The 57,671-nt window shown below is 64.9% G+C and carries 45 protein-coding genes and 2 riboswitches (1 of these 47 only partly in view); of the genes, 23 read left to right on the forward strand and 22 right to left on the reverse strand.

Annotated features, from left to right (window positions below; genetic code table 11):
* Positions 1–77: 77 nt before the first annotated feature.
* A complete protein-coding gene (locus AC07P1_RS00615; RefSeq protein WP_494694029.1) occupies positions 78–2,516 on the forward strand; it encodes a TonB-dependent receptor in 2,439 nt (812 codons plus the stop codon).
* Positions 2,517–2,519: 3 nt separating this feature from the next.
* On the opposite strand, the gene AC07P1_RS00620 is transcribed toward AC07P1_RS00615, so the two are convergent.
* Complete coding sequence (locus AC07P1_RS00620; RefSeq protein WP_494694030.1) at positions 2,520–2,963, reverse strand: hypothetical protein; 444 nt, start codon at positions 2,961–2,963, stop codon at positions 2,520–2,522.
* Between the two features lie 141 nt (positions 2,964–3,104).
* Between AC07P1_RS00620 and AC07P1_RS00625 the strand changes: the two genes are divergently transcribed.
* Entirely contained in the window at positions 3,105–3,503 is a 399-nt protein-coding gene (locus tag AC07P1_RS00625) for a VOC family protein (RefSeq protein WP_494694031.1), read from the forward strand.
* Between the two features lie 7 nt (positions 3,504–3,510).
* On the opposite strand, the gene AC07P1_RS00630 is transcribed toward AC07P1_RS00625, so the two are convergent.
* Together AC07P1_RS00630 and AC07P1_RS00635 are read right to left on the reverse strand one after the other, a co-directional pair.
* The gene (locus AC07P1_RS00630) at positions 3,511–3,711 is read right to left on the reverse strand and encodes a hypothetical protein (RefSeq protein ID WP_090314373.1); all 201 of its coding nucleotides are present in this window, start codon (positions 3,709–3,711) and stop codon (positions 3,511–3,513) included.
* A 53-nt stretch (positions 3,712–3,764) separates the two neighbouring features.
* Positions 3,765–6,611, reverse strand: a complete 2,847-nt coding sequence (locus AC07P1_RS00635) for a M16 family metallopeptidase (RefSeq protein ID WP_494694032.1) — start codon at positions 6,609–6,611, stop codon at positions 3,765–3,767.
* A 97-nt stretch (positions 6,612–6,708) separates the two neighbouring features.
* A riboswitch (FMN riboswitch) is annotated at positions 6,709–6,858 on the forward strand.
* A gap of 95 nt (positions 6,859–6,953) precedes the next feature.
* Between AC07P1_RS00635 and ribB the strand changes: the two genes are divergently transcribed.
* Positions 6,954–7,616 carry a 3,4-dihydroxy-2-butanone-4-phosphate synthase gene (gene ribB / locus AC07P1_RS00640; protein WP_494694033.1) on the forward strand — a complete coding sequence of 221 codons (663 nt, stop codon included), beginning with the start codon at positions 6,954–6,956 and terminating at the stop codon, positions 7,614–7,616.
* A 121-nt stretch (positions 7,617–7,737) separates the two neighbouring features.
* Here ribB and AC07P1_RS00645 read toward each other — a convergent pair whose 3' ends face one another.
* On the reverse strand, positions 7,738–9,141 hold the full coding sequence (locus AC07P1_RS00645) for an MFS transporter (protein WP_494694034.1): 1,404 nt from the start codon (positions 9,139–9,141) through the stop codon (positions 7,738–7,740).
* A gap of 115 nt (positions 9,142–9,256) precedes the next feature.
* Here AC07P1_RS00645 and AC07P1_RS00650 point away from each other — a divergent pair, with 115 nt between their 5' ends.
* From AC07P1_RS00650 to AC07P1_RS00675, 6 genes are read left to right on the forward strand one after another with little or no spacing between them, the layout of a single operon-like run.
* Complete coding sequence (locus AC07P1_RS00650) at positions 9,257–10,132, forward strand: LysR family transcriptional regulator (protein WP_494694783.1); 876 nt, start codon at positions 9,257–9,259, stop codon at positions 10,130–10,132.
* A gap of 40 nt (positions 10,133–10,172) precedes the next feature.
* A complete protein-coding gene (locus AC07P1_RS00655) occupies positions 10,173–10,961 on the forward strand; it encodes an MlaE family ABC transporter permease (RefSeq protein ID WP_494694035.1) in 789 nt (262 codons plus the stop codon).
* Between the two features lie 21 nt (positions 10,962–10,982).
* Entirely contained in the window at positions 10,983–11,963 is a 981-nt protein-coding gene (locus tag AC07P1_RS00660) for an MlaD family protein (protein WP_494694036.1), read from the forward strand.
* Positions 11,960–12,637 (forward strand): hypothetical protein, encoded by a 678-nt coding sequence (locus AC07P1_RS00665; RefSeq protein WP_494694037.1) that lies wholly within the window; start codon positions 11,960–11,962, stop codon positions 12,635–12,637. Before AC07P1_RS00660 ends, AC07P1_RS00665 begins: the two co-directional genes overlap by 4 nt.
* A gap of 6 nt (positions 12,638–12,643) precedes the next feature.
* Positions 12,644–13,624 carry a nucleoside hydrolase gene (locus AC07P1_RS00670; protein WP_494694038.1) on the forward strand — a complete coding sequence of 327 codons (981 nt, stop codon included), beginning with the start codon at positions 12,644–12,646 and terminating at the stop codon, positions 13,622–13,624.
* Positions 13,621–13,971 (forward strand): translation initiation factor Sui1, encoded by a 351-nt coding sequence (locus AC07P1_RS00675; protein ID WP_494694039.1) that lies wholly within the window; start codon positions 13,621–13,623, stop codon positions 13,969–13,971. The genes AC07P1_RS00670 and AC07P1_RS00675 overlap by 4 nt, the downstream gene beginning before the upstream one ends.
* A gap of 140 nt (positions 13,972–14,111) precedes the next feature.
* On the opposite strand, the gene AC07P1_RS00680 is transcribed toward AC07P1_RS00675, so the two are convergent.
* Positions 14,112–15,371 carry a DEAD/DEAH box helicase gene (locus AC07P1_RS00680; RefSeq protein ID WP_494694040.1) on the reverse strand — a complete coding sequence of 420 codons (1,260 nt, stop codon included), beginning with the start codon at positions 15,369–15,371 and terminating at the stop codon, positions 14,112–14,114.
* 117 nt (positions 15,372–15,488) lie between these two features.
* On the opposite strand from AC07P1_RS00680, the gene AC07P1_RS00685 reads away from it, so the two are divergent.
* Positions 15,489–16,463 (forward strand): dipeptidase, encoded by a 975-nt coding sequence (locus AC07P1_RS00685; protein ID WP_494694041.1) that lies wholly within the window; start codon positions 15,489–15,491, stop codon positions 16,461–16,463.
* 26 nt (positions 16,464–16,489) lie between these two features.
* Here the strand turns inward: AC07P1_RS00685 and AC07P1_RS00690 are convergent, their stop codons facing one another.
* Positions 16,490–18,331 (reverse strand): DUF4153 domain-containing protein, encoded by a 1,842-nt coding sequence (locus AC07P1_RS00690; RefSeq protein WP_494694042.1) that lies wholly within the window; start codon positions 18,329–18,331, stop codon positions 16,490–16,492.
* A gap of 180 nt (positions 18,332–18,511) precedes the next feature.
* Between AC07P1_RS00690 and dapC the strand changes: the two genes are divergently transcribed.
* The 3 genes from dapC (at position 18,512) to AC07P1_RS00705 (ending at position 21,782) form a co-directional block, all read left to right on the forward strand.
* Positions 18,512–19,726: a succinyldiaminopimelate transaminase gene (gene dapC, locus AC07P1_RS00695; protein WP_494694784.1), complete on the forward strand. Its 1,215-nt coding sequence runs from the start codon at positions 18,512–18,514 to the stop codon at positions 19,724–19,726.
* 22 nt (positions 19,727–19,748) lie between these two features.
* Positions 19,749–20,576 carry a 2,3,4,5-tetrahydropyridine-2,6-dicarboxylate N-succinyltransferase gene (gene dapD, locus AC07P1_RS00700; RefSeq protein ID WP_315214858.1) on the forward strand — a complete coding sequence of 276 codons (828 nt, stop codon included), beginning with the start codon at positions 19,749–19,751 and terminating at the stop codon, positions 20,574–20,576.
* 63 nt (positions 20,577–20,639) lie between these two features.
* Positions 20,640–21,782, forward strand: a complete 1,143-nt coding sequence (locus AC07P1_RS00705) for a PilT/PilU family type 4a pilus ATPase (protein WP_494694043.1) — start codon at positions 20,640–20,642, stop codon at positions 21,780–21,782.
* Positions 21,783–21,796: 14 nt separating this feature from the next.
* On the opposite strand, the gene AC07P1_RS00710 is transcribed toward AC07P1_RS00705, so the two are convergent.
* A complete protein-coding gene (locus AC07P1_RS00710; protein WP_363504056.1) occupies positions 21,797–21,970 on the reverse strand; it encodes a hypothetical protein in 174 nt (57 codons plus the stop codon).
* Between the two features lie 189 nt (positions 21,971–22,159).
* On the opposite strand from AC07P1_RS00710, the gene AC07P1_RS00715 reads away from it, so the two are divergent.
* The 4 genes from AC07P1_RS00715 to AC07P1_RS00730 are packed head-to-tail and all read left to right on the forward strand — an operon-like array spanning position 22,160 to position 26,629.
* Positions 22,160–22,513: an ArsC family reductase gene (locus AC07P1_RS00715; protein ID WP_315214850.1), complete on the forward strand. Its 354-nt coding sequence runs from the start codon at positions 22,160–22,162 to the stop codon at positions 22,511–22,513.
* Positions 22,514–22,521: 8 nt separating this feature from the next.
* Entirely contained in the window at positions 22,522–23,655 is a 1,134-nt protein-coding gene (dapE, locus tag AC07P1_RS00720) for a succinyl-diaminopimelate desuccinylase (protein ID WP_363504057.1), read from the forward strand.
* 60 nt (positions 23,656–23,715) lie between these two features.
* Positions 23,716–24,603 carry a 50S ribosomal protein L3 N(5)-glutamine methyltransferase gene (prmB, locus tag AC07P1_RS00725; RefSeq protein ID WP_363504059.1) on the forward strand — a complete coding sequence of 296 codons (888 nt, stop codon included), beginning with the start codon at positions 23,716–23,718 and terminating at the stop codon, positions 24,601–24,603.
* Between the two features lie 25 nt (positions 24,604–24,628).
* Positions 24,629–26,629, forward strand: a complete 2,001-nt coding sequence (locus tag AC07P1_RS00730; protein WP_494694044.1) for an ATP-binding cassette domain-containing protein — start codon at positions 24,629–24,631, stop codon at positions 26,627–26,629.
* Positions 26,630–26,651: 22 nt separating this feature from the next.
* Here the strand turns inward: AC07P1_RS00730 and AC07P1_RS00735 are convergent, their stop codons facing one another.
* Entirely contained in the window at positions 26,652–27,170 is a 519-nt protein-coding gene (locus AC07P1_RS00735; RefSeq protein ID WP_494694045.1) for a chemotaxis protein CheW, read from the reverse strand.
* A 162-nt stretch (positions 27,171–27,332) separates the two neighbouring features.
* Between AC07P1_RS00735 and arfB the strand changes: the two genes are divergently transcribed.
* Entirely contained in the window at positions 27,333–27,713 is a 381-nt protein-coding gene (gene arfB, locus AC07P1_RS00740; RefSeq protein ID WP_494694046.1) for an alternative ribosome rescue aminoacyl-tRNA hydrolase ArfB, read from the forward strand.
* A 15-nt stretch (positions 27,714–27,728) separates the two neighbouring features.
* On the opposite strand, the gene AC07P1_RS00745 is transcribed toward arfB, so the two are convergent.
* Positions 27,729–28,514 carry a sulfite exporter TauE/SafE family protein gene (locus tag AC07P1_RS00745; protein ID WP_494694047.1) on the reverse strand — a complete coding sequence of 262 codons (786 nt, stop codon included), beginning with the start codon at positions 28,512–28,514 and terminating at the stop codon, positions 27,729–27,731.
* An 82-nt stretch (positions 28,515–28,596) separates the two neighbouring features.
* On the opposite strand from AC07P1_RS00745, the gene AC07P1_RS00750 reads away from it, so the two are divergent.
* Positions 28,597–29,493, forward strand: a complete 897-nt coding sequence (locus tag AC07P1_RS00750) for a LysR family transcriptional regulator (RefSeq protein ID WP_494694048.1) — start codon at positions 28,597–28,599, stop codon at positions 29,491–29,493.
* A 217-nt stretch (positions 29,494–29,710) separates the two neighbouring features.
* Here the strand turns inward: AC07P1_RS00750 and AC07P1_RS00755 are convergent, their stop codons facing one another.
* From AC07P1_RS00755 to AC07P1_RS00765, 3 genes are all read right to left on the reverse strand, one after another.
* Positions 29,711–31,588: a flagellar assembly protein A gene (locus AC07P1_RS00755; RefSeq protein ID WP_494694049.1), complete on the reverse strand. Its 1,878-nt coding sequence runs from the start codon at positions 31,586–31,588 to the stop codon at positions 29,711–29,713.
* A gap of 178 nt (positions 31,589–31,766) precedes the next feature.
* Positions 31,767–33,686 carry a flagellar assembly protein A gene (locus tag AC07P1_RS00760; protein WP_494694050.1) on the reverse strand — a complete coding sequence of 640 codons (1,920 nt, stop codon included), beginning with the start codon at positions 33,684–33,686 and terminating at the stop codon, positions 31,767–31,769.
* A 240-nt stretch (positions 33,687–33,926) separates the two neighbouring features.
* Positions 33,927–34,262 carry a hypothetical protein gene (locus AC07P1_RS00765; RefSeq protein ID WP_494694051.1) on the reverse strand — a complete coding sequence of 112 codons (336 nt, stop codon included), beginning with the start codon at positions 34,260–34,262 and terminating at the stop codon, positions 33,927–33,929.
* A 234-nt stretch (positions 34,263–34,496) separates the two neighbouring features.
* Here AC07P1_RS00765 and ompR point away from each other — a divergent pair, with 234 nt between their 5' ends.
* From ompR to AC07P1_RS00780, 3 genes are read left to right on the forward strand one after another with little or no spacing between them, the layout of a single operon-like run.
* On the forward strand, positions 34,497–35,264 hold the full coding sequence (gene ompR, locus AC07P1_RS00770; RefSeq protein WP_494694052.1) for an osmolarity response regulator transcription factor OmpR: 768 nt from the start codon (positions 34,497–34,499) through the stop codon (positions 35,262–35,264).
* A gap of 24 nt (positions 35,265–35,288) precedes the next feature.
* On the forward strand, positions 35,289–36,656 hold the full coding sequence (locus AC07P1_RS00775; protein ID WP_494694053.1) for a sensor histidine kinase family protein: 1,368 nt from the start codon (positions 35,289–35,291) through the stop codon (positions 36,654–36,656).
* Positions 36,653–37,363 carry a hypothetical protein gene (locus AC07P1_RS00780; protein WP_494694054.1) on the forward strand — a complete coding sequence of 237 codons (711 nt, stop codon included), beginning with the start codon at positions 36,653–36,655 and terminating at the stop codon, positions 37,361–37,363. The genes AC07P1_RS00775 and AC07P1_RS00780 overlap by 4 nt, the downstream gene beginning before the upstream one ends.
* Here the strand turns inward: AC07P1_RS00780 and AC07P1_RS00785 are convergent.
* A complete protein-coding gene (locus tag AC07P1_RS00785; protein WP_494694055.1) occupies positions 37,347–37,835 on the reverse strand; it encodes an Imm26 family immunity protein in 489 nt (162 codons plus the stop codon). The genes AC07P1_RS00780 and AC07P1_RS00785 overlap by 17 nt on opposite strands.
* A gap of 197 nt (positions 37,836–38,032) precedes the next feature.
* Positions 38,033–38,130: riboswitch (TPP riboswitch) on the forward strand.
* A 56-nt stretch (positions 38,131–38,186) separates the two neighbouring features.
* Here AC07P1_RS00785 and AC07P1_RS00790 point away from each other — a divergent pair.
* Positions 38,187–40,337 carry a TonB-dependent siderophore receptor gene (locus AC07P1_RS00790; protein WP_494694056.1) on the forward strand — a complete coding sequence of 717 codons (2,151 nt, stop codon included), beginning with the start codon at positions 38,187–38,189 and terminating at the stop codon, positions 40,335–40,337.
* Positions 40,338–40,530: 193 nt separating this feature from the next.
* Here AC07P1_RS00790 and AC07P1_RS00795 read toward each other — a convergent pair whose 3' ends face one another.
* From AC07P1_RS00795 to AC07P1_RS00835, 9 genes are all read right to left on the reverse strand, one after another.
* Positions 40,531–41,067, reverse strand: a complete 537-nt coding sequence (locus AC07P1_RS00795; protein WP_494694057.1) for an AAA family ATPase — start codon at positions 41,065–41,067, stop codon at positions 40,531–40,533.
* The gene (gene pnuC, locus AC07P1_RS00800; protein ID WP_494694058.1) at positions 41,064–41,741 is read right to left on the reverse strand and encodes a nicotinamide riboside transporter PnuC; all 678 of its coding nucleotides are present in this window, start codon (positions 41,739–41,741) and stop codon (positions 41,064–41,066) included. Before pnuC ends, AC07P1_RS00795 begins: the two co-directional genes overlap by 4 nt.
* Positions 41,741–43,879, reverse strand: a complete 2,139-nt coding sequence (locus AC07P1_RS00805) for a S46 family peptidase (protein ID WP_494694059.1) — start codon at positions 43,877–43,879, stop codon at positions 41,741–41,743. The genes pnuC and AC07P1_RS00805 overlap by 1 nt, the downstream gene beginning before the upstream one ends.
* 83 nt (positions 43,880–43,962) lie before the next feature.
* Positions 43,963–45,717, reverse strand: a complete 1,755-nt coding sequence (locus AC07P1_RS00810; protein ID WP_494694060.1) for a sensor histidine kinase — start codon at positions 45,715–45,717, stop codon at positions 43,963–43,965.
* Complete coding sequence (locus tag AC07P1_RS00815; protein ID WP_494694061.1) at positions 45,714–48,317, reverse strand: chemotaxis protein CheB; 2,604 nt, start codon at positions 48,315–48,317, stop codon at positions 45,714–45,716. The genes AC07P1_RS00810 and AC07P1_RS00815 overlap by 4 nt, the downstream gene beginning before the upstream one ends.
* A 153-nt stretch (positions 48,318–48,470) precedes the next feature.
* Positions 48,471–49,931 (reverse strand): efflux transporter outer membrane subunit, encoded by a 1,461-nt coding sequence (locus tag AC07P1_RS00820; protein WP_494694062.1) that lies wholly within the window; start codon positions 49,929–49,931, stop codon positions 48,471–48,473.
* Positions 49,928–53,239 (reverse strand): efflux RND transporter permease subunit, encoded by a 3,312-nt coding sequence (locus AC07P1_RS00825; protein ID WP_494694063.1) that lies wholly within the window; start codon positions 53,237–53,239, stop codon positions 49,928–49,930. The genes AC07P1_RS00820 and AC07P1_RS00825 overlap by 4 nt, the downstream gene beginning before the upstream one ends.
* On the reverse strand, positions 53,236–56,361 hold the full coding sequence (locus AC07P1_RS00830) for an efflux RND transporter permease subunit (protein WP_494694064.1): 3,126 nt from the start codon (positions 56,359–56,361) through the stop codon (positions 53,236–53,238). The genes AC07P1_RS00825 and AC07P1_RS00830 overlap by 4 nt, the downstream gene beginning before the upstream one ends.
* A protein-coding gene (locus tag AC07P1_RS00835; protein ID WP_494694065.1) for an MdtA/MuxA family multidrug efflux RND transporter periplasmic adaptor subunit crosses the window boundary here: on the reverse strand, positions 56,358–57,671 show its 3' portion. 54 nt of this gene lie beyond the right edge of the window; only the last 1,314 of its 1,368 coding nucleotides appear in the window; the start codon falls outside the window, past its right edge; its stop codon occupies positions 56,358–56,360. Before AC07P1_RS00835 ends, AC07P1_RS00830 begins: the two co-directional genes overlap by 4 nt.

The raw sequence follows: 57,671 nt of genomic DNA on the forward strand, positions 1-57,671 counted from the left end.
GCGCGCGACTACATTCGATGACAGAAGCTTAAAAAAAAGACCAGTCCGTAAGACCAAACATATCAACGGGAGATATCGTGAAGACAAACGAAAAACAGGGGACGTCCGGCCGCAAGGTCGCCTTGCGCACACTGGCGCGCAGCATCGCCGTGGCATTCGCCGGCACCGCCGCCGTGCCCCTGGGCGCGCTGGCCCAGGACGACATACAGAAGGTGGTCGTCACCGCGCAATCGCGATCGCAATCGGCGCAGGAGGTGCCGATCTCGATGGAGGTCGTAACGGCCAAGGATATCCGCAACCTGGGCGCCAGGAACCTGGGCGATTTGAATGGTTATCTTCCCGGCCTGGAGGTGGAGGCCACCCAGCCCACGCAGCCGATCTTCGGCATACGGGGCGTGCAGGCGGGCGACTTCGGCATCGGCACCGACATGCCGGTCGGGATCTATGTCGACGGGGTCTATACCGGCAAGACCGGCGGCGCGCTGATGAACTTCATCGATATCCAGCGCGTCGAAGTACTCAAGGGGCCGCAAGGGACGCTGTTTGGCCGCAACAGCGCCGCCGGTGCGATCTCCGTCGTCACCAACGAACCGGATCAGACGTTCGACATGAACGGCCACCTCAAGGTCGGCGAATATGGTCGCGCCAATATGGATGCAATGGTCAACCTGCCGTTGGCCGACAACACGACGGCGCGGCTGGTGTTCGTGCGCGCCGAGAGCGATGGCTGGGTGCGCAACGCCACCACCGGCGACCGGACCGCCGGCGACAAGTCGTGGGCCACGCGGCTCTCGCTCAAACAAAAAATCAGCGACGCTACCCTGAACCTGACCCTGGAACACGAGCAGCTGCGCCAGAAAGGCTGGCCGGCTTTCGGCGTGGTCAAGGACCCGGCGCTGCCGTTCGCCGGCTTCACTGGGGTCTACGACGCCGCCTATGTGGCCAACTTCGTCGATCCGCGCAAGGCGCCGCTGGAGAACGACACCGGCGGCAGCGAGCGCCGCACCTTCGACGGCGCCAGCCTGCGCGCGGAGCTGCCGCTGGGCGCGCTCACACTCCGCTCGATCACGGCCTACCGCACCTTCTCCACCTACAACCTGACCGACAACGACGGCACCGCGCGCAGCGGCTTCTCGCTGGCAAACACGGACCAGAAAAAAGCCTACAACTGGCAGCAAGAATTCAAGCTGTCCGGAAAAACCGAGCACCTGGACTGGATCGCCGGCGCCAGCTTCTACGACAACCGCGAGCGGCAATCATCAACCGCCCTGCTCAATACAGCGACCCTGGACAACGTCAGCCTGCTCAGCGGCGGCAACGCCGACCTGGCGGGCCTGTTCGGCGCGCTGGGACAGGCCGGCATTCCCGGCGTCGACGCGTCGTCGAATTTCCCGTGGGGCGAAACCACCCACAACTACCTGCGGACGCGCGCCTTCTCGGTCTATCAGGACGTGATCTGGCACGCCACGCCGTCCACCAACCTGACCCTGGGCTTGCGCTGGAGCCGCGACCGCAAGAACATGGAATGGCACGTGCCGGGGCGCGCGTCGCCGGCGCTCGACGCCCTGCTCAACACCTATGGTCCGCTGGCCGGACTGGACGCCTCGGCGCTGCCGTCGAACCAGATCTTCTACGCGGCCGGTCAACTGGCGGCCACTCCGGTCCAGTCGACGAAAAGCTGGACCGACTGGAGTCCGCGCCTGGTGCTGGACCATAAGCTGACGCCGGACCTGCTGCTGTTCGCCTCCCTGTCGAAAGGCTACCAGGCGGGCGGCTTCAATGTCTTCACGCCGCCGAATCCGGCCTCCGCCAACCCCAGACAGCGTGACCCGAGTTACGATCCCGAGAAAATGACCAATTTGGAGTTGGGCTTCAAACTGTATGTCCCATCCATCAAGGCCACGCTCAACGGCTCCGTGTTCGCCTACCGTTTCAAGAACCTGCAGGACATCAAGCTTGGCGGCACCGGCCCCATACCGACCTACAATGTGGTCAACAGCGACCAGCAAGCAAAGGGACTCGATCTCGATGGCCGCATCCGCGTATCGCCGAATCTGACGCTGTTCGCGGGGCTGGAGCTGATCGACCAGACCTATAAGCGTTACCTCACCATCGACGACAGCGGCGCGGCCCTGGACCTGTCCGGCCAGACGGTCGGCACGCCGACCTTCAACGGCATGGGCGGCGTCAACGCTAGTTGGGAAGCGCTGGGCGGCAGGATCAGCACCACCCTGCAGGGCACCTATCAGAGCAAGGCCCGCTGCAACGACGACACGCGCGCGCTGCAATGCCTGAACGCGCCGGCCTTCCGCACCGGCCAGGCGCGCAGCAAGGCCGACTTCCGTCTGGGCTGGGACAACGCCAACGGCAAATTCGGCATCGCCCTGCTGGTGAATAATCTGTTCGACAAACAGTATGTGCACACGCTCGACGGCCAGACCAAGCCATTCGGCCTGCCGTACGCCATCGTCACGCCCCCGCGCACCGTCTCGCTGGAGTTGAGGGGCAACCTGTAGGACTTAGATGGCGCTACCCTCGACCCGCACGAAGGGGCCGATGCAGCGCTCCATGCTGCGCTCCACGCACATCAGGAACATGTCGCCGCCGGGATGGAACAGCAGGTAGTTGGTGACCGAGCGCCCCGGCTTGGTGATCTGGCCGGCGCAATCGGGTTTGCCGTTGTCCTTGACGAGGGTATCGACCGACTTGTAGAAGCCCTGTTTGTCCGGCTGGTCGGCGATGACGAAGGTGGACTCGGCCACCTCCTCGTTGCTGAACACCAGCGTGCTGCCGTCACCGCGCACCCGGTAGGTCTCGCTGCAGGAGCCGTCGGGCAGCGTGATTTTCCAGATGCCGATGTACGGATGATCGTGCCGCACCGGCGCGGCGCAGGCCGTCGTCGGCGCGCCGGCGAGCGCCAACGAGGCCGAGAGCGCGGCCGTCAGGAAAAGAACTCTCCTCATCATTGCATCCTCCCCACGCCAGATTGTTTTGTCATTTAAGCTATTAAAGCATAAGCGCGCCGGCGATCTTTCGGCGCGCCGCTGAAAACTCGTTTCTTCACGTATATAATTATCGAATTGACACTCGTCTGTGGAGAACCAATGCTATCGCATGTCTACGTCGGCACCAACGATTTCGAAAAGGCGTTCGGGTTTTACAGCGGGATGATGGAGGCTCTCGGCACGCGCCTGCGCTTCAGCGATCCGGCCAGGCCGTGGGCGGCGTGGATGCCGGCGGAAGGCGGACGGCCGCTGTTCATCATCGGCAAACCGTACGACGGCCAGCCGGCGGGATGCGGCAACGGCCAGATGATCGCGCTGATGGCGACCTCGCGCGAGGCGGTCGACCGCGCCCACGCGGCGGCACTGGCGCATGGCGGCCAATGCGAGGGACCTCCGGGACTGCGTCCGCAGTACCACGACAGCTACTATGGCGCCTACTTCCGCGACCCGGAGGGGAACAAACTGGGCGTCGTCTGCCACGACGCCGCCGGTCTTTAACGCAAAATCAGGCCAACGCCTCCTTGGCCGCTTCCTCCGGCGTCAGGCCGTCGTAGAACTGGTCGGTGAACCATTCGACCTGCTCTTCGATGTGATCCTGCGCCTCCGCCACCGTCGCGCCACCTTTGACCAGGAAACCCTCGACCTCGATACACCAGTTGATCAATTCCAGGGTTTCCGGATCCAGTTCCTCTTTTTTCTTTGCCATGATTTACCTCTACATCGGGTGGGTACGAGCCTCCAGTGTAACAGGCGGCAGGCTTACTTCTCCGGGTACAGCACCACCTGCACATAATTATTCATGTCGAAGTAGCGCGTGGCCGCCTCCTTCAAATCCGACGGCTTGAGCGCCTGCACGCGCTCTTCGTACTTCAGGATATCCTCGGGATTGCTGTCGTTGAAGAAGGCGTTCTGCAGGGACGCCATCCAGTAGCCGTTCTCGCGCATGCCCTTCTGGTAGCCTTTGAGCCAAGCGGATTTGACCTTGTTCAGGTCCGCCTCGTCGGCGCCGTTCCGCTTGATCTTCTCGATCTCGGCGAACGTCGCGGCGATCACCTTGTCGACGTTCTCCGGCGCGCACGGCAAATTGGCACTGATCGAGTAGTTCCCGTACGGGATGCGGTTCAGCGAGCCGTTCATGCCGCCGCTGTAAATAACGCCCATCTTCTCGCGCAGCACCTCGATCAGTTTGATATTCAACACCTCGACCAGCGCCTGCAGCCGCATGCGCTCCTCGCGCGAGTATTTGGCTTCGCCGGTGAACGACAGCGAAATGGTGCTCTTCGGATCGGCGCCGGCGCGCACCTCCTTCTTCACCACGCCCCGCACCGGACGCACACCTTCATCCTTGAAGGCCACCGGGATTTCGGCGGTCGGCAGGCTGGCCAGGTAGGTCGCGATCAGCGGCTTGATCTTTTCCACATCGAAGCTGCCGACGATGAAGAAGGTGAAATCGCGCGCGCTCGACAGACGGCTTTTATAGATCTCCATCACACGGTCCAGCGCCAGCTGATCGAAGTCGGCCGGCTTGGCCGCGCGCAGCACGCGCGGGCTGTTGTTGTAGATCGTCGCGGTGATCGTATCGTAGAACACCGACTCCGGCCGTGCCATATTGTTCTGCGCCAGCTCGCGCTGGCGATCGACGTAAGCGCTGTAAATGGCGGCATCCTTGCGCGGTTGCGTCATCTGCAGATAGGCCAACTGCAACATCGACTCGATATCGTCGCTGCCGGAGCCGCAGGACACCGACTCGTTGAGCGAATTGACGCTGGCCTGGGAGCTGACGCTTTTCCCCGCCAGGACCTTCACCACGTCGTTCGGCGTGTAATTCAATATGCCCATCTGACCGACAATGCTGCTGGCGTAATGGGCCGCGAAGACATCCTTGTCGTCGAACAGCGACCAGCCGCCGTAGCGCAGGCCCGCCATCATCACCTGGTCGTTATTGAAGTCGGTGGGCTTAAGCACCACCTTGACGCCGTTGCTCAACACAAGCTCCGTGGTGCCAAGCTTCGCGTTGGCGGTTTGCTTGACGATGGTGCCCGGCTTCGGCAGGACCGGCATCAACTGGTTCGCGTAGATTTTCTCCTCCTGCGCCTTGACGCTGATCTTTTCTGCCGCGTTGGCGATGGCCACCAGATCGGTCGCCTTCGGGGTCGCCACGCCGGCCTTGTCGACGCCGGTATAGATCACCAGTTTGCTCTGGTTGTCCGGGATCGCGACCTTGACGGCGGCATTCACTTCCGACAGGGAGATATCCGGAATCAGCTCGCGCGCATAGCGGTATTCGGCGGCGATTCCCGGGATGGTTTCATCCTCCAGGAAGTGACGGATGTATTCGGCCGCGTAGTCGGACGAATCGGATTTGTCACGCTCGTTGTACAGATTCTCGTAGGTTCGCAGGATGCCCTTCTTGGCCCGTTCCACTTCGGAGGCCGTGAAGCCGTACTGGCGGGCGCGCTCGTCCTCCTCCACCAGCGCGTTGATGGCCGGCGTCACGCCGCCCTTGCCCAGCACCGCGCCGGCGCCGAACGAACGGTAGCCGCGCACGATCTTGTTCATGCCGCTGCCGCCTTGCAGGAAAGGCGGGTTGGCCTGCTGCGTCAATTCGTACATGCGTTGGCTGAGGATAAAGCTGTACAGGTTTTCGATCAGCTTCTGGCGGTAATCTGCAAGGGTCTCGCCGGCCGGCCAGGGCTGGATCGGATAGCGAATGTAAACGGAGTTGCTGCTGACTTCCTTGTCGGTGAAGACGATGCCTTCCGACTCCTGGCGCTCGGGGATCTTGGCGTATTCGCGCGGACGCGGGTTCGCCGGGTTCTTCAACTTGCTGAAATGCTGTTCGATCAGCTTCCTCGCCGCTTCCGGCTCGATGTCGCCGACCACCACCACCGCCATCAGATCCGGACGATACCAGTCGCGGTAGAAGCGCTTGATGGCGTCGTACTTGAAGTTTTTGATGATGTCTTCTTTACCGATCGGCATGCGCTGCGCGTAGCGCGACCCATTGAGCACCTTCGGCAGCACCACCTTGTTCATGCGGTCGTCCACGCCCTTGCCCATGCGGAGTTCTTCGAGCACGATGCCACGTTCGCTGTCGATGTCGGCGTTATTGAAGGACAGGCCATGCGCCCAGTCCTCCAGCACCTGGAAGCCCTGCTCGACGATCTCCTTTTTGTCGGTCGGTATCGGCAGGATGTAGACGGTTTCGTCGAAGCTGGTATAGGCGTTCAGGTCGGCGCCGAACTTTACTCCGATCGACTGCAGATACGATACCAACTCGTTGCGCTTGAAATTGGTGGAGCCGTTGAAGGCCATATGTTCCGTGAAGTGGGCCAGCCCTTGCTGGTCGTCGTCCTCCAGGATGGAACCTGCTTTGACCACCAGCCGCAGTTCCAGCTTCTTCTCGGGACGCGCGTTCTTCTGCACATAATATGTCAGGCCGTTTGCCAGTTTGCCAACCTTGACCTGGGGGCCGATCGGCAGCACGTCGCTTAGTTTAAGCGGGGGCTCCTTGCCCTGGCCCTCAACTTGTCCCTGGCCTTGCGCCAGAAAGGAAAACGACAACAGCAACGCCCCGGACAGCACCCGCAATTTAATCAATTTCATTCGGCAGACAGTATAAAAATCGGAAAAAGCTACCTTACACTGAAAATCCTGATTTGGGCTAGAATCCTCGTTCGCCTGCCGACCGGCAGGCGCCAACTTACGTCTTCGGGGCGGGGTGCGATTCCCCACCGGCGGTAAGGCCAGCGATGGCCAAGCCCGCGAGCGCCTTTCCGGCTTACCGGAAAGGGTCAGCAGATCTGGTGCGACTCCAGAGCCGACGGTATAGTCCGGATGAAAGAAGATGTGCGGTGACGCGGCCTCCCGCCCGAGCGATCGGTGTGGCGGGCCGCGCGTATTCGCTTGCCCTGTTGCGTTTTTCGCTAATGCGAGGAGCGTTCCACCATGTTTGACCAAGTATCCGCTGTATCCCCCTACTCCCTGGTTTCGGATGATCTGGACGGCCGCATCGCCGCCGCGCTCGAGGCCATGCGCGCCGGCGTGCCAGTGATCCTGCTTGATGATTTCGACCGCGAAAACGAAGCGGACCTGATCGTCGCCGCTGAAAAAATCACCGTGCAATCGATGGCGTTGATGATCCGCGAATGCAGCGGCATTGTTTGTCTTTGCCTGAGCGCCGACAAGGTGCGCGCGCTGGAGCTGCCGCCGATGGCCGTCGACAACGGCAGTCGTTACGGCACGCCGTTCACGGTATCGATCGAAGCGCGTGAAGGCGTCACCACCGGCGTCTCCGCGGCCGACCGGGTGACGACGATCCGCACCGCCATCGCGTCCGGAGCGCGGCCGGGGGATTTGGTGCATCCCGGGCATGTGTTCCCGTTGCGGGCGACGCCGGGCGGCGTGCTGGCGCGCAAAGGCCATACCGAAGGCTCGGTGGACCTGGCCGCGATGGCGGGCCTGCAGCCGGCGGCGGTGCTGTGCGAGTTGATGAACCCCGACGGCACGATGATGCGCGGCGCCGAGATCGAACGCTTCGCCGAGCTGCACGCGATGCCGATCTTGACGATCGCAGAGATGATCGAGTGGCGCAAGACCCGTAACGTCTGATCCACAACGGTCTCTGATCCGCAATGAAAACACGTAGGGCGGATTAGCGCAGCGTAATCCGCCATGCATGCGTCTCGACGGCGCATGCATTGGCGGATTACGGCGTTCCGCCTAATCCGCCCTACGTGTCTCCACGAGAACTCAGAGGCTTCACATAAAAATACACCAGGGCCAACGCCGCCGCGTACGCGCACGTCACCAACCCGAACGCCATCGGCAAGCGCCACGCCCAATCCCCCGTCACATGCAACACGGTACCCATCATCGCCACGCCGACCAGCGCGCCGATCTGGCGATTGGCGTTCAGCGCTGCGGCGGCGCTGTTGGCATGCGCCCGGCCCGCCACCAGCATCACCGTCGCCGTCATCCCCGGAATCGCGATCCCGATGGCGACGTTCATCACGATAGTCCCCATCACCAGCAGCCAGTATGGCGTCTGCGGCGACAGCCCGGTCAACATCACAAGCGCCGCCCCCACCCCCACCAACAGCCCATACAACATCGGCGGCCGCGTCCCAACCCGCGCCACAATGGCGCCGGAACTCAGATTGCCAACGGCGAAAGCCCCCATCATCGGTATCAACTTCAATCCAGTGTCCAGCGCATCCGCCCCGCCCTGCTGGATATAAAGGCTAAGCAGGAACAACTGCCCGAACACCGCGAAATTGATCAGAAATCCAACACCGTTGGCCGCCGCAAAAGCCGGCGTATCGAACAAGGCGCGCGGCAGCAGCGGATGCGCCCCGGTGCGCTCTCGCCCCACCAGCAGCGCGCCGCAGACCACAGCGGCCAACGCCGACGCCAGCACCGCCGCCGACATCCAGCCCAGAACCGGCCCTTCGATCAGCACAAAACTCAACGCCGCAAGCGCCGCCACGCCCAGCGCGTGGCTCAACATCGACAACGCGCGCCGGTGCGGCGGCGTGGCCGGCGCCAGCATCTGCGTCAGCACGATGCCGGCCAGACCGATCGGCACGTTCACCCAGAACACGCTGCGCCATCCGAATTCGTGCACCAGCAAACCACCCACCAGCGGACCTGCGGTCGCCGAGCATCCGACGATGGCCGACCAGGTGCCCAGCATGCGCGCCCGAGTGCCCTGGTCCTCGTAAGCATGCGTCAGCAGGCTTAAGGAGCTGGGCATGAACAGCGCCGCGCCGGCGCCCTGCAGCAACCGCGCGGCGATCAGCGCGTTGCCGCTCGGCGCCAGCGCGCACGCCACCGAGCCGAGTATGAACACGCTCAAGCCACCCTGATAGACGTTCTTGGGGCCGAAGCGGTCGGCCAGCGCGCCGCCAGCCAGCAGCAGCGCGGCGAAGGTCAGCGTGTAGCCGTCCACCACCCATACCAGCCCTGTGAGCGGCACCTGCAGGCTCACGGAGATATCGGACAAGGCGGTGTTGACGGCGGTGACGTCGATCATCGCCATCACGAAGCCGATGGCCAAGGTCATCAGCATCAGCAGTGGGGGAACCTGGCGGGCGGGCGCCGAAACGGCCGTCGCGGTGCTGGATTGGATTGTCATGGAGCGTCCTTCACAAAGATCCATTCCATCTTAGGCCGCTTGCGCAATGCGGTAAATACGCATAACATCGGCACTCTGATGCAAAAATGCATCCCGAGTGACGAGCCGACTCACCATGGACTGGGACAACGCCAGGATTTTCCTGGCCATCTACCGCAAAGGGACGCTGCGCGCAGCCGCCGGCGAGCTTAATATCGACCAGGCCACGGTCGGCCGGCGCCTCAACGCGCTGGAGGATTCGCTGGGCGCGCGCCTGTTCCTGCGCACCCCGTCCGGCTACATGGCCACGCCGGCCGGCGAACTGGCCGTCACCGCCGCCGAATCGATGGAACAGGCGGCGCTGCGCTTTCAGCGCGAAATGCAGGGCATCGACAACCGCCTCTCCGGCGTCGTGCGCGTCACCACCTCGGACACGATGGCGAGCCACTTCGTCATCGACGCCATGCGCCGCCTGCACGTGACGCACCCGGAAATCCTCATCGTCCTGAGCACCGGCACCGAAATCACCAGCCTGACGCGCCGCGAGGCCGACCTGGCCGTGCGTACGCTCAAGCCAACCAGCCCGGACCTGATCTCGCGCCACCTGACCAAACGCGGAATGGGCTTATACGCCACGCCGGAATACCTGAAAGAGCGCGGCATGCCGATACCGGGCAACGGCCTGGCGGGCCATGACATCGTGATCTATCAGAGCGCGGTGGCGCCGCGCCACCGCGAGAAAATCTGCCTGGAGCCGGTCGCCAACGCCCGCGTGGCGATCGAGGTCAATAGCGGCTTGATGCTGCTGGAGGCGGCGCGCAAGGGCATGGGCGTGACCGAACTGCCCTGCCACATGGCCGACGCCGATCCTCGGCTCACGCGCATCTGGCCGGACCGGGTCGACCACTACGACGTCTGGCTGGTGATGCACAGCGATCTGAGTCGCAGCGCGCGCGTACGCGCCGCCGCCGACGCCATCATCGACAGCTTCCCGGGAAGCCAGGTACGATGACGAACACCTCCCCGCGCCATCCCGGTGCTAAGATGCCAACATGAACGCTCAAGCATCGACTCCATCCATATTGCAACGGCTCCACCATGGCGCGGTCGACTGGCTGCAGACCTGGTGGCGGCTGGCGCAGTTCGCCGTGCTGATGCTGTCGGTCGCGTTCACGCCGGCCACATACGGCCGCGCCAACCGTCCGGTGCTGGCGCGCCACCTGGTCGCGGACACGGTGCCCAACCTGGCCTGGTTCGGGGTGCTGTCCGCGCTGGTCAGCCTGGTGCTGATCCGTATCGTGGTGGTCACCTCGCAAAGCTACGGCCTGTCGCGCTTCGCGCTGGAGATGGTGGTGCGCGTGCTGGTGCTGGAGCTGATTCCATTGACCGCCGCCGCCTTCGTCGCCCTGCGCACCACCTTGCCGGCCGGCCTGGAGTTCTCGCAAGGACGTGGCGCCGGCACCGTCGCCACCGTGCAGGAGCTGCACAGCGAATTTTTCCCGCGCGTGGCCGCCGGCGTCTTCGCCGTCTGGATGCTGGCCGCCGTCAGCTGCGTATTGACCCTGATCCTGGCCTATCTGACCTTGTACGGCTTCACGCCATGGGCGCTGACGGGCTACACGCGCGTGGTCGGCCAGGTGTTCAACCCCGCCGTCACGCTGATACTGGTGCTGAAGGTCGTGTTCTTCAGTTTTGCCGTCGGCCTGATTCCGATGGCGTCCTCGTTCTACTTCGGCGCCAACTTCCGCGTCAAGGTCACGCACGGCCTGTCGGACATGGTGCGGCTGTTCGCCATGATCCTCCTCATCGAAGTGGCCTCACTGATGGGCAACTACTACTAAGCGGCGATAGCCTCAAAAACCATGACTGAACAACCAACCCAAACAACCCACACCGCCCCGCCGGTGCGCAACGCCGAATTCAAAGCCGCCGTGCTGTTGGTGATCATGGTGCTGCTGGTCGCCGGCGCGGCGGTATATCTACTGTACGCGCGCGGCGCCTTCGAATCCACGCAGACGCTGTTCCTGGAGGCGGACGACTCCGAGGGCGTGGTCGTCGGCATGGACGTCACCTTCGCCGGCTTCCCGATCGGGCGCGTGCGCCGCATCGAATTGAGCAAGGAAGGCAAGGCCCGCATCGTCGTCGACGTGCCGCGCGACGACGCGCACTGGCTGCGCAAGTCCAGCATCTTCACCCTGGAACGCGGGCTGGTGGGCGGCGCCAAGCTGCGCGCCTTCACCGGCATTCCGACCGACCCGCCGCTGGAGGAAGGTGCCGCGCGCTCGCTGCTGGTGGGCGATCCGGGCGCCGAGATCCCGCGCCTGCTGGCCACGGCGCGTGATCTGCTGGAAAACCTCAACACGCTGACGGCGGAAAATTCCGCGCTGGCGGCCAGCCTGGCCAACATCCAGGGCGTGACCGGAAAACTGAACGGACCATCGGGCGCCATGGGACTGATCGCCGGCGACGACAAAAACGCGCAGCAATTGACCGAGCGCGCCAACAAGCTGCTGGTCACCGTCAACGCGCTGGCGATCAAGGCCGATAGCCTGATCGGCCACGCCGACACCCAGGTCTTCGGGCCACAGGGCGTGGTGACCGACGCGCAGGCCACCATCGTCCAGCTGAACGGATTGCTGGCCGACGCGCGCAACAGCCTCAAGAAAATGGACGCGGTGCTGGTGGAGGCGCAAGCCGTCGGCGCCAACGCCAAGGAAGCCACCGCCGATTTGGGCACGCTGCGCGCCGAGGTGGAAAGCAGCCTGCGACGGGTCGAACAACTGGTCAACGAAATCAATAAAAAATGGCCGTTCAAGCGCGATACGGAGATCAAACTGCCATGAAGAATACCGCTCCGCCGATCGCCGCAGCCATGGCAACGGCCATGGCCGCCCTGCTGGCCGCCTGCGGCAACAACCCGCCGGTGCCGGACTGGCAGATGAACGCCCAAAGCTCGATAGAACGCTCAACCGCCGCCTACATGACCGGCAACGCCCGCGTGGAAGAAGCCGAATACAAACGCGCCCGCGATGCGCTGGGCAGCACCGGCAAGGTCGATCTGATCATCCGCGCCGAATTGATACGCTGCGCGGCCCGCGTGGCGTCGCTGGTGTTCGAGGACTGCGCCGGCTTCGACAAGCTGGCGGCGGACGCCGGCCCGGCCGACCGCGCCTACGCGGCCTATCTGTCCGGCCGCGCCACCGCCGCCGATGCGGCGCTGCTGCCCGCGCAGCACCAGCCGGTTGCCGCGGCGACCAGCGACACGGCCGCCGCCGGCGCCGCGCAAGCGATCGCGGACCCGCTATCGAAACTGGTCGCCTCCGGCGTGCTTATGCGCGCGAACAAGGCCACGCCAGCGTTGCTGGCCGACGCCGTGGAAACCGCATCGGCACAAGGCTGGCGCCGGCCGCTGCTGGCGTGGCTCGGCGTGCAAGCCATGCGTGCGGAACAAGCCGGCGATACGGCGGAAACGCAGCGCATCAAACGCCGCATCGACCTGATCACCAATAAAATCTAACGACGAATGACTTACTCACTATCCCGGCCGCTGCGCGGCCTGCTCGCGATACTCGCACTGTCTTGCACCATGCTGGCGCCGCCGGCCCATTCCGCCGAAAAAATCAAGGTCATCGTCGATATGGACATCGGCGACGACATCGACGATTCGTTCGCGCTGGCGCTGCTGCTGCAAAGCCCGGAGATCGAGATCGTCGGCATCACCACCGCCTGGGGCGACACCGCGCTGCGCGCGCAACTGCTGGAGCGCATGCTGCGCGAGACGGGCCACACCGGCATCCCGGTCGCACAGGGCATCGCCAGCACAGGCAATCCGCAGCCGTTCACGCAGGCGCGCTACGCCCGGCGCGGCAAGCTGCCGGCCAAGGTACCGGCGGTGGACTTCCTGTTGGACCAGATCAAACGCCAACCGGGCCAGATCACACTCCTGGCGCTAGGCCCGCTGACCAACGTCGGCGCCGCGATCGAGCGCGACCCCGTCACCTTCGGCAAGCTGAAACAGGTGGCGATGATGGGCGGCTCGGTGCGCGCCGGCTACCGCAAATCGCAATACGTGCCATCGCGGCCGGCGGACAAGGAATACAACATCGCCTCCGATATCGGCGGCGCGCAAAAGCTGTTCAACTCCGGCGTGCCAATCGTGATGATGCCGCTCGACTCGACCCAGATACGCCTCGATGAAGTCGAGCGCAACGCCCTGCTCGGCCACGGCTCGCCCGTCACCGACGCGCTGGCGCTGATGTACCACCAGTGGATCGACGCCTACCAGCCCTGGTCGAGCAACATGCCGTCACTGTTCGACGTCGTGCCCGTGACGTGGTTGATCGACCCCGCCACCTGCCCCGCCACGCCGCTGCGCATCGTTGTCAGCGACGACGGCTACACCCGCGAGGAAGCGGGCAAGCCGAATGCGGCGGTCTGCCTGGCGTCCGACCAAAAACGCTTCTTCAACATCCTGATGCCGCGACTGCTCGAGGACGAGCCATGAGCACCCGACTCGTTTATTCGACCGAGACGGGCCGCATTTGCCCCGATTGCGGCAAGCCGCTTGCCGATTGCATCTGCAAAACGGTCGCCAAAGCCAAACCTGCGGGCGACGGCAACGTCAAGGTGTCGCGTGAATCCAAGGGGCGCGGCGGCAAGACCGTCACCCTGGTCAAGGGCTTGGCGCTCGACGCCATGGCGCTGGCCCTGCTGGGCAAGCAGCTACGCGGCGCCTGCGGCTCCGGCGGCACCGTCAAGGATGGCGTGATCGAGATCCAGGGCGATCATTGCGACCTGGTGATGGAGGCGTTGAAGAAACAGGGCCACAATCCCAAACGCACCGGCGGCTAATGTTGATTTGTTGATTGCCGTAGGGCGGATTAGGCGGAACGCCGTAATCGGCCATGAGTGAACCGCCGGCGGAGCGTGCATGGCCGATTACGCTGCGCTAATCCGCCCTACGTGATTCAGATGACCTTGAGGTCAACGTTTTAGTCACCTGAGGGTAGCTCACGGGCGGCCGCTTCGCGCAGCTTGTCCTTCTTGCTCTTGCGCTTGCCCTTGATGCCGCCGTTGACGGTGTCGGTGACCGAATCGGCCGTAGGCGGCAGCGTCTCCACCGGTTCGAAACCGGCGATCCGCTCGCGCGGCAGCAGGATATCCTGGCGCTTCTCGATCAACCGGAAATGCTGCTCCGTCTCGGCGCTGACGAAGCTGATCGCCACGCCGCTCTCCCCGGCGCGGCCGGTGCGGCCGATGCGGTGGGTGTAATCGACGGCGGAACGCGGCAAATCGTAATTGACCACCGCCGGCAGGCGCGCGATGTCGATGCCGCGCGCGGCGACGTCGGTCGCCACCAGCACCTGCAGGCGGCTGGCCTTGAAATCGCCCAGCACCTCGGTGCGCGCGCCCTGGCTGAATTCTCCATGGAAGGCGCCGGCGCGGATGCCGTTGCGATTCAACTTGTCGGCCACATGCTCCGCCGCGTACTTGGTGGCGACGAACACCAGCACCCTGCTCCACTGTTGTTCCTGGATCAGATGCTTGAGCAGCATGGTACGGCGCGGCACATCGACCATGATCGCGCGCTGAGTAATATCGGGCTTGCTCAGCGGTTCGGACAGCACCTCGACGCGGGTCGGCTGATGCAGCATGCTGTCGGCCAGCGCCTGCACAGCCGGCGGGAACGTCGCCGAGAAGAACAGGTTCTGGCGCTGCTTGGGCAGCAGTTCCAGTATCCGGTTCAGCTCTTCGCTGAAGCCCAGGTCCAGCAGGCGGTCCGCCTCGTCCAGCACCAGCATCGCCGTGCGCGATATCTTCAATGCGTTATGGTCGATCAGGTCCAGCAGGCGCCCCGGCGTGGCGATGACGATGTCGGCGCCGCCGCGCAGCGCCATCATTTGCGGATTGATCGACACGCCGCCGAACACGATCGACACCTTGACCTGCATCGACAGGTGCGACGCCAGCTTGCGCACCGATTCGCCCACTTGCGCCGCCAGCTCGCGGGTCGGCACCAGGATCAGGCCATGCAGCTGGCGCGGCCCGCTGCGGTTGTCCAGCAACGCCTGCAGCAGCGGCAGCGCGAAGGCGGCGGTCTTGCCGGAACCCGTCTGCGCCGCGCCCAGCACATCCTCGCCGCGCAAAATGGCGGGAATGGCGGCGCTCTGGATCGCCGTCGGCTCCAGATAGCCGATTTCGGTGACAGCGTTGATCAGGGAGGGAGCAAGGCCCAGCGAAGCAAATGACATGTTGGCCTATGAAGTAAGCGTGTGAATTGGCCGACAGTATAAAGCATGCGGGAGCGCCATCCCTTGGCATGCGGCGCCGTTCTCGGGTAAAGTGGCCTTTTAGACAAAGAAAACACCATGATCAACTGGGACGCCCACGTTTGCCTTCCGCAGCACCCGCACGCCGACTTCACGCCCGTGCGCAAGCTGCACGCCGCCGGCGTGAACTACGTCTCGCTGAACGTGGGCGCCGATATGAATCCGGTGTCGCAGGTCATGTCGGTGATCGCCGGCTACCGCGCCACCATCGCCGCCGAACCCGAACGCTATACGCTGGTCTCCAGCGTGGACGACATCATCAAGGCCGCCGCCGATGGCCGCATGGCCATCACCTTCGACCTGGAAGGCGCCATGCCGCTGCTGGACCAGCCGGAGATGGTGGCCCTCTATGCGCAGCTGGGCGTGCGCCAGATCCACCTGGCCTACAACCGCAACAACAGCGTGGCCGACGGCTGCCACGACCTGCCGCGCGGCCTGACGCCGCTTGGACACAGCATGGTGGCCGCCATCAACGACGCCGGCATCCTGATGGACTGTTCGCACACGGGCCGCATGTGCAGCCTCGATATCATGGCCGCGTCGTCCAAGCCGGTGATCTTCAGCCATACCAACGCCTACGCCCTGGTTCCACATGGACGCAACGTCACCGACGAACAAATCCGCGCCTGCGCCGACACCAACGGCGTGGTCTGCGTATCGGGTTTGTCGTGGTTCGTCGGCGTCGACAAGCCGGGCGCGGACGACGTCGCCCGGCACGTCGCCTATATCGCGGACCTGGCAGGCGTGCAGCACGTCGGCATCGGTCTGGATATCTGCTTCCAGCAGCCAGGCCTGGACGACACGCCGCCGGGCGATTTCGACCCGGGCCACTGGTGGCCGGCGTCGGCCGGCTACCGCGCCGACAAACCGCCGGCCTTCACGCCGCCGGAAGTCTGGCGCGAACTGGCCGCCGCCCTGCGCAAAGTCGGCATGAGCGACCAGGAGACGGCGCTGGTCATGGGGCGCAACATGATGCGGGTGGCGCAACAGGTGTGGCACCCGCCGGAATTATGATTTCGCGCGGCGGCTAGCCCGCCGCGCTACTTGATCGCCTTGCAGCCGGCGTCCGGCGGAACGGGACGCATAACCAATCCGACACGCTGACCGCCGACCTCCAATTCCCGCAAGTTGGGCGCGACCACGCTGAAGTCGCCGCTTTTAAGCTTTTCAAGCATAGGCTTGCAGCGCGAATATTGGTAGTTGATGGAACCGATCGAGCCCCAGCTGCCATTGGGCCCCTGAGCCATCAACGCGTTATCGCCGCTACCGACGTCGATCAGAAGCACATCGTCGACACCATCGCCGGTCATGTCGATCACGAAGCCGTCGCACCGGCCCTTTTTACTGTTCAGGCAATTGGGTTTGCTGTCGTCGGTGACCGCCTCCCACTTCTGCGACACAAAACTGGCCGGCAGCTTGGCGCCCGCAGGCCAGGCGGTGACATTTTCCTCGACCAAGATCGGCACCGCGGCTAGCTTGTTCCCTGCCCAGCGCTGGTTGTCCGCCAGCGCCAGTGCAAGGGCGGCCTCCCGGCGCACCATTGCCGCGTCGGAGCCGGAGGACCAGTGCTTGAGCCGTTCCAGGGCCGCCTTGCCATAACGCCCTCCCTCGAACCGCAGATAGCGGAAATCGAACTGGCCGGGAGCGGTCTTGCCGCTTTCCAGCCGCGCCATCTGGCTATTCACCGAGATGCGCGCCGGGTCGGCGATCGGCGTAAACAGCGCCAGCATCACCGCGATCACCAGAAAGGCGGCGGTGACGTTGACCGGAGCCAGGGGACGCAGCCAGGTGTCGTATTGATACGCCGCCCACGCGTAGCCGACCGCGTAGCAGCTGGCCACCAACAGGCAGGCCGCCGCGATGATGCGATCGGTGGTCCAGCCGTACTGCGCCACCCGCAGCCCGAGCGCGTAGATGCCGATCGCGGTCAGCGGGAAAATCAGGATGCAGGCGGCGCGGGTACTCAGTCGCACAATCGTCTGGACGCCGGCCACCGCTTCACCGTTCTGAAACGCCGCGTTGATCAACACCACCAGCACCACCACCGCCGACAGCAGCACGGAGGTGGCGTGGCGGGTCTCCCACAGCGCCTGCAGGCCGGTGAACGGCAGGCTGCACAGGAATCCGGTGACGATGATCGCCGCCACCGGCAAGATCCACGACATCAGCACCAGCAACAGCGTGCGGATGCCGCGCACGATGGCCGGCCGCACGTCGGTGATATGCATGGCGCAGGAAAAAGCGGTGAAGACCACCGGCACATTGAACCATGCTTGCCTGAGCAGCTCCTCCAGGAAGGTCAACTTGATCAGCTTGAACAACGCGCTCCCCATGAACAGCACCATGAACAGCGCGCCGACGAAGAACGCCGAAAACAGCAGCTGCACCCCGAGCTTCCACGCGATTTCGAAATAGGTGCCGTAACCGGCCACCCGGCGTCGGTCATGGACGCCCGACAGCACCAGGGACTGGGCGATGAAGAAGAACGGAGCGCTGCACAGCGCCAGTATCTGCGATGGCGAGTAAACACGCCGCTCCGCCCAGTTATCGAACATCGGGTAGCCATGGTGGCCCCGCCAGGCGTCATGCAGCGCCATCGCCAGAATGACCAGGGACGCCGTCGCTAGCCAAGCGGCAGTCTTGCGGGCGGACATATGGCCGATGCTGGACACCAGCAGCACAGGCAGGAACAGCGCCAGCATCATCAACGGCACCACCAAATACGGGGCCGTGGCCGGCCACACGCCGTCCTTGCCGGCGCGGTATAGCCAATACAGCAACACGCCCTGCAGCAATCCCGTGATCAGCCTCGCGGCCATCACCCGCCGGCTGACGCCCGTGCCCAGCGCCATCTCGTCCCGCTCCACCGCCGATAGCTCCATGATTCATCCTCTAACTTACCAAATATGCGCCGAGTATCGCATGATTATCAAACGCGCCATGTTAGCGGTTTAGCATTCATGACAAAGCGTCCAGACGGCGAATGCCCCCTATGCGCCATAGGCGCTATAATGCCTGACCTACGCCGTTCCTTTTTCAACGATCCGCATCCGGTCCGCCACGTGAATCCACATCTCGAAAAGCTGCAACCCTATCCGTTCGAAAAGCTGCGCCAGTTGTTCGCGCAGGTGAGCGCCAGCCCAAGCCAAAAGGCGATCAGCCTTGGCATGGGCGAACCCAAACATCCTACGCCGGCATTCATCCAGCATGCGCTGATCGACAATATCGATGGCCTGGCCAACTACCCGACCACCATCGGCTCGGACGCGCTGCGTGGCGCCATCGCCGGCTGGCTGGAGCGCCGCTACGGCCTGCCGGCCCTCAATCCTGCCACGCAGGTGCTGCCGGTGAACGGCTCGCGCGAGGCGCTGTTCGCGCTGGCCCAGACGGTGATCGATCCGGCGGCCAAATCGCTGGTGGTGTGTCCCAACCCGTTTTACCAGATCTACGAAGGCGCCGCCTATCTGGCCGGCGCCGAGCCGTACTTCGTCAACTCCGACCCGGACCGCAATTTCGGCTGCGACTACGACAGCATCCCGACCTCGGTCTGGGAACGCGTCTCGCTGCTGTTCCTGTGCTCCCCGGGCAATCCGACCGGCGCCGTGCTCACCCTGACCGACTGGGAGAACCTGTTCGCCCTGTCCGAGCGCTATAACTTCATCATCGCCGCCGACGAGTGCTACTCCGAGATCTTCCACGGCGATCAGGCGCCCCTGGGCGCGCTGGAAGCGGCCCACACGCTCGGCCTGTCGACCGTCGAGAAGCCGTACGCGCGCCTGGTGGTGTTCAGCAGCCTGTCGAAGCGCTCCAACGTGCCGGGCATGCGCTCGGGCTTTGTGGCCGGCGACGCCGAGGTACTGAAAAAATTCCTGTTGTACCGCACCTATCACGGCGGAGCCATGAGCCCTTCCGTGCAAGCTGCCTCGATCGCGGCCTGGAACGACGAAACCCACGTCGAACAGAACCGCGAAAAATACCGCGCGAAATTCAACGCCATCACGCCGCTGCTGCAAGAGGTGCTGACGGTGGAACTGCCGGACGCCGGCTTCTACCTGTGGGCGGACGTCAGCCGCACCGGCCTGTCGGACACCGAATTCGCGCAGCGCCTGTACGCCGAATATAATGTCACGGTACTGCCGGGCAGCTATCTGGCGCGCGACGCCCACGGCGCCAATCCGGGCCGCAACCGCATCCGCATGGCGCTCGTCGCCGAGACGGAGGAAGGTCTGGAAGCCGCCCGGCGCATCGTCCAATTCTGCAAGTCCATCAACAAATAATTAACACATAATTGAGCAAATCATGACCCAACAACTCCAGCAAATCATCGACCAGGCATGGGAAGACCGCGCCAACATCAACCCGGCCAACGGCGCCGCCGAACTGCGCGACGCCGTCTCGCACGTGATCGCGGGCCTGGACGCGGGCACCATCCGCGTGGCTGAAAAAACCAGCGGCGACTGGGTCGTCAACCAGTGGGTCAAGAAAGCCGTGCTGCTGTCCTTCCGCCTGGAGAACAACGTCGTCATGCCGTCCGACGGCACCATGCAGTTCTACGACAAGGTCCCGACCAAATTCGCCAACTACACGCCTGAAGATTTCGCCAAGGGCGGCTTCCGCGTGGTGCCGCCGGCCGTCGCGCGCCGTGGCTCCTTCATCGCCAAGAACGTGGTGCTGATGCCTTCCTACGTCAACATCGGCGCCTACGTCGATGAAGGCGCGATGGTCGACACCTGGGCCACCGTCGGTTCGTGCGCGCAGATCGGCAAGAACGTCCACCTGTCCGGCGGCGTCGGCATCGGCGGCGTGCTGGAACCGATGCAGGCCAATCCGACCATCATCGAAGACAACTGCTTCATCGGCGCCCGTTCGGAGATCGTCGAAGGCGTGATCGTCGAAGAAAACTCGGTGATCTCGATGGGCGTGTACATCGGCCAATCGACCAAGATCTACGACCGCGCCACCGGCGAAGTGACCTACGGCCGCGTGCCTGCCGGTTCGGTGGTCGTCTCGGGCAACCTGCCATCGGAAGACGGCAAGTACTCGCTGTACTGCGCCGTCATCGTCAAGCGCGTGGACGCCAAGACCCGCGCCAAGACCGGCATCAACGAACTGCTGCGCGGTATCTAAACGCGTCCCCGGCGGGTGCCGGCATGCCGACACCCGCCCGCCTGTGATTTTGAGGAGCGCATCATGGCCATGGACCGCCTGTTCCAGCTGATGAAGGAAAAAAACGCGTCGGACATGTTCTTCGCGGTGAATTCGCCGGTGCACATCAAAATCAACGGCAACCTCATTCCCATCAACCAGCAGAAGCTCGAACCGGGCAACATCGAGTCCATGCTGGCCGAAATCGCCTCCCCGGCGCAGATGGAAGAACTGGCCGCCACCAATGAGCTCAATATGGGCGTGTCGGTGGCGAACCTGGGCCGCTTCCGCCTGTCGGCCTTCAAGCAGCGCGGCACCATCTCCGCCGTGTTCCGCTTCGTCCCCGCCTCCATCCCCGTGCTGGCCGATTTGGGACTGCCACCGGTGCTGTCGGACCTGATCATGGAAAAACGCGGCCTGCTGCTGCTGGTCGGCTCGACCGGCTCCGGCAAATCGACCACCATCGCCTCGATGCTGGACTACCGCAACGAACTGCGCTCGGGCCACATCCTGACCCTGGAAGACCCGATCGAGTACCTGTTCAAGAATAAAAAGTCGATCGTCAACCAGCGCGAGATCGGCAGCGACGCCAAGGATTTCGCCACGGCGCTGCGCAATTCGATGCGCCAGGCGCCGGACTGCATCCTGATCGGCGAGATCCGCGACAAGGAGACCATGGCGGCGGCGCTGGCCTACGCGCAGTCGGGCCACCTGGTGCTGGCCACCCTGCACGCCAACAACAGCTATAACGCGCTAAATCGTATTATCAGTTTCTACCCGATCGAGAACCGCGCGGCGCTGCTGCAGGACCTGTCGTCGACGGTCAAGGCGATCGTCTCGCAGCGGCTGGTCCGCTCGATCAACGGCGGCACGCGCACGGCGGCGGTGGAAGTGATGGTCAATACCCGCTACATCTCCGACCTGATCGAAAAAGGCGACATCGGCCAGATCAAGGAAGCAATGGAGAAAAGCCTGTCGCCTGGCTCGCAGTCGTTCGAGCTGGCCTTGCTCAAGCTGGTGCAGGATGGTTTGATTAGCCAGGAGGAGGCGCTGGCGAACGCCGATTCGGCCACCAACCTGCTGTGGCTACTGAATAATGGCCCTGACAGCAAGACCACCAAGGCCGAACCGGAGGCCAAGCCGCCTCCCGACGAGGCGTCCTTCACCGAGTTCACGCTCAACACCTGAACAGGATACTCCGGTCAGCGGCGTGGCTGCGGGTCGGACGGCGGACGATCTTCCTCGGTGGACGGCACCAAACCCCAACCAAGCTGCCGGCGGATATCCCCGGTCGACGGCGGCGAGCACTGTTGCGTCAAACGCTCGCTCATATACTGACGGATCTGTTCTTTGGTCGGCTTGTTCGGCAATTCCATCCCACGGCTCCTGATAGTTGTACGACAACCGATCCATATTAGGCAGCGGATCGGCTGACCACCAATGCCAATTCGATAAGTAGCAATATCAAATTGTTATACCAGCGCCGCCCCCGCGTGACGCCCGGCCGTACCCTCCGCCTGCGGCCCATGGTATTCTGTCGGCCTTTCGCCCGACACCGCACGCACATGAAAACCACCCTTTACGGCATCCCCAACTGCGACACCGTCAAAAAAGCCCGCGTATGGCTGGCCGACCAGCAGCAGGAATTCACCTTCCACGACTTCAAAAAGCAGGGACTGACCCGCGAAATCGTCGCCGGCTGGCTCAAACACCTGTCGCGCGATGTGCTGGTGAATAAAAAAGGCACGACCTGGCGCGCCCTGTCCGACGAGCGCAAGGCCTCCATCGTCGATGACGAATCGGCCATCGCGCTGATGCTTGAGAACCCCTCCGTGATCAAGCGCCCGGTGCTCGACAAGGACGGCACCTTCGCCGTCAGCTTCTCCGACGCCCAGTACAAACAAATTTTCAATCTCTGACCTTCACCATGACACCTTCCAAGACCCTGGCGCTGACCGAAAAACTGATCGCCCTCTCCTCTGTCACCCCGGACGATAAAGGCTGCCAGCAGCACCTGATCGACTTGCTGTCGCCGCTGGGCTTTGTCTGCGAAGTGATCGAATCGAATGGCGTGACCAATCTGTGGGCGCGCAAGGGCACGACCGCGCCGCTGCTGGTGTTCGCCGGCCACACCGACGTGGTGCCGACAGGTCCGGTCGAGCAATGGCGCTCGCAGCCCTTCACCCCGACCCACCGCGACGGCAAGCTGTATGGACGCGGCGCGGCGGACATGAAAACCTCGATCGCCGCCTTCGTCGTCGCCTGCGAGGAGTTCATCGCCGCCCACGCCGACCACAAAGGCTCGATCGCCTTCCTGATCACCAGCGACGAGGAAGGCCCGGCCACCGACGGCACCGTCATCGTCTGCAACATGCTCAAGGAACGCGGCGAGACGCTGGACTACTGCATCGTCGGCGAGCCGACCTCCGATGAAACCCTGGGCGACGTGATCAAGAACGGCCGCCGCGGCTCGCTGTCGGGCAAATTGACCATCAAGGGCGTACAGGGCCACATCGCCTACCCGCAGCTGGCCAAGAACCCGATCCACCTGGCCGCGCCGGCGCTGGCCGAACTGGTGGCCGAGGTTTGGGACACCGGTAACGAATACTATCTGCCGACGTCCTGGCAAATGTCCAACATCAACGGCGGCACGGGCGCGAACAATGTCATCCCCGGCGAAATGGTCATCGACTTCAACTTCCGCTTCTCGACCGCCAGCACCCACGAGGAACTGAAACGCCGCGTGCACGCGATCCTCGACAAGCACGATCTGCACTACGACCTGAAATGGGCGCTGAGCGGCCTGCCGTTCCTGACCCCGCGCGGCACCCTGAGCGACGCGTTGTCGGCGGCGATCAAGTCCGAAACCGGCGTGGACACCGAACTGTCGACCACCGGCGGCACCTCGGACGGACGCTTTATCGCTCAGATCTGCCCCCAAGTGATAGAATTCGGGCCTCCCAACGCAAGTATCCACAAGATCGACGAGCATATCGAGCTGCGTTTTGTCGATCCGCTGAAGAATATCTATCGCCGTACACTGGAAAACCTGCTGGCCTGATTGACGGGCCGGCTGCCCGCGCGGCGTGCGCGAACCGATTGCCGTTTTACCGAGATAACCATGAACACGACTCCTTTCACCACGCCGCGCGACCTGTTGCGCTACGCCGTCACCCGCTTCAACACCGCCCAGCTGTTTTTCGGCCACGGCAGCGTCGAGGCCTTCGACGAAGCGGCCTACCTGATCCTGCACACGCTCAAACTCCCGCTGGACAAGCTGGAGCCGTTCCTGGACGCGCGCCTGCTGCCGGAGGAAGTCGCGTCCGTGCTGGCGGTGATCGACCGCCGCACCGTCGACCGCGTGCCGGCCGCCTACATCACCAACGAGGCGTGGCTGGGCACCTACAGCTTCTACGTCGACGAGCGCACCATCGTGCCGCGCTCCTTCATCGCCGAACTGATCCCCGACTACTTCGCGCCGTGGGTCAACCAGCCCGATAACATCGCCAACATCCTGGAACTGTGCACGGGCTCCGGCTGCCTGGCCATCATGCTGGCCGACGCCTTCCCCGACGCCCACGTCGACGCGGTCGACATTTCGGCCGACGCGCTGGAAGTGGCGAAGAAAAACGTCGCCACCTACAAGCTGGAAGACCGATTGACCCTGATCCAGTCCGACCTGTACGCCAATGTGCCGGACAAGAAGTACGACCTGATTATCACCAATCCGCCGTACGTCAATTCGGGCTCGATGTCCAAGCTGCCGAAGGAATACCTAGCCGAACCGCAAATCGCCCTCGACGGCGGCAGCGACGGCATGGACCTGGTGCGCAAGATCGTGGCCGGCGCCGCCGAGCGCCTGACCGACGACGGCATCCTGATCGTCGAAATCGGCAACGAACGCGAATTCGCCGAAGCCGCCTTCGGCGCGCTGGGCCTGACGTGGCTTACCACCAGCGCCGGCGACGACATGGTCTTCCTGCTGACCGCCGACCAGCTGAAGCTGTAACACCCTCTTTAAAGTACAAGAACCAATGATCCGCTTTATACAAGTAAGTCTGATGCGCGGCACCAAGCCGCTGTTGGAACAAGTCGATGTCACACTGAACCCGGGCGACAAGATCGGCCTGATCGGCGCCAATGGCGCCGGCAAATCGAGCCTGTTCGCGATGATGCGCGGCGAGCTGCACCCGGACCAGGGCGAAATCGACTTCCCGGCCAAATGGCGCGTCGCTTACGTGGCGCAGGAAACGCCGCCGCTGGACCGCGCGGCGCTCGATTACGCCATCGACGGCGACGTCACCCTGCGCAAGCTGGAAGCGGAACTGGCACGCCTGGAGTCGGAACCCGAATCGTCGGAAAACGGCATCGCCATCGGCGAAATCTACAGCGCGCTGGCCGACGCCGACGCCTACACCGTGCAGTCGCGCGGCGAACAGCTCTTGCTCGGCCTGGGCTTCACGCTCGACCAGATGCAACAGCCGGTGGCCAGCTTCTCCGGCGGCTGGCGCATGCGCCTCAATCTGGCGCAGGCGCTGATGTGCCCTTCCGACCTGCTGCTGCTCGATGAACCGACCAACCACCTGGACCTGGACGCGATCATCTGGCTGGAAGACTGGCTCAAACGCTACGCCGGCACCCTGCTGATCATCTCCCACGATCGCGACTTCCTAGACGAAGTGGTCAACGTGGTGGTGCACATCGACGAACGCAAACTGAAACGCTATTCGGGCAACTACTCGTCGTTCGAGCGTCAGCGCGCGGCGCAAATGATCCTGGCCGCCGGCGCGCTGGAAAAGCAGCAACGCAAACGCGCCCACCTGGAATCGTTCGTCAACCGCTTCAAGGCGCAGGCCTCCAAGGCCCGCCAGGCGCAAAGCCGCATGAAGGCGCTGGCCAAGATGGAAGAACTGGCGCCGCTGCGCGCCGCCGCCGAATTCTCGTTCGAATTCCGCGAGCCGCTGAGCGCTCCGAATCCGCTGCTGGTCATGGAGGATGTGGACGCCGGCTACAAGATCGAGAACGAACAGACCGGCGAGATCACGCACAAGACCATCGTCAACAACATCAAGTTCTCGCTGCAGATCGGCCAGCGCATCGGCCTGCTGGGCGTGAACGGCGCCGGTAAATCGACACTGATCAAGACCATCGCCGGAGAGCTGGCGCCGCTGACCGGCGACGCCACCATCGGCAAGGGCCTGAACATCGGCTACTTCGCCCAGCACCAGGTGGAGATGCTGCGCCACGACGAATCGCCGCTGTGGCACCTGGCGAAGATCGCCCCGACCGTGCGCGAACAGGAACTGCGCAACTTCCTGGGCGGCTTCAACTTCCCGGGCACCATGGTCACCAGCTCGATCGCGCCGTTCTCCGGCGGCGAGAAGGCCCGCCTGGCGCTGGCGCTGATCGTGTGGCAGCGCCCCAACCTGCTGCTGCTCGATGAACCGACCAACCACCTGGATCTGGAAACCCGCGAGGCGCTGACCGAAGCGCTGGCGCAGTTCGAAGGCACGCTGGTTGTCGTCTCCCACGATCGCCACCTGCTGCGCGCCACCACCGACGAATTCATCATCGTCGCCGACGGCAAGCTGCAACCGTTCGACGGCGATTTGGACGACTACAAGGATTGGCTGTTCAAGACCAAGCTGGGGAAAGGCACCGACGTGCTGCCCGCCGCCGGCAAGGCCAACAAGACGGACTTCCCGGTGGTCTCGCCGGTCGCCGCGCCAACGGCGGCAGCCGCGCCGGCGGCCAGCAAGGACCAGAAGCGCCAGCAGGCCGAAGACCGTCAGCGCCTGGCCGCGCTGCGCAAGCCGCTGGAGCAAAAGATCAAGCGCCTGGACGATCAAATCGCCAAACGCAGCGCGCAGAAAGCGGATGTGGATGCCCAGTTGGGCGAGTCTTCGATCTATGAAGCGGCCAACAAGGCCAAGCTGAAACAGCTGCTGGCCGATCAAAGCTTCTTCACCAAGGACCTCGGCCAGCTGGAAGCGGAATGGCTGGAACTGCAGGAGCAGCTCGAAGCGCTGGCCTGATCAATCCCGCCCGCGCGGGCGCTCAGGCGGCTTGGCGGGCGCCGACCGGCACTTTGCGGATCGACATCAGCCTGTCGATGTCGACCACGATCAGGCGGCGACCGTCGACCTCTCCGAGGCCCAGCAGGTAATCCACCGGCGGTGCGGTCCCGGCGCCCGCGCCGGGTATCGGCAGCAGCTCGTCGAGCGTCAGCGAGACGATATCGGTCACGCCATCGACCACCATTCCCATCACGCAGGTCGACAGCTTGAGGATGATCACATCCGTCAGCGGGTCGTGCGCCGGCGGACGCGGACCGAAGGCGATGCGCATGTCGACGATCGGCATGATCACGCCCCGCGACACCGCCACCCCGCTGATAATCTCGCCGTCCGAGGCGAAGCGTTCCAGCTCCTTCAGCGGACGCAGTTCCTGCACCTTGCTGAAGTCCAGCGCGTAATCCAGGCCGCCGAGCCGGAACACGAGATACTGCTGCGCTCCGGTGTCGGTCGGACGCGCGGCGGCGTTGGCATTCAGGGCTTGCATCTTCGAGAGAATCATGATCATCCTTTCGTCTATTGACGTGCGGTAACAGGCATGAATCATCCTAACCGCGCGCTTCTGGTGCGGGATTGATTGGCATCAACGTTAGCCCGGCGGCCGACAGCCGTTTGCTACAATGCGACAAAGAGCGCGACCAACCCAATGACGAACTTAATAGATATGAATGACGTGGAGCTCAGTGCGATCCGCGCGCAGGGACCGGGGGGACAAAACGTCAACAAGGTCTCCAGCGCGGTGCACCTGCGTTTTAATATCGTAGCCTCCTCGCTGCCCGAGCATATCAAGGAGCGCCTGCTGGCCATGCGCGACAGCCGCATCACCAAGGACGGCGTGGTGGTATTGAAGGCGCAGCAGTCGCGCAGCCAGGAGGCCAACAAGGAGGACGCCCTGCGGCGCCTTCAGGAACTGGTCGACAGCATCGCCGTGCTGCCCACCGTGCGGCGCGCCACCAAGCCGACGCGCGGCTCGCAGCGCCGCAGGCTGGATGGAAAAACCAAGGACGGCGAGCGCAAACAGCTGCGCGGCAAAATCACCCTGTAGCGTCATCCTGTGGCGTCACCCTATGGCGACGCGCAGGCACTGATGCGCGCCCAGCGCCAGCAGGCTGACAAAAAAGCATCGACGAAATACCGCCGCCGGCATGCGGTCGCGCAGCCACTGCCCCAGCATCATGCCCGCGCCGGCGGGCAGCAGCGCCAGCACCGATCCGCCGGCGGCCGACACCTGCCAGTTTCCCCGGCAGGTCAACACCACGGCCAGCGCCAAGGTCGAGACGGTGAAGGCCAGTCCCAGCGCCTGCACCAGATCGTCCTTCTCCAGGTTGAGCGCTTGCAGATACGGAGCCACCGGCATGACGAACACTCCCGTTATTCCGGCCAGCACGCCCGTGGCGGCGCCGGCCAGCGGCCCGGCCCACGGCTCGGTGCGCGGCGCCACACGTCCGCGCCAGCCGCTCAAACCCAGCGCGCCGTAGGCCGCCAGCGCCAGTCCGAGCACCACCGAGGCCCAGGCGCCGCCGGACATGCCCGCCGCGCCGGAAGTGATGAAATCGTCCTGCGGCGGCGGCGACGGCAGCAGCCATCCTCCCGCCGCCGTACCCACGCAGACGGCCGCCAGCAAGGTCCGCAGGCGCAGCCAGAGCGGGTACAGCGCCGGTCCCTTGGCCAGCTGCCACACATTCGTCACAGCCGAAGGCACGATCAGCAGCGCCGCCGCTTCCAACGGTGGCAGGGTCAATGTCAGCAAGGCCATCGCCACCGTCGGCAGGCCCATTCCCGTGACGCCTTTCACCAGGCCGGCCAGCACAAAAACCAATGCGATAAAAAGTGTCGATGTATTCATGGGGGCTATTCTGCACTCCGGGGGCTTGCCTGGGAATGTGGAATATACTTAGCCTGACTTCACATTATCCGTAGGCTGAACCATGCGCTTCGACCTGATCGACCTCAAATTATTCGTCCATATCGCCGAAAGCGGCAGCATCACCGCAGGCGCCAAGCTGGCGCACCTGTCGCTGCCCTCGGCCAGCGCCCGCATACACGGCATGGAGGAAGGCTTGAACCTCGCGCTGCTGGAGCGCGGACGGCGCGGCGCCGAGCCCACCGAGGCGGGACGCGCGCTGCTCCATCACGCCCGCGCCATCGCCCGCCAGCTCGACGACATGCGCGCGGACCTGGCCCAATTCGGCTCCGGCCTGAAAAGGCAGGTGCGACTGCTCTGCAACACCTCGGCGATGACCGAATTCCTGCCAGAGGCGCTGGCCGGTTTCCTGGCCGGCCACCCGCAACTGAGCATCGATCTGGAGGAACGGCTTAGCCGCGACATCGTGCGGGCAGTCACCGACGGCGCCGCCGATATCGGTATCGTCACCGATGCGGTGGACAGCGCGGCGCTGCAAACCTTGCCGTTTCGCGACGATCCATTGGTTCTGGTGATGGCGCGCAAACATCCGCTGGCACAGCGCATCGGCAAACGGCGCGGCGTGCCGTTTGCCGATGCGCTGGACCAGGACTTCATCGGTTTGGCGGGCGACAGCGCTTTGCAGCAGTACGCGGCCGAGCAGGCGTCGCGGCTGGGGCGTCAGATGCATTGCAAGATCAGGTTGCGCAGCTTCGAGGCGATCTGCCGCATGGTCGCCAGCGGCGCCGGCGTGGCGATATTGCCGGAGACGGCGGCGCGGCGTAGCGCGGACTTGGAGGCGCTGAGGGTGGTGGCGTTGAATGACGATTGGGCCGATCGTAAGCTGTTAATCTGCGTGCGCGATCATGCGGCCTTGCCCCTTCATGTGCGCGAGTTGGTTGGGGCGTTGCGGCGGGGCTGAGGGTCGCGGACGGAGCGCGCATGGCGGATTACGCTTCGCTCTTAAGGCCTACCGGCTAGGTAGGCCGCCTCTTCGATGGGCCCCCGGGGCGGATTGGCGGGCCTCGCCCGCTCTTAAGGCCTGCCGGCTAGGTAGGCCGCCTCTTCGATGGGCCCCCGGGGCGGATAGGCGGGCCTCGCCCGCCTATCCGCCCTACGTGTTTCCAGATAATGCGTCATTACGTTTCTTCGGATAATCCGGATAGCGACCAGTTGATCGGACCTGTATGGCCGGAGAAGATTTTTGTCATGCCGGCATCGGCGCCGCGCACTTTGGCTTTCAGTTCCTTCGCCGGGCGGTCGTAGGGTGGCGGGCCGTCCGGCACGAAACTCATCGTCCGCGCCAGCACGTCGCCGGTCAGCATGTGGACGGTGCAGCGCGAGCCGTTCTTCAACGCGTGCTTCTCGCGCTCCACCTGATTGACCTCTTCCTGCGCCTGCTCCTGCTGCACTTGCGCCGCCTTGATCGCCAGCGAGATCTTGGCGACCGCGCGCAACGACGGCCCCACCGCCGTCGCCATCTTGTGGAACAAGGGTTCCTGCTCCGTGGTCAGGATCACCTCGCGCTTGCGCACCCGGGTCGCCAGGTTCAGATAATTGCGCACCTCCGGCTGGCCGGTGATGGCGTCCATTTCCGCCTTGCGCTGCTCCGCATCGCGCAGCGCCTGCGACACCTTGGGCTGCAGCTCGGCGATTTTCCTGTCGAACTTCGTCATGTCCGGCACCAGCGTGTAAAGCAGCATCTCGCTTTGCTTGCGCGGGCCGGCATGGATAATCTCGATCTTGCGGGCGGCGATCGCGCAGCCCTCGGCCACCTTGATGATCACCTCGTCGGCCATGATCTCGCAGTTGCTTGCCTCGCCGATCACCACCCGCGTGCCGGAGATGATGCAGCTCTCGGCCCGCGCCAGCGCCACCTCGCCCCGTTTGGTCTGCAGCACCGCGCCGGACGCCACGCCCTTCACGCGGATCGCCCCTTCCGCGTTGATGGCGGTGCCGCCCATCAGGTTGCGGCCCAGGACGATGTCGCCGCCTCGCGAGCTGATATTGCCGAAGACGTTGCCGTGAATGGTGATATTGCCGCCATCGACAGAACGCTGGTCCTGCACGTCGCCGAACTCCTCGTACTCGCCGGTCAACTGCAGATTGCCGGTGGTGCGCGCGCTCACTCCTTCCCGGCTGATGATCTTCGGGCCGATCGAGATGCGCTTGCTGCCCGGCTCCACGCTCAGGAAGCCCTCGACCGCCGACACCAGATACTCGCCGTCACGCAGGTTTTCGATCACCGTCCCGGCGCCGGCCACGGAGGTCAGTTCGATATCGCGCGGCACCGGCGGCTCCAGCACCACGCCGGACAACTCGAAGCCACGCACACCGGGTGTGCGCGGCACCTTGCGCAGCAGCTTGACGTTGGGTTTGACCTGGGGGAAGCGGTTCTGGAAGGTCTGCAGATCGAGCTTGCCGTCCGGCGTCTCGCGCGGCGCGTTGCTGCGGTGGATGTCGCGCGACACTTCCACGATGGTAGCGTCGCGTCCCGGCACGGCGTTGAGCCGGCGCGCGACGATGATGCGCGCCAGGCGCCCGGTGACGATCACGTCGCGCACGGCCGGCGCGTCGATCCCGAAGCGTATGCCCTTGCCCCACATGTCGGCGACGAATTCGTCGAACTTCAGCCGCGCCGGTTGCGGCGGCAGGTCGGGGACCTCGAAGAACACCGGCTCGAAATAGTATTCGGCCTCGCCGCCGATGACCTTGACGGTCTTGTACAGGGCACGGCGCACGGTGTGGAATGGCTCGATGCTGTCGGCGAAGCGCAAGAGCGGCTTGCCGGCCAGGCTGGCGGGCAACTCGGGACCGCAGTTGTACAGCATTCTGGTGAAGACGGCGTAGTCGAGGCCCGCGAAGTAGGCGCCGCCGAGAAAAACCTGGCCGACCGCCGCGACGCATGATACCGCCGTCGCCTCGGCATCGAAATAAACGCCGTCATCGCGCTTGACGATCGCCGCGGGCCAATCCCCTTCCGCAGTTTGTTCCAGCGTCGTTGCGTCGTCTGACACGGTAGTCCCCACAAAGATGTACGTCGGAGCCGGAGCTCCTTCACTTTTTTAATGTTATTTGTAGATTAGCATGAACGCACGGCATTGTGCGCGCGCGTTGGCATGCTGCGATGCGCATGCCGCAATGCGTATGCTTGCGATGCGGAGCGTGCAAAGCGTCTGCGCGCAAAACGGCCGGCTAGTCGGCCTGGTTGGCCGATATCCGCGCGCGCGGATCGAGGTGCCAATCGAGCGATCCGGCGCTGTCGCAAAACAGCACCTCGCCGCCGTTCGGCGTGCCGCGCAGGCGCTGCTTGATCTCCTTCGGCGGCAACAGCGTCAACGACGCGCCGTCGGCCGAGAAAGGCATGGTGCGCACCGTGGTCTCGCCGCTGACCATGTGCAGGCCGCAACGCGCCACGCCGGCCGCCGCCACCTTCTGCTCGATCACCCGCGCCAGCCGGTCCCGCAACAGCGTTTGCTGCGTCTGGGCAGCCTGGATCTCCTTCTTCAACTGCTCGATCGACTGGATCTCGGTCGCCACGGCGCCGGCGATCTTGCGCAGGAACTGGCCCTGCTCGGGGGTCAGGGTCAACTCCTGGGCTCGCAGTTTGACCGCCAGCGCCAGATAGCGGCGGACATCGGGCAGCGCGGCGATGCGTGCGGCTTCCTGCTCGGCGGTGAGGATGGTTTGCGCGAAATCGGCCAGCCGCAGATCGAGTTCGGCGATCTCCTCGTCGAACCGCTTCACGTCTCGCACCAGCACGTGGATGATCATCTCGGTGCGGCGGCGCGGGCCGGCACTTTCGATCTCCACGTTGCGGCCGGCCACCGCGCAGCCCTCGGCCACCGAGATCAGCACCTCGTCGGCGATGATCTCGCAATTGGAGGCTTCCTCGATCTTGACGCTGCTGCCGGAAATGACGCAATTCTCGGCGCGCCCTATCGTAATCGCGCCGCCGCTGGTGTGGATCACCGAATTCGACGCCACGCCGGCGATGCTGATCGAGCCCAGCGCGTTTTGCACGCTGCCGCTGACCAGGTTCTGGTCCAGCACCACGACGCCGCCGCGCGAATGGATATTGCCGTAGACGTTGCCGTGCACCGTGATGTCGCCGCCGGTGACGTCGCGCTGTTCCTGCACGTCGCCGTATTCCTCGTAGGCGCCCGCCAACTGCAGGTTGCCCGTGGTGCGCCCGCTCACGCCTTCCAGGCTGACGATCTTGTCGGTGATGGAGATGCGGTTGGACTTCGCGTCCACGCTCAGGAAGCCCTCGCGCGTGGACACCAGATATTCGCCGTCCTCCAGGGTTTGCGCCTCGGTGCCGTCGCCGGCGTAGAAGCGCAAGGTCAGGTCCTGCGGCGGCTCCGGCGCCGTCATGCGTCCGGACAGGTCGAAGCCGGGCTGGCCGGGCACCGCCGGCACTTTTTTCAGCAGCTTGACATTCGCTTTGATCTGCGGGAAGCGGTTCTGAAAACTTTGCAGATCGATGCGGCCGTCGGCCCGCGCCTTGGGCGCATCGCTGCGGTGCAGGTCGGACGACACCTCCATCACGGTCGCGTTCTGTCCAGGCAGCGGTTCCAGATCGGTGGCGAAGGTGATCCGGTCCGGCTTGGAGGCCGCCATCGCCGTCGCCACCGCCGCCACGTCGATACCGAACTGTATACCCTTGAGCCACATGTCGGCGACAAATTCGTCCACGTCCAGGCGGGTCTGGCGTTCCGGGATCACGGTGCCGTCGGGGAGCACCTCCTCGTCCAGATACAGCGGCTCGAAGTAGTACTCGGCGTAGCCGTGGCCCATCTTGGGATTTTTGTACAGCGGAACGCGCAGCGGATCGAACAGGCGCACGTCGTCGCACAGGCGCACCGCCTGGGCCGCGCCCAGATCGGGGCCGACGCCGTACAGCGCCTTGATCATCAATGGATAATTGAGGCCCGGCAGATAGTAGCCGGCGCGGAACACCTGGTTGATCGCGGCGATCAGCGCCGGCTGCGGCAGGCCGACATCGATGTAAACGCCGTCGGTTCTCCGGACCAAACCGATAGGCAGGACGGCGTCGGGAGCCGAGGGCTCGTCAACGGGAAAGGGCGCTGCGGGAGCAACGTCTTGAACCACGATTTTCCTCCAGGCGTCACGCGGCCGAAGGGCATTGCGTGCAATTAATTAATATTACACACAGACAAAGAAAAAGATAGCGATATTCGTGGTAAAAACTCTACAACCGTGATGTTATTGTCACAGATCAATAGCGATTTGATATTTTGCGTGTCAAACGGCGCCGAATCTGGCCTGGAGCGCAGAAAAAGGGACGAAACAAGAGGAAGACGGAAGCGAAACCACGCGCGGCCGGGGCGCCTAGCGGCGTGGCGGATTGGCGTAGATATCCTGACCCACTTCGTTGATCTGGCGGCGCAGATCGCGACGTTCGTCCGGCGTCAAACGGCCGACGCGACGGTTCATCTCGGCGTTGCGGCTGGCCTCCTGCATCGCGCGGCGTTGCTCTTCAGCCCGGGCCTCGTAGCTGTTGCGCTGGTCGACCTGGCGCTGCTGGTCGGCCTGGCGCGGATCGGCCTGGCGCTGGTTCTGCTGCACGGCCGGGGGCCGGCCATCCTCGCGGCGCGGCCCATCGCCGGGCTCGGCATAGGCATGCCCGCCCCCCAGCAAACCGCAACACAGCAATAACGAACCCATGGAGGATCGAACGCAAAAAGATGCGCTTGCTGCCGCGTGTATTTTTTTGTGATCGATGAACATGATGTTCCTAAAAAGCTGAATCCGTGCTTGAAGTGTATGATGCTTTAACCGAGGGGGTAAGACCAATTGGGTAAAGTTTGTAACACTTTGTAATGGGTCGTCATAGACGTTTTCGCAAAACGGATATGACGTTACCATAGCGACATCAATAAGACAATTCTGACAGAGCAAATGACTAGCACAACGACTGAATCCGGCAACAACTCCGTCAACCAGCACGGCCACCAGGCCAAGATCATGGTAGTGGACGACGACGTTCGTCTGCGCGATCTGCTGCGGCGCTACTTGACCGAACAAGGCTTCAACGTCTTCACCGCCGAAAGCGCGACCGCCATGAACAAGCTGTGGCTGCGCGAGCGCTACGACCTGTTGGTGCTGGACTTGATGCTGCCGGGCGAGGACGGCCTGTCGATCTGCCGCCGCCTGCGCGGCGCCGGCGACCAGACGCCGATCATCATGCTGACCGCCAAGGGCGAGGACGTGGACCGCATCGTCGGCCTCGAAATGGGCGCCGACGACTACCTGCCCAAGCCGTTCAACCCGCGCGAACTGGTGGCCCGCATCGGCGCCGTGCTGCGCCGCCGCGGCCCGGACGAGATTCCCGGCGCGCCGTCGGAAACGCCGCAATCGTTCGAGTTCGGCCAGTTCGTGCTGGACCTGGGCACGCGCACGCTGAAGAAAAACGGCGAGACGGTGCCGCTGACCACCGGCGAATTTTCGGTACTAAAAGTATTCGCCCGCCACGCGCGCCAGCCGCTGTCGCGCGAGAAGCTGATGGAACTGGCGCGCGGGCGCGAATACGAAGTGTTCGACCGCAGCCTCGACGTGCAGATCTCGCGCCTGCGCAAACTGATCGAGCCCGATCCGTCGAGCCCGCTGTACATCCAGACCGTCTGGGGCCTGGGCTACGTGTTCATCCCGGAGGGGCAGCCGCGCTAAGTCGCGACAACCGCGAAGATGCGCATGAAGTCTCTTTCGAAGTTCCGTTTCGCTTTTCGGCTGGCCAGCATGAAAAGCGGCCTTTTCTGGCGCACCTTCTTCCTGCTCGGCGCCTTGACGACGACCAGCATGACCGCGTGGGTCGGCATGATCAGCGTGGTGCAGCACGAGCCGCAGGTGCAGCAGATCTCCGCGCAGGTGATCTCGGTCGTCACCATCACCCACGCCGCCCTCACCCACTCCGCGCCGGAACTGCGGCGCGAGCTGCTGTTCGACCTGGTGTCGAACGAGGGTATCCGCGTGTTCCCGCTGGAGGAGGACGACAAGGTCGAACCGCCGCCGAAGAACGCGCTGATGCCGGACATCCAAAAGCTGGTCAAGGCCAAGCTGGGCGCGGACACGCGCTTCTCGGCCAAGGTCAACGGCGTCTCCGGCTTCTGGGTCAGTTTCAAGATCGATGACGACCAATACTGGCTGATGCTCGAACGCGAACGCATACGCGGCCTGACCGGCATCCAGTGGCTCGGTTGGGCCAGCGTGGTGTCGGTGGTCTCGCTGCTCGGCGCGGCCTTCATCTCCAGCCTGATCAACCTGCCGCTGCGCCGCCTGGCCAAGGCCACCCGCGCCTTCGCCCAGGGCAAGCGCCCGGACCCGCTGCCGGAAAGCGGCCCGGCCGAAATCATGGAGGCCAACCGCAGCTTCAACCAGATGGTCGACCAGCTGCGGCAGGTCGAATCCGACCGCGCGGTGATCCTGGCCGGCATCTCGCACGACCTGCGCACGCCGCTGGCGCGCATGCAGCTCGAAGTGGAAATGGCCAATCTGTCGAACGAGGCGCGCGAAGGCATCCAGTCCGATATCGGCCAGATGGACGCCATCATCGGCCAGTTCCTCGACTACGCCAAACCGACCGAGGCGTCGAGCTTCACCAACGTCGACGTCAGCGAGCTGCTGGCCGACACCGCGCATGAAGCGGAGCGTTTGCAGGACGTGCGCGTGAGCACCGACATCGCCGCCGACGCCCATGTGATGGGCAACGGCACCGACCTGAAACGGGTATTCAACAACCTGGTCGAAAACGCCCGCCGCTACGGCAAAACGCCGGGCAGCGACATCACCGAGATCGACATCAAGTGCGCCGTGAAGGGCGTGGGCGCGTCCAGGCGCGTTGTCATCGAAGTGGGGGACCATGGCTGCGGCGTGCCGGACGACCAGATCGAACAGCTGCTCAAGCCCTTCACCCGGCTCGACGCCGCGCGCGGCCAGGCCAACGGCGCCGGACTGGGGCTGGCCATCGTCGACCGCGTGCTGCTGCGCCACGGCGCAGAGCTGACCTTGAGCAACCGCGAAGGCGGCGGCCTGGCGATCCAGATCGCGATGAAGGCGGTATGACGCGGCGCTTCGTTGTCTCGTGCGCGCTGTCGCTAACCGCGCTGGGCGCCGGCGCCGCTCCCGATAAGGCCGACAAGCCGCGCATCGAACAGCGCGCGCCGACCGCGCAGGAACGGGACTCCTTCGACGACTTTTTCCGCGCCCGCAACGCGGCGCAACCGCAGCGGCCGTGGGGCGCCGCGCCGCTGTTCGCCCCCGCGTTCGAGATCGAACGCCGGCGCGGCAAGCCATGGCAAGTGATCGCCCGCGTCGACTCCGCGCCGCGCCGCTCGGCGCCGGATCTGTGTCGGCAAATACGCTCCAGCTTTATCTATGACGCGGCCAAACCCGCGGACGAACGCTGGACCGACGCCGCCGAGGCGCCGCAATGGTATGTGTGGCTGGCGCAACCGGGCATTCCCTGCCAGGCGGCCAGATATACGGTGTTGATGGATCCGGCCGTGCCACCGGCCGATGCGGTGGCGTTGCTGAGACAGCACCGCGAATTACTGATACGCGCGCGCCTGCTGTTTGCCGGCAACTCTGGCTGCGCACGGCAGCGCGCCCTCACCTTCCGGCTGGCCGCGCTGAGACCGGCGGCCGCGACAGCGGGCGCGCCGGTGATGTTCGGGCTGGTGTTTGAAAGCGACCGCGACACTGTCGCCACGATCGCCGTGCGCAAGCACCGTGGCGAATACGCCGCCTGGAACGTCAGTTGCTCCGGTTGATCGGGTGCTCGCGCGACTCCAGAAGCTTGGTCAGCAGCAACTCGGTCGAACCGTAGCCGTACAGCGAATCGGCCTCCAGGCCCGGCGTATCGTAGGGCACCGATTCTTCCCGTTCGGAACGACTTGGATCGTTGTCGGAATACGTCACGCGCCAGGCCCGCTTCAACGCGTCGGCGCGGCGCAGGAACTGCGGCATCGGCCACAGTGCGGGATTCCAGTCGACGGCCTCGCCCAGCACGCGCCAATGACCGCTGGCCAGCGCCATGTCGCCCACGCGCAGCACCTTGACGGCGTCCTGCGGCCGCAGGGTATTGAGCTCGTCGATCGACGGCAACCTGTCGAGCTTGGGCCCGAACAAATAGGCCAGCATGATCTTGCTGCCAGGCGACAAACGCGCGACCAGGCCCCAGCCGTAGCCGCCGTCGAGCAACGGCACCGCAAACCAGCTTCCTTCATGATACGACTGCCTCATTCCACTCCTTTCGCTAGCACGAACCAGCAAAGTGGCGCCGAAATGCACTGAAGAACAGGACATACCGTCGCCTCCACACATGCTGTGACTGCTTCATTGGCGCCGTGCGGCGCAAACCCGAAGTGTATCGGCGTGGCGCAAATTGTGTCGCACGCCATTGCGCGCGCGCCGGCCCCTGTGCCTGGTGTGATACACTGCCGGCTCGCTAGGGGTCCTGGGCATTTTGTCCGGGTGAGAGATACCCTTCGTACCTGATCTGGATAATGCCAGCGAAGGAAAGCGCAAAGTAGTTCTCCCCTCCTTTGATGGCTCTCCTCGCGGCTTCCAGCCGAGAACAAGTAGAGAGCAGACATGTCCACACCTAATTTCGCAGTTTCCGTCATCGCCCTGGCGGTGTTCCACGCATTTTCCGGCGCCGCCGTCGCCGCCGACACGGCCGCAGCCACCGACCCGGCGGTCGAGGCCGCCGCCGGGCAGGCTATGCCGGAAGTCATCGTCAGCGCCACCAAGGTGCGCGCCAACACCGCCTCGGTCGCCGGCTTCGGCAACGCCCCGCTGCTGCAAACGCCGGCTTCGGTCAGCGTGCTGACATCGCAGCAGATGCTGGATCTGCAAATCCGCTCGACCACGGACGCCGCCAAATTCGACGCCAGCCTGAGCGACTCGTACAACGCCGTCGGCTACGCCGAGCAGTTCTCGATCCGCGGCTTCAAGCTCGACAACGCCTCGAGCTACCGCAAGGACGGCATGGCCATCCCGGGCGACACCCAGATCCCGCTGGAGAACAAGGAGCGCCTGGAAGTGCTCAAAGGCTTGTCCGGCCTGCAGGCCGGCGTCTCGGCGCCGGGCGGCATCGTCAACTACGTGACCAAGCGCCCGACCGACACGCCGGTGCGCACCGTCGTGCTGGAAGCGCGCGAGCGCGGCACCCTGTACGGCGCGGTCGATGTCGGCGGACGTTTCGAGGACGAGCGTTTCGGTTACCGCGTCAACGTCGCCGGCGAACGCCTGCGCTCCTACATCAAGGGCGCGGACGGCAACCGCAAGTTCGTCTCCGCCGCCTTCGACTGGCGCATCTCGCCGCAGGCGCTGCTGCAGATCGACGCCGACCACCAGCGTAAATCCCAGCTGACGGCGCCCGGCTTCCAGCTGCTGAATAATACGACCCTGCCGGTGGTCGATGCCGACACGATGCTCAACGATCAGCCGTGGAGCCGTCCGGTGGAGACCACCACCAGCAACATCGGCGCGCGCTTCGAATACAAGTTCTCGCCCGACTGGAGCACCACGGTCAGCGCCAACCAGCACCAGTTCAAGCGCGACGACTACACCGCCTTCCCTTACGGCTGCGGCGAGCAAAACCTGTATCCCGGCTACTGCGGCAACGGCGACTACGACGTCTACAACTACATCAGCCTGGGCGAGAAGAAGTCGCCGCTGACGGTGCAGGCGCTGGTGCAGGGCCGCTTCGCCACCGGCGCGCTGGCGCATGAATTCACTGGCGGCGCGTCGTTCCACAAAAACAGCGAAAAATGGGGCGACTACCTGTATGACTATTCGGGCGTCAGCAATATCTACCATCCGGTCGTCGTGGCGCCGGCGCCGGGCACCAGCGGTCCGGTGTCGGAGCGCCGCCACAGCGACGAACGCGCCCTGTTCGCGCAGGACATCGTCAGCTTGAACGCGCAGCTCAAGCTGCACGCCGGCGCGCGCTATGTGCAGCTCAAACGCACCGAGCAGAACGACGGGTTGCCGGACGCCGATACCGATGCCGGGTTCTGGCTGCCGAATGTGGCACTGGTCTACAGCCTGCGGCCCAACGTATCGCTCTACACCTCGTACGCGCAAGGCCTGGAGCATGGCGGCATCGCGCCGATCCAGACCGTGAACGAGGGCCGCGCGCTCGCACCGTCCAAGTCCAAGCAGATGGAAGTGGGCGTCAAGGCCGATATCCGTCCCGACCTGAGCGCCACCGTCGCGCTGTTCGAGATCCATAAAGGTCTGGAATACACCGACGCGCAGAATGTCTTCGTTCGCAACGGCAAAGCCCAGCACCGCGGCCTGGAAATGGCGTTGAACGGCCGCGCCACGCGCGAGCTGACAGTGGGCGTTTCGGCCACCGCGCTCAATACCAAGCAAAGCGATACCGGCTTGGCCAGCATGGACGGCAAGCGCGTGACCAACGTCGCCGCTTTCAAATCGTCGGTGTATGCGGATTATGCGGTGCCGCAGGTCGAAGGCTTGAGCGTGAACGCGAACTGGCAGTACTCGGGCAAGAAGGCGTTCGATCCGGAGAACCAGGTATTCGTGCCGAGCTATCATGTGCTGAATTTGGGGGCGTCGTACGCCACGCGCATCGGCGGCGTTTCGACCACGCTGCGTGCGAGCGTGAACAACGCGCTGGACAAGTTCTACTGGCGCGATGTGACGCAGGATCTGGGTGGGTATCTGATGCCGGGGGCGTCGCGCACGTTCCGCGTGTCGGCGCAGTTCGACCTGTAACGCGAAATCCGCAGGCGACTCCAAGATGGCGGATTACGGCGTTCCGCCTAATCCGCCCTACGTGTCACAGTGGGTCATTCAACCAACGGTGTCCATCGTTTAATTTGCGTGGCGAACGTGGCGAATCGCGGAGACACGTAGGGCGGATTAGCGCAGCGTAATCCGCCACGAGCCGCCAACGACGCATGCTCGATTACGTGGCCTTGGCTAACAACCGCTCCACCTGCGCCAACCGCTGTTCCGGGTCGCCCGATACCAGCACATATGGTATCCGGCGCGCCGCCAGCTCCTCCATCAACAGACGATTGATGACAACGCTGACTTCTTCGCACTCGCGCTGCAAGCCATCGGCCACCCATGGAATATCCGGCGCGGTCACCAACGTCAGCGCATAGTCGCGCCGATGTCCATCGGCCAAGCGCGCTAGCTGATCATCAATACCACCGAAATAATGACGGCTGTAGATCGCCGTCATCAACGGCGCAGTGTCGCAGAACAGATACCCGTCCGCGGCCTGCGCCGCCGCGTCCTCGCTCCGGCGCTGTGTAGCGGCGATATTAAACTGGTCCCCCGCCACCGGCACCCGCCCCTGCACATCGACGAATTCACGCAAATACTCCGGCACCCACAAGGTCCGATAGCGCTCCGCCAGCGCGGCGGCCAGCGTGGTCTTGCCGGAGGAAGCCGTGCCCAGTATCGCCACGCGCAGCGGCAAGACGGCCGATGTCATTCCAGTACCAGCCTGCGGCCGCCGGTTTCGTCGCCTTTATCACCGCCGCCCGTCCCCATGCCGGCCGACTGCTGCCACGTGCGCAGGCCGACCACCGCCATGCCGACGAAGACCGCGTACAAAATCGCCGTCAACATCAAGTGCTTGTGCAGATAAAGCCCGACATACAGCACATCGACAACGATCCAGACATGCCAGTTCTCGATCTTTTTACGCGACAGCAGCAACTGCCCGACCAGACTGCCGGCGGTCAGGAAACCATCGGAGCGCGGCACGTCGGTATCGGTGTAGGTCTTGAGGAACCACGCCAGCAACACAAAGCCGGCCAGCCACGCCGCCACCGCGATCCAGCGGCCGCGCGCGTCGAGCGCGGTGACCGCCAGCCGCTCGTGGCGGTCGTTCCCGTGCAGCCACTGGTACCAGCCATAGAACGAAACGGTGATGAACACCAGTTGCAGCCCCATGTCGCCGTACAGCCGCGAACCATAGAAAACCAGTCCGTAGGTGGCCGACGAGATGATGGCGAACAGCCAGGCCCAATGGCTCTGGCGGATGTTGAGCCACACGGTGGCCACCGCCAGAATGAACGACACCAGTTCCAACGGGGTCGTGGCGAATACCGCCAGATGCAGCGGCAAATTCAGGTACCCCAATAGAACCGATAATTCGTGCATTATTTTTTCGCCGGATATTTAATGGTCATCTCTTCGAGCACATTGTCGGCATGATCGACTTCGCTCATCACCCACAGCATATACCGGATGTCCAGATGGATAGCGCGGGTGATGGCGGGATCGAAGTACCAGTCCTTGGTGATCGACTCGTAGGTCGAATCGAAGTTCAGGCCGATCAACTCGCCCCTGCGGTTCAACACCGCCGAGCCGGAGTTGCCGCCGGTGGTATCGGCGCTGCTCAGGAAGTCGACCGGCACGGTGCCGAGGATGGCGTCCCTGAACCGTCCATAGCGCTTGGCCTTGATGGCGTCGAGCTGCTTTTGCGGCGCGTTGAACGGGTCCTTGCCGGTATGCTTTTCAACAATGCCTTCGACGGTGGTGAACGGGCCTTTGCTGATGCCGTCGCGCGGCGAATACGGCGCCACGGTGCCGTAGGTCACGCGCAAAGTGCCATTGGCATCCGGGTACACCGGCTTGCCCAGCGACTTCTTCCACGCGATGACGGCCTCCATGTAGCGCGGGATCACGCGCTCCAGGTTTCCGTCCAGCTCCTTGCGGCGCTCCTTGAGCGACTGCGCCGCGTCGTCCAGCTTCGCCGCCAGTTGCATGAACGCGTCGTCCGACGCCTTGACGGCGGCGGCGTCCTTGCCGACCCATGCCAGCCGCGTGGCGGTGTCGCCCAGCCGCGTCTCGGCATACATCGCCGGCACCGCCCCGGGCGCCGGCAGCAGAGGATCGAGGCCCGCCACATGCATGGACTTGGGCAGCCTGGCGTAGCGCCGCAGCGACGCCGCGAAACGCGCCTGATCCACCCCGGCCACATACGACTGCTCCAGGCGGTTCAAACGCGCCTTGATGAAGGTGGCGTCGCGCTGCTGGAAACCGGTTTCGCGCTCGGCGTCCGGCTTCGCGCTTTCCAGCGCCAGGCGATACAGCGTATTGGCGCTTTTCAGCATCTCGCCGGTGGTGGCGACGCTGTAGCCGAATTCCTCGTCGCCCAGCGCGATATCGGCGGCGATCACCGCGTCCAGTTCGGACAGCAGCGTTTTCGACACGTCCTTCTGCGCGCCGTACCAGGCGCGGAACTCCGCGTCCTGCCCGTCCTTGACGGCGGCGATGTCCTTGCGCGCGAAGCCGTCCATCAGGCCCTGCGATTTCTTCATCACGTTGTTCAGGCTCTTGGCGACGCTGGCGTAGCGCACTTCGGCCGCAGGATCACCCTTGGTGGCGGCGGCGATGACGTCGAGATCGGCCTGGATTTCGGCCACGCGGGCCGGATAGCCGACATCGCGCGCGGCGCGGATTTCCGACGGCAGCTTGTAACGGCTGGTGCGGCCCGGATAACCGGCCAGCAGCACCGGATCGCCGTTCTTCAGCCCCTCGGCCGACAGCACCAGGAAGTCCTTCGATCGATACGGCACGTTGTCGGGCGACGGATCGGCCGGACGGCCGTCCTTGCCCACGTAGGCGCGCAGGAAGGCGAAGTCGCCCGCATGGCGCGGCCATTCGTAGTTGTCGACGTCGCCGCCGTAGTTCCCGATCATGTCCGGCGGGGCGTAGACCAGGCGCACGTCGCGTATCATCATCTGGCGGATGCGGTAGTATTCCAGCCCCCGATGGAAGGCCGGCACCGAGCAGCGGTAGCTCTTGTCGGTTTCGCATTCGGCGATCAGCGCCTTGACGGCTTTTTCCACCGCGTCGTGGCGCTGCCTGCCGCTCATCGACGACGTCACGTCCTTGAGCACGCGGGCGGTGACGTTTTCCACCTTGTCGGTGACATACACCAGCGAATTGGGGCCGCCCGGCAGCTCCTGCGCGCGGGTCTTGGCCAGGAAGCCGTCGACGATGTAGTTGTGCTCCGGCGTCGCGTTGCGCTGGATGGCGCCATAGGCGCAGTGATGGTTGGTGACCACCAGGCCGGCGTCGGACACAAACGACGCCGAGCACCCGGGCAAAGCGACAATGGCGCTCATCGGATGCCTGGACAGGTCGGCCAGCTTTTCGGCCGGGATGGTGATGCCTATGCGTTGTAGTTCGGATTTCAGCTGCGGCAATTGGTATGGCTGCCACTGCCCTTCGTCGGCGTGAGCCGCCGCCGCGCCGAGGATAGCGGCCGGCAGCACTAGATATTTTAACAAGATAAAAGCCCCTGATTGAGTTCCAGCGGCAGTATATTCCTTATGCGGATGGCTGAAAATGCTTTTTGCGTATCCCGAAGCCGCTAGTCGGCGCCGCTTTCATCCGGCAGGTCGAAGCCCAAGGTCAAGGTGCAGCCGCCGCCCGGCACATACTGGGCGACCTCGAAGCTGCCGCCCAACGCCGCCACGCGCTGCGCCATGCCGATCAAGCCGAAGGACTCGCTCTTGCCCCGCTGGTGGGGCGCGATGCCGATGCCGTTGTCGGCCATGCTGAAGGCCAGGCGTCCGCCGCGCGCCACCAGCGCGATGTCGACATGGCTGGCGTGCGCGTGGCGACGCACATTGCTCAGCGCCTCCTGCATGCCGCGGAACAGCACGATCGCGATGTCCGACGTGATCGTCTCGAAGGTCGCCTCGTCGGGCAGGGCCAGCGCGCAGGTCATGCCGCTGCGTTTGCGGAATTCGGCAGCCTGCCATTCCATCGCCGCCTGCAGGCCCAGATCGAGCACCGCCGGGCGCAGTTCGTTCATAATGCCGCGCACGTTGCGGATGGTCGTGTCGATATTGTCCAGCACCCCGTTGACGCGCTGGTGCAGACGCACGTGCCGCTCGCCGGTGCGGGCGCTGAGCATGGAAATGTCGATGCGCAGCGCCAGCAGGTTTTGCCCCAGTTCGTCATGGATGTCGCGGGCGATGCGCTTGCGCTCATCCTCCTTGACCGTCTCCAGGTGCTCGGCCAGTTTGCGCAGCTGGTCGCGCGATTCATGCAGCGCGGCCTCGGTGCGTTTGCGCTCGGCCACCTCCAGCATCAGCAGGCGGTTCGCCTCGGTCAGCTCGGCGGTGCGCGCCGCCACCCGCGCATCGAGCTGGCGCGACAGCTTCAGCAGGTCGGCGTCGGCCCGCTGGCGCGCCGTGATGTCGGAGAACACGCCGATGAAGTGGCTGATGGCACCCACCTCGTCGCGGATCACGGTCATCGACATCGCCGCGACGTAGGGCACGCCGTCGCGCCGGCGGTTGAACACCTCGCCCTGCCATCTGCCGTAGCTGCACAGGCAGCGCATCGCTTCGGCGTGGAAGCCCGGCGGATGGGCGCCGGGCCGGCCCAGGAAGCGCGGATCGCGCCCCAGCGCCTCCTCCACCGGATAGCCGGTCAAGGTGGTGAAGGCGGGATTGACGGAGACGATGCGTTTTTCGACGTCGCACACCATCACGCCCTCGCCCATGCTGTCGATCACCTGGAAGGCGCGCCGCCGCGCGGCCTCGCGCGCGTCGGCGCTGCCGATGTCGGTCAGGATCATGCGGCATTTGCGGGCGGCGACATCGAGATTGGCCTCGATGTGCACCTGGCGCTGCGCGCCACCGCGCAACGCCGCGAACAGCGGTACCTCCAGCACCGCGCGCTGTCCGCTCACCAGCAGCTCGGCCAGGAACCGGCGCAGGCCGGCCTGCGATTGCGGCGCCACAAACTGCTCGAACGACCGGCCGGGCAGCTCCTCGCGGCGGCAGCCGAGCAATTCACCGGCGGCGTGGTTGGCGCGCGTGATGCGGCCCTCCGGATCGAGCGACAGATAGCCGGCCGGCGCCTGATCGTACAACGCCGCGTAATGCTCGCGCGCCGCCTCGGCCAGATCGCGCTCGGTCTGCACCTCGGCCAGCGCCACGTTCTGCATATCGAGCTCGATCTGGCTCACCTGCAGTTCGTGCCAACGCTTGAGCGTCTCGCTGTCGGCGTCGGCGGGCGGTGGACGGCCGGCCTTGGACAGCGCCGCGACCGCCTGCTCGGCCACGTAGCGCAGCCGGTCGGGATCGAGTTCGGGGCGCTGGCGCTTGTTCATAGCGGCTCCGCCCCCTTTTGCATGGACCGCAGTTGCGCCTCCAGCTGTTTCGATTCGGTGATGTTGATGAAGGTGACCACCACGCCGTCGATCACGTTCTCGACGGTCCGGTACGGCATGATGCGCACCGTGTACCAGCCGCCGCCGCGCGTGGGTATCTGCTTTTCGCAGAACACCAGCGTACGCAGCACCTCCTGCGCGTCGGCCTCCAGGTCGGGATACTGCAGGTCGTTGACGATGTCGCTCAACGGCCGCTGCAAGTCGCCCGGTATCAGCTTGTAGATGTGGGTGCTCTGATCGGTGAAGCGGCGGATGCGCAGCTTGTTATCGAGGAAAATGGTGGCCACATCGGTGCTGTTGAGCAGATTCTTCATGTCGCCGTGGACCAGCGACAGGTCGTCCACCTTCAATTGCAGCTCGGCGTTGACGGTGTACAGCTCCTCGTTCAGCGACTGCATCTCCTCCTTGGACGTGGTCAGTTCCTCGTTGGTCGATTGCAGTTCCTCGTTGGTCGACTGCAGCTCCTCGTTGGCCGACCTCAGTTCCTCGCGCGAGGCCTGCATCTCGTCGCGCACCGCCTGGATCTCCAGGCGCGCCTGCGCCAGCTGCTGTTCCAACTCCAGCACCTGCGGATTGGCCGAGCGCGCGCGGCGCCTTTCCGGCGGCAGCGGCAAGGTGGCGAAGGTCACCAACATCGTGCCCGACAGCGGTCCCGGTTCCGGCATCGCCTCGGCCGTCAGGTCCAGCGACTGGGACGGTTTTCCCGCCGCGTCGCGCTGTATCAGGCCGCGCACGGCGATCATCCCGTCGCTCTGCGCCGCGCGCTTGAGCAGGTCCGCCAGCTCGTGGCGCAGGCTGTCGCGCGCCATCGCGTGGATGTTCCAGTTGGCCTTGCCGGCGGCCGGCTCCAGATAGGCGCCGGTGCGGCCGTGGATGTACAGGATATCGCCATGGACGTTGAGCAGCACGGCGGCGGGCGAGTGCTTTTTCAGCAGCTGCTGCTCGACCTGGGTTTGGAGGTTACCGTTCATGGATGGGTTGATGGGCTCGCTGACAGAAGGAATCGACACGCCGCTGACGCGGGTGGGGAAATAGTTGACGACGCGCTGGGTGGAGGCGTCGAGCCGCCGGTAGATGCGGCCGCCGCCGGCCATCGGCGCGAACAACTCGTGGAACCGGCCGGGCGTGTCCGCGCTGCCGAGCATCAGCAGGCCGCCGGGCTTGAGCCCGTAGTGAAACAGCGGGATCAGTTGTTCCTGCAGCTTGGCCGTGAAATAGATCAGCAGGTTGCGGCAGCACAGGATATCGAGCTTGGTGAACGGCGGGTCGGATATGACGTTCTGGCGCGCGAAGATGATCATGTTGCGCACCTCCTTGCGGATACGGTGACCGCCGCCGTCTTCCGGCACGAAGTAGCGCCGCAAAAGCTCGCCCGGGACGTCGGCCTCGATGGCGGCGCCATAGACGCCGCGGCGCGCGCTGTCGATGGCGTCGACGTCCAGGTCGGTGGCGAAAATCTGCAGCGAGTAGCGCGGCGCCGGCCGCAGCCGCGCGAGCACCTCGTTGAAGGCGATCGCCAGCGAATAGGCCTCCTCGCCGGTCGAGCAGGCCGGTATCCAGGCCTTGAAGGCGGCGCCGTCGGGGTGCTCCGACAATAGCTGCGGCAAGGCGCTGTCCATCATGTATTGCCACACCTTGGGGTCGCGGAAGAAGTTAGTCACGCCGATCAGCAGCTCCTTGAACAGCAGCTCGACTTCGGCCGGATTGCCGCGCAGGTAGACCACATAATCGGCCAGCCCGACGCACTGGCGCAGCTTGATGCGCCGCTCGATGCGGCGCAGGAGGGTGCTCAGTTTATAGTCGGAGAAGTTGGCGCCGGTCTGCTTGAGCAGCAGCTGAAACAACTGCCGCAAGCAGTCGCGCTGGGCCAGGGCCCGCGCCGGCACGCCGCCCTCCTGGGCGCCGCGCCACTCGGCTAAATGCGCCGGCATCTCCGACGGCCGCGCGACGATGTCGATCACCTCGGCGCCGATGGCGCTGAGCGGCATCGGGTCGAAACGGGCGGCCCCGGGGGGCTGCGCCAGCGTCAGACCACCGTTCTCCCGGATCGACGCCAGTCCCAGCGTGCCGTCGGCGCCCATGCCGGAAAAGACGATGCCCACCGAGCGCTCGCGCCCGTGGTCGGCCAGTGCGCGGAAGAAACTATCGATCGGCAAGCGAAAGCCGCGCCGCTCCGACGGCGGCAGCACGGCGAAGCGCCCTTCCTGGAAACCCAGGTCGCGGCCGGGCGGTATCACGTATACATGGTCGGCGACGATATCCATGCCGTCCCTTACCTCGGCCACGTTCATCGGCGTCACCCGCCGCAGCACTTCGGGCAACATGCCCTTATGGCGCGGATCGAGGTGCTGCACGACCACATAGGCGAAGCCGCTGGAAGACGGCACGTTGGAGAGGAATTCGCAGATCGGATCGAGGCCGCCGGCCGAGGCGCCGATGCCAACCACCGGCACCGCCGACACCGCGGCGGGCGCACGCGCCCGCGCGGCATCGGCGGCGGCAGGCGGGGCTGAGGGCTTGGAAAGCGGGCGTTTCTTCATCGTGGCATTGAAACCAACCGTGGGGCCCGGCCGCCTGCTACACAACAACGGATGCGGGCAGCAGGGGAATGTGGTTTTTGTCTACATCTTGCCAGATGATTATACAAAGGTCGCGCCCAAAAACCAAGCGCGCGACCGGGCGTGCGCGCACGCTTACCTGCCCTGGTCGCTTGCGGCATGCCAGCCGCCGCCCAGCGACTGGATCAAGGCGATCGCCGTGGTCTGGCGGTCGGCCTGCGATTGCACCAGCGCGCGGCGCGCGGTCAGCGCCGTGGTCTGGGCGGTGACCACGTCGGTGTAGCCCACCTGGCCGGCGCGGTAGCGGTTCAACATCTGCGCCTCGACCTGGTCGGCCGCCTCGGAGGCGATCCGGCGCAGATCCTGCTGCTGCGCCAGCGCCCTGGTGGCCGAGAGCTGGTTTTCGACGTCGGCGAACGCGGTCAGCACCGTCTGGCGGTAGCGGGCGATGGCGGCGTCACGCGAGGCCTCGGCGCCGGCCACGCGGGCCTTGGTGGCGCCGGCGTCGAACAGCGTCTGCGCCGCCGACAGCCCCAACGACCAGAGGCTGTTGGAGGCGTTGAACAGGCCGGATGCCGCGTTCGCGCCGAAGCCGTAGGAACCGGTCAGGTTCAGGCTCGGGAAATAGGCGGCGCGGGCGATGCCGATTTGCTCGTTGGCGGCGGCCACCGAGCGCTCGGCCGAGGCGATGTCCGGACGGCGCTGCAGCAAGGTCGAAGGCACGCCGGTGGGTACGTCCGGCACCGTCACGTTCCACGGCGCCGGCGCCAGCGTGAAGTCGCTGGCGGCCTTGCCCAGCAGGACCGCGATCGCGTGTTCGAGCGTGGCGCGCTGCTGCACCAAGGTGACCTGGTCGATGCGGGCGTTGGCCAACTGGGTTTGCGCCTGCAGCAGGTCCGACTTGGTGGTGACGCCGGCGTCGAAGCGGTTCTGCGTGATCTGCAGCACGCGCTCGTAGCCCTCGGTGGTGGCGTCGAGCAGCGCCTTTTCGGCGTCGGCCTGGCGCAGCAGGAAGTAGTTGGTGGCCAGCTCGCCCTGCGCGGACAGGCGGGCGGCCGCCAGGTCGGCGGCGCTGGCCTGCAGGCTGGCCTGGGCGCTGTTGGTGCCGGCGCGCAGCCTGCCCCAGATATCCGGTTCCCAGCTGGCGCCGATGTTGGCGCGGTACTGGTTGACGTTCTGCGTGTTGCCGCCGCCACCGGAGCGGTTGGCGCTGCCGTTCAAATCGACCGCCGGGAACAGCGCGGCGCGCTGCTCGCCCACCAGCGCCCTGGCCTGCGCGTAGTTGGCGGCGGCCAGGGCCACGTTCTGGTTCGAGACCTCGATGCTGTCGGCCAGCTGGTTCAACAGCGGGTCGCCGAACAGCTGCCACCACGGCCCGCGTTCGAGCATGTCGGCCGGCGCGGCCACGGTCCATCCGGCGGCGGCCTTCTCGGCGTCGGTGGCGGTTTCCTTGAAGGCCGCCGGCGACGGCGTCTCCGGCAGCTTGTAGGCCGGGCCGACGGCGCAGCCGGCGGTTGCCAGCGCCGCCAGCACGGCAAGCGCTATCGTCCGGTGGCGCGGCGTTTGACGAGGGATGGTTGGTGCGTGTGTGCTCATGGTGTGCTCGGCGACGGATCGCTGTGAATTTTGCTTAAATGTTCTTCGGATGGGCCACGGCGGCGCAGCTTGTCCATCAGGATGTAGACCACCGGCGTGGTCAAGAGGGTCAGCAGCTGGCTGGCGATCAGGCCACCGATGATGGCCACGCCCAGCGGCCGGCGCAGCTCCGAGCCCTCGCCGAAACCGATCGCCAGCGGCAGCGCGCCGAGGGCGGCGGCCAGCGTCGTCATCAGGATGGGACGGAAGCGCAGCATGCACGCCTCGCGCACCGCTTCGCGCGGCGACAGGCCGCGCGAGCGCTCCGCCTCCAGCGCGAAGTCGATGATCAGGATCGCGTTCTTCTTGACGATGCCGATCAGCAGGAAGATGCCGATCAGGGCGATCGTCGAAAACTCCATCTTGAAGATCAGCAGCGCCAGCACCGCGCCCACGCCCGCCGAAGGCAAGGTGGTGAGCACCGTCACCGGATGGACCAGGCTTTCATACAGGATGCCCAGCACGATGTAGATCACCACGATGGCGGCCAGGATCAGCAGCGGCAGCGACTTGTTGCTGTCCTGCGCCGTCTTGGCGGCGCCCGCGAAGCTGCCGCGCACATTGTTCGGCAGGCCGATCTCCGCCTCGGCCGCCGCGATGTCGGCGGAAGCGTCGGACAGGCTGGAGCCGTCGGCCAGGTTGAAGGCGATGGTGGTCGCCAGCTCCCCGTCCTGATGGTTGATCGACGTCGCCGTCGAGCTTTCCGCGAACCTGGCCATCGCCGACAAGGGCACCATGGTGGTGGCCGAGGTGCTCAGGGCGGAGCCGGACGACGCGTCCCTGACCGCGGGCGCGGCGACGTTGGCGGCGGTGGCCGTGCTGGCGGTGCTGGTCGTGCTGGTGCCGGTGGTGCCGGCCGTGCTGGTGCCGGCCGTGCTGGTGGTCGTGGCGGCGGTCGGCGCGCCGCTCGGGTTGCTGGCCGTGGGCGCCGGCAATCCCTTCGACGGGACGTACACGTCCTTCAACGCCTCGGGGCTTCTGCTGTACTCGCGCGCTATTTCCATGATCACGTGATACTGGTTCACCTCACCGTAGATGGTCGCCACCTGGCGCTGGCCGAAGCTGTCATACAAGGCGTTGTCGATATCCTTGGCCGACACGCCCAGGCGCGAGGCGCTGTCCTTGTCGATGGTGACGAAGGTTTCGACGCCGTTTTCCGCCTGGTCGCTATCGACATCGACCATCGACGTCTTCGCCTTCATAGCTTCGGCCAGGCGGGAGGCCCATTTCTTCAAATCGGCCTCGTTGTCGCTTTTGAGCGTGTACTGGTTGTTGGCGTTGGCCGAGCGCCCGCCCGAGCGCAAATCCTGCACGGGGCTGAGGAACAGGCTCACGCCCGTCACCTTTGCCAGTTTGGGGCGCAACCGCGCGATGACGGCGTTGCCCGCCACCGAGCGCTCGCTGGCGGGCTTCAGGTTGATGAACATGAAGCCGCCGCCGGCGCGCCGCCCGCCGGTGAAACCCACCACGGTGGCGACGTCGGGATCGTCCTTGATGATGTTGACCAGCTGGCGCAACTTGCCCTGCATGGCCTGGAACGAGATGCTCTGGTCGGCGCGGATGCCGCCGCTGATTTGGCCCGTGTCCTGCTGCGGAAAGCCGCCCTTGGGAATGGCCGCGAACAGATAGACGTTCAAGCCGATCACGAACACGAGGCTGAGCATCACCAGCCAGACGCTCGACAGCGCCCAGTCCAGGCTGTGCTCGTAGCCCTTGAGGACCTTGTCGAAACCGGCCTCGAAGAAGCGCGCCACGCGGCCGGGAGGCTTGCCATGCTGGTCCGGCTTGAGCAGCCAGGCGCACATCATCGGCGTGGTGGTCAGCGAGATCACCAGCGAAATCATCACCGCCGCCGACAAGGTGATGGCGAACTCCTTGAACAGCGCGCCGAACTGGCCGCCCATGAACAGCAGCGGAATGAACACCGCTATCAGCGAAAGGCTGATCGACAGCACCGTGAAGCCCACCTCGCGCGCGCCCAGCAGCGCCGCCGACAGGCGGTCCATGCCGGCCTCGATGTGGCGCTGGGTGTTTTCCAGCACCACGATGGCGTCGTCGACGACAAAGCCGGTGGCCACCGTCAGCGCCATCAGCGACAGGTTGTTCAGGCTGAAACCGAGCAGATACATCACGCCGAAGGTGCCCAGCAGCGATACCACCGTCGCCACCGCCGGCACGATGGTCGCGCGCAGGTTGCGCAGGAAGACGCTCACCACCAACACCACCAGCAGGATCGAGATGATCAGGGTGACCTCGATCTCGTGCAGCGACGAGCGGATCGAATTGGTGCTGTCGCTGGCGATGGCCACGTTGACGTCGGGCGGCATCTGCGCCTGCAGCGCGGGCAATTGCGCGCGCACGCTGTCGACCGTTTCGATCACGTTGGCGCCGGCCTGCGGCCGGATCAGGACCACGATCGCCGGTTGGCCGTTGAACAGGCCCAGGTTGTTCACGTCCTCGACGCCGTCGACCACCTGCGCCACGTCCTTGAGGCGGATCGCGGTCGAGTCGCGCCAGCCGACCACCAGGTCCTGGTAGTCCCTGGCGTTGCGCCCTCCGCTGGCGTTGGCCGACTCGGTATAGATCTGCAAGCGGCGGCCATGGCCCTGCACCGCGCCGCGCGGGCGGTTGGCGTTGGTGGCCTGTATCGCCGCGCGCACGTCCTCCATCGACAGGCCGTAGCGGTTCAGCGCATACGGATTGAGTTCGACGCGCACCGCCGGCAGCGAACCGCCGCCCAGCTCCACGTCGCCCACGCCGGTCACCTGCGACAGGCGTTGCAGCACGGTGTTGGAGACGGCGTCGTAAATCTGGCCAGGCGTGCGCGATCTGGACGTCAGCGCCAGGATCATGATCGGCGAGCCGGAGGTGTTGGCCTTGCGGTAGGTCGGATTGCTGCGCAAGGTGGCAGGCAGGTCGACGCGGCTGGCGTTGATCGCCGCCTGCACCTCGCGCGCCACCGAGTCGACGTTGCGGTTCAAGTCGAACTGCAGGGTGATGTTGGCGGAGCTGGTGGTCGAACTGGAGGTCATCTCGTTGACGCCGGCGATCACGCCCAGATGGCGCTCGAGCGGCGTCGACACGCTGCTGGCCATCGTCGACGGACTGGCGCCCGGCAGGTTGGCGTTGACCGTGATGATGGGGAAATCGACCTGCGGCAGCGGCGCCACCGGCAGCACGAAGAACGCGCCGATGCCGGCCAGCGCGATGCCGACCGTCAGCAGGACGGTGGCGATCGGCCGCTTGACGAATGGCGAAGACAGGTTCAAGACGCACCACCTTCGGCCGGAACCGGCTTGCCCGCCGGCGCCGGCGCGTCTGGTTTGCCGCCGCCGAAGCGGCGCGCCAGGCTATCGAAGCCCAGGTAGATGACCGGCGTGGTGAACAAGGTCAAAAGCTGGCTGACAATCAGGCCGCCGAAGATGGCCAGGCCCAGTGGGCGGCGCAGTTCGGCGCCCTCGCCCCAGCCCAGCATCAGCGGCACGGCGGCGAACAGCGCCGCCAGGGTCGTCATCAGGATGGGACGGAAGCGCAGCAGCGCGGCCTGGTGGATCGCCTCGCGCGGCGGCATGCCGCCTTCGCGCTCGGCGTCGATGGCGAAGTCGATCATCATGATCGCGTTCTTCTTGACGATGCCGATCAACAGGATGATGCCGATGATGCCGATCACGCCCAGATCCTGGCCGCTGATCCACAGCGCCAGCAAGGCGCCGACGCCGGCCGACGGCAATGTCGACAGGATCGTCAACGGATGCACATAGCTTTCATACAGCACGCCCAGCACGATGTAGACACAGACCACCGCCGCCAGGATCAGCCACAGTTGGTTGGACAGCGAAGCTTGGTAGGCGCCGGACGCGCCGAGGAAGGTCAAGGTCACCGACGGCGGGAACTTGATCTCGGCGGCGGCCTGCTTGATGCTGTCGACCGCCGTGCCGAGGGAGACGCCCGGGGCGGTGTCGAAACCCAGGGTGGTGGCCGGATACTGCGCCACGTGCGTCACCTGCAGCGGCGACGGACGCTCGCTGATGCTGGCGATCGCCGACAGCGGCGTGGCCTTGCCGGAGCCGGTGCGCAGTTGCAGGTTGCCCAGGTCCTGCGGCGTCGTGATGTCGTCGCTTTTCGCCTCCAGGATCACGCGGTACTGGTTGGTCTCGGTGAAGATGGTCGAGACGATGCGCTGGCCGAAGGCGCTGTACAACGCGTCGTCGATCGAGGCGGCGGTGACCGACAGGCGCGAGGCGGTGTCGCGGTCGACCGTGATGTAGGCGGCGTTGGCGCTGGCGCCGACGTCGGAGACGACGTTGCGCAGCTCCTTCTTGGTGCGCATCTGTTCCGCGAGCTTGGTGGCCCATTCGTTGACGGAGGCGTTGTCCGCGCCTTCGATCGACACGCGGAACTGGGTCGGCCCGGTTTCGGCGTCGATGGTCAAATCCTGGGTCGGCTGCAGATACAGGATCAGGCCGGGTATCGTCGCCACGCGGTTGCGCAGGCGGTCCATGGTTTCCTGCTGGCTGCCGGTGCGCTCGCGCTTCAGGTTGATCAGCATGCTGCCCGTATGGAGCATGGTGTTGTTGGCGGCGTCCACGCCGACCACGGAACTGAGCGTGGCCACATCCGGGTCCTCCAGCACCAGGCGCGCGGCCTGCTGCTGCAAGTCCGCCATTTTGGCGTAGGAGACGGCCTTGCCGGTCTCCAGGCGCGCCTGCAGCTGGCCGGTGTCCTGGGTCGGGAACAATCCCTTCGGAATCACCACGTACAGCAGCACCGTCAGCAGCAAGGTGGCCAGCGCCACCAGCAGGGTCAGGCCGCTGTGTTTGAGCACCCAGGTCAGCGCGCGGTCGTAGTGGCCGACCACCCAGTCGAAGAACTGCTGGAAGCGCACGGCGAAGCGGCTCGGCTTCTCCTCGGCGTGGCTTTTGAGCCAGCGGGCCGACATCATCGGCACCAGCGTCAGCGACACCACGGCGGAGATCAGGATGGTGATCGCCAGCGCCATCGCGAACTCGCGGAACAGGCGCCCCACCACGTCGCCCATGAACAGCAGCGGTATCAGCACCGCGATCAGCGACACCGTCAGCGAGATGATGGTGAAGCCGATCTGCTTGGCGCCCTTGAGCGAGGCGGCCATCGGCGTCTCGCCCTCCTCGATGTAGCGGGCGATGTTTTCGATCATGACGATGGCGTCGTCGACCACGAAGCCGGTGGCGATGGTCAGCGCCATCAGCGACAGGTTGTTCAGGCTGAAGCCGAGCAGATACATGATGCCGCAGGTGCCGATCAGCGAGATCGGCACCGACAGGCTGGCGATCACGGTGGCCCGTATGCTGTGCAGGAAGGCGAAGATCACCAGCACCACCAGCAGCACCGCCAGCACCAGCTCCATGCCGACGTGTTGGACCGAGGCGCGGATGCCGGTGGTGCGGTCGCTCAGCACCTCCAGTTTCATGGCGCCCGGCAGGCCCGCCTCCAGCTCCGGCAGGCGGGCCTTGATGGCGTCGACCGTGGCGATCACGTTGGCGCCCGGCTGGCGTTGCACATTGAGGATGATGGCCTGCTTGTTGCCGGACCACGCGCCCAGTTCCACGTTCTCCGCGCTGTCGACCACCTGGGCGACGTCGGACAGGCGCACCGGAGCGCCGTTCTTGTAGGCCAGGATCAGGTTCTGGTAATCCTTGGCGGCCACCAGCTGGTCGTTGGCGTTGATGGTGTAGGCGCGCGTCGGGCCGTCGAAGCTGCCCTTGGCGCCGTTGGCGTTGGCGGCGGTGATCGCCGTGCGCAGCGTGTCCAGGCCAAGGCCGTAGGACGCCAGCGCGTTGGTGTCGGCTTGTATCCGCACCGCCGGGCGCTGGCCGCCGCTCAGCGTGACCAGGCCGACGCCGGAGACCTGGCTGATCTTCAGCGCCAGGCGGGTGTTGACGATGTTTTGCACCTCGGTCAGCGGCATCGTGTCGGAGGTGATCGCCAGGGTCAGCACCGGCGCGTCGGCCGGATTGACCTTGGCGTAGATCGGCGGCGCAGGCAAGTCGGTCGGCAGCAGCGAGGAGCCGGCGTTGATCGCGGCCTGTACCTCCTGCTCGGCTACCTCCAGGGTCTGCGACAGCCCGAATTGCAGCGTGATGATGGAGACGCCGGCGGCGCTGGTGGAACTCATGCGCTGCAGGCCGGCCATCTGGCCGAACTGGCGTTCCAGCGGCGCGGTCACGGTCTGTCCCATCACCTCGGGACTGCCGCCGGGGTACAGTGTTTGCACCTGGATGGTCGGGAAATCGACCTGCGGCAGCGCCGACAGCGGCAGGAACTTGAAGCCGACCAGGCCGGCCAGCACGATCGCCAGCATCAGCAGCGATGTCGCTACCGGCCGCTGGATAAATGGAGCGGATGGACTCATTGTTGTGCCGCGCCCTGTTCTTTGCGGTGGCGACGCTCGTGGGCCGGGGCCGGAGTACCGTCGGCGGCGGGTGCGCCGGCGGCGCCGTGCGACCGGCGTCCACCCGCACCGGGGCCGGCGCCCGGCAAGGTCACCTTGGCGCCTTCCTTGAGGCGGTCCGCGCCTTCGGTGATGACCTGCTCGCCGGCCTGCAGGCCGGTCGCGATCTGCACCTTCTCGACGGTGGCCTCGCCGCGCGTGATGCTGCGCATCGTGACGGTCTTGTCATCCTTGAGCACCCAGACGAAATCGCCCTTGGTGCCATGGCGCACCGCGTTCACCGGCACCATGACCGCGTCCTTGATGGTGCGCAGTTCCAGGCGGACGTTGACGAACTGGCTCGGGAACAGCGTGAACTTGGCGTTGTCGAAGCGCGCCTTGGCCTTGACGGTGCCCGTCTGCGTATCGACCTGGTTGTCCATCGCAGCGAACTTGCCGCTGTCGAGGATATTGGTGCGGGTGCGGTCCAGCGCCAGCGCGGGCAAGGCCACGCCGTCGTTCACGCGCTGCATCACGCCCGGCACACTGTCCTGCGGGATCGAGAACTCCACGTCGATCGGCGACAGCTGGGTGATCACGGCGATGCCGGTGGCGTCGCTGGAGCCGACCAGGTTACCGATATCGACCACGCGCAGGCCGACCCGGCCCGTGATCGGCGCGATCACCTTGGTGTAGCCCAGATTGAGCTTGGCCGTGCCCTCGGCGGCGCGGTCGGTCATGACCGTGCCTTCGAGCTGCTTGACCAGCGCCGCCTGGGTATCGACGTCCTGGCGGGCGATCGAATCCTGCTTGAGCAGCGTTTGGTAGCGCTGCAGCGTCAGTTTGGCGTTTTCCAGTTGCGCGTCGTCGCGCTGGCGCTGGCCGCTGGCCTGCAGCAACGCCATTTCAAACTGGCGCGGATCGATTTGCGCCAGCACCTGGCCGGCCTTGACCATCTGGCCTTCCTTGAACAACACCTTCTGCAAAATGCCGGACACCTGCGGACGCACGGTGGTGGTGGCGGCGGCGGTCACGGTGCCCAGCGCCTCCAGGGTCACCGGGATGTCGGCCTTCTCCGCCGTCGCCACGCCAACGGTGGTGGCCGGCGCGCCGCGCCGCCCGCCACCAGTTCCGGGACCGCCCGGGCCTCCGGGACCGCCCGGGCCTCCGGGGCCGCCCGCGCCCGGCGCGCCGGCCACCGGCGTCGCCGGCTGGTGCGTCAGATACCACGCCAGCCCACCCAGCGCCGCCATCGCGGCGACAGCGATCACGCCGCCGACGACTTTACTGCG

This window comes from Duganella sp. GW821-FHT07F09, from assembly GCF_059418705.1.

What these genes read in the sequence shown, in the direction of transcription:
- AC07P1_RS00620 (WP_494694030.1), bottom strand. Translation starts at nt 2,963, where the DNA reads ATGAGGAGAGTTCTTTTCCTGACGGCCGCGCTCTCGGCCTCGTTGGCG.
- AC07P1_RS00625 (WP_494694031.1), top strand. Translation starts at nt 3,105, where the DNA reads ATGCTATCGCATGTCTACGTCGGCACCAACGATTTCGAAAAGGCGTTC.
- AC07P1_RS00630 (WP_090314373.1), bottom strand. Translation starts at nt 3,711, where the DNA reads ATGGCAAAGAAAAAAGAGGAACTGGATCCGGAAACCCTGGAATTGATC.
- AC07P1_RS00635 (WP_494694032.1), bottom strand. Translation starts at nt 6,611, where the DNA reads ATGAAATTGATTAAATTGCGGGTGCTGTCCGGGGCGTTGCTGTTGTCG.
- ribB (WP_494694033.1), top strand. Translation starts at nt 6,954, where the DNA reads ATGTTTGACCAAGTATCCGCTGTATCCCCCTACTCCCTGGTTTCGGAT.
- AC07P1_RS00645 (WP_494694034.1), bottom strand. Translation starts at nt 9,141, where the DNA reads ATGACAATCCAATCCAGCACCGCGACGGCCGTTTCGGCGCCCGCCCGC.
- AC07P1_RS00650 (WP_494694783.1), top strand. Translation starts at nt 9,257, where the DNA reads ATGGACTGGGACAACGCCAGGATTTTCCTGGCCATCTACCGCAAAGGG.
- AC07P1_RS00655 (WP_494694035.1), top strand. Translation starts at nt 10,173, where the DNA reads ATGAACGCTCAAGCATCGACTCCATCCATATTGCAACGGCTCCACCAT.
- AC07P1_RS00660 (WP_494694036.1), top strand. Translation starts at nt 10,983, where the DNA reads ATGACTGAACAACCAACCCAAACAACCCACACCGCCCCGCCGGTGCGC.
- AC07P1_RS00665 (WP_494694037.1), top strand. Translation starts at nt 11,960, where the DNA reads ATGAAGAATACCGCTCCGCCGATCGCCGCAGCCATGGCAACGGCCATG.
- AC07P1_RS00670 (WP_494694038.1), top strand. Translation starts at nt 12,644, where the DNA reads ATGACTTACTCACTATCCCGGCCGCTGCGCGGCCTGCTCGCGATACTC.
- AC07P1_RS00675 (WP_494694039.1), top strand. Translation starts at nt 13,621, where the DNA reads ATGAGCACCCGACTCGTTTATTCGACCGAGACGGGCCGCATTTGCCCC.
- AC07P1_RS00680 (WP_494694040.1), bottom strand. Translation starts at nt 15,371, where the DNA reads ATGTCATTTGCTTCGCTGGGCCTTGCTCCCTCCCTGATCAACGCTGTC.
- AC07P1_RS00685 (WP_494694041.1), top strand. Translation starts at nt 15,489, where the DNA reads ATGATCAACTGGGACGCCCACGTTTGCCTTCCGCAGCACCCGCACGCC.
- AC07P1_RS00690 (WP_494694042.1), bottom strand. Translation starts at nt 18,331, where the DNA reads ATGGAGCTATCGGCGGTGGAGCGGGACGAGATGGCGCTGGGCACGGGC.
- dapD (WP_315214858.1), top strand. Translation starts at nt 19,749, where the DNA reads ATGACCCAACAACTCCAGCAAATCATCGACCAGGCATGGGAAGACCGC.
- AC07P1_RS00705 (WP_494694043.1), top strand. Translation starts at nt 20,640, where the DNA reads ATGGCCATGGACCGCCTGTTCCAGCTGATGAAGGAAAAAAACGCGTCG.
- AC07P1_RS00710 (WP_363504056.1), bottom strand. Translation starts at nt 21,970, where the DNA reads ATGGAATTGCCGAACAAGCCGACCAAAGAACAGATCCGTCAGTATATG.
- AC07P1_RS00715 (WP_315214850.1), top strand. Translation starts at nt 22,160, where the DNA reads ATGAAAACCACCCTTTACGGCATCCCCAACTGCGACACCGTCAAAAAA.
- dapE (WP_363504057.1), top strand. Translation starts at nt 22,522, where the DNA reads ATGACACCTTCCAAGACCCTGGCGCTGACCGAAAAACTGATCGCCCTC.
- prmB (WP_363504059.1), top strand. Translation starts at nt 23,716, where the DNA reads ATGAACACGACTCCTTTCACCACGCCGCGCGACCTGTTGCGCTACGCC.
- AC07P1_RS00730 (WP_494694044.1), top strand. Translation starts at nt 24,629, where the DNA reads ATGATCCGCTTTATACAAGTAAGTCTGATGCGCGGCACCAAGCCGCTG.
- AC07P1_RS00735 (WP_494694045.1), bottom strand. Translation starts at nt 27,170, where the DNA reads ATGATTCTCTCGAAGATGCAAGCCCTGAATGCCAACGCCGCCGCGCGT.
- arfB (WP_494694046.1), top strand. Translation starts at nt 27,333, where the DNA reads ATGAATGACGTGGAGCTCAGTGCGATCCGCGCGCAGGGACCGGGGGGA.
- AC07P1_RS00745 (WP_494694047.1), bottom strand. Translation starts at nt 28,514, where the DNA reads ATGAATACATCGACACTTTTTATCGCATTGGTTTTTGTGCTGGCCGGC.
- AC07P1_RS00750 (WP_494694048.1), top strand. Translation starts at nt 28,597, where the DNA reads ATGCGCTTCGACCTGATCGACCTCAAATTATTCGTCCATATCGCCGAA.
- AC07P1_RS00765 (WP_494694051.1), bottom strand. Translation starts at nt 34,262, where the DNA reads ATGGGTTCGTTATTGCTGTGTTGCGGTTTGCTGGGGGGCGGGCATGCC.
- ompR (WP_494694052.1), top strand. Translation starts at nt 34,497, where the DNA reads ATGACTAGCACAACGACTGAATCCGGCAACAACTCCGTCAACCAGCAC.
- AC07P1_RS00775 (WP_494694053.1), top strand. Translation starts at nt 35,289, where the DNA reads ATGAAGTCTCTTTCGAAGTTCCGTTTCGCTTTTCGGCTGGCCAGCATG.
- AC07P1_RS00780 (WP_494694054.1), top strand. Translation starts at nt 36,653, where the DNA reads ATGACGCGGCGCTTCGTTGTCTCGTGCGCGCTGTCGCTAACCGCGCTG.
- AC07P1_RS00785 (WP_494694055.1), bottom strand. Translation starts at nt 37,835, where the DNA reads ATGAGGCAGTCGTATCATGAAGGAAGCTGGTTTGCGGTGCCGTTGCTC.
- AC07P1_RS00790 (WP_494694056.1), top strand. Translation starts at nt 38,187, where the DNA reads ATGTCCACACCTAATTTCGCAGTTTCCGTCATCGCCCTGGCGGTGTTC.
- AC07P1_RS00795 (WP_494694057.1), bottom strand. Translation starts at nt 41,067, where the DNA reads ATGACATCGGCCGTCTTGCCGCTGCGCGTGGCGATACTGGGCACGGCT.
- pnuC (WP_494694058.1), bottom strand. Translation starts at nt 41,741, where the DNA reads ATGCACGAATTATCGGTTCTATTGGGGTACCTGAATTTGCCGCTGCAT.
- AC07P1_RS00810 (WP_494694060.1), bottom strand. Translation starts at nt 45,717, where the DNA reads ATGAACAAGCGCCAGCGCCCCGAACTCGATCCCGACCGGCTGCGCTAC.
- AC07P1_RS00815 (WP_494694061.1), bottom strand. Translation starts at nt 48,317, where the DNA reads ATGAAGAAACGCCCGCTTTCCAAGCCCTCAGCCCCGCCTGCCGCCGCC.
- AC07P1_RS00820 (WP_494694062.1), bottom strand. Translation starts at nt 49,931, where the DNA reads ATGAGCACACACGCACCAACCATCCCTCGTCAAACGCCGCGCCACCGG.
- AC07P1_RS00830 (WP_494694064.1), bottom strand. Translation starts at nt 56,361, where the DNA reads ATGAGTCCATCCGCTCCATTTATCCAGCGGCCGGTAGCGACATCGCTG.